General features: G+C 39.3%; 46 protein-coding genes (2 of these 46 cut by a window edge). 16 read left to right on the plus strand and 30 right to left on the minus strand.

Annotated elements, in window-relative coordinates; translation table 11 throughout:
* The 4 genes from H5092_RS06120 to H5092_RS06135 form a co-directional block, all read right to left on the minus strand.
* Positions 1 to 564: the 5' end (the start) of a methyl-accepting chemotaxis protein gene (locus H5092_RS06120; protein ID WP_182733125.1), read on the minus strand. It extends 1,056 nt beyond the left edge of the window; only the first 564 of its 1,620 coding nucleotides appear in the window; it begins with the start codon at positions 562 to 564; its stop codon lies off the left edge, out of view.
* A 225-nt stretch (positions 565 to 789) separates the two neighbouring features.
* Positions 790 to 1,407, minus strand: coding sequence for a glutathione S-transferase family protein (locus tag H5092_RS06125; RefSeq protein WP_182733126.1), 618 nt, complete (start codon positions 1,405 to 1,407; stop codon positions 790 to 792).
* Positions 1,408 to 1,457: 50 nt separating this feature from the next.
* Positions 1,458 to 2,486 carry an NADP-dependent oxidoreductase gene (locus H5092_RS06130; RefSeq protein ID WP_182733127.1) on the minus strand — a complete coding sequence of 343 codons (1,029 nt, stop codon included), beginning with the start codon at positions 2,484 to 2,486 and terminating at the stop codon, positions 1,458 to 1,460.
* A gap of 179 nt (positions 2,487 to 2,665) precedes the next feature.
* Positions 2,666 to 3,160, minus strand: a complete 495-nt coding sequence (locus H5092_RS06135) for a GNAT family N-acetyltransferase (RefSeq protein WP_182711908.1) — start codon at positions 3,158 to 3,160, stop codon at positions 2,666 to 2,668.
* A 149-nt stretch (positions 3,161 to 3,309) separates the two neighbouring features.
* On the opposite strand from H5092_RS06135, the gene H5092_RS06140 reads away from it, so the two are divergent.
* Entirely contained in the window at positions 3,310 to 4,515 is a 1,206-nt protein-coding gene (locus tag H5092_RS06140) for an anhydro-N-acetylmuramic acid kinase (RefSeq protein ID WP_182733128.1), read from the plus strand.
* A gap of 27 nt (positions 4,516 to 4,542) precedes the next feature.
* On the opposite strand, the gene H5092_RS06145 is transcribed toward H5092_RS06140, so the two are convergent.
* Positions 4,543 to 5,028, minus strand: a complete 486-nt coding sequence (locus H5092_RS06145) for a hypothetical protein (protein ID WP_182733129.1) — start codon at positions 5,026 to 5,028, stop codon at positions 4,543 to 4,545.
* Between the two features lie 374 nt (positions 5,029 to 5,402).
* On the opposite strand from H5092_RS06145, the gene H5092_RS06150 reads away from it, so the two are divergent.
* Together H5092_RS06150 and H5092_RS06155 are read left to right on the plus strand one after the other, a co-directional pair.
* Positions 5,403 to 6,134 carry a hypothetical protein gene (locus tag H5092_RS06150; RefSeq protein ID WP_182733130.1) on the plus strand — a complete coding sequence of 244 codons (732 nt, stop codon included), beginning with the start codon at positions 5,403 to 5,405 and terminating at the stop codon, positions 6,132 to 6,134.
* Entirely contained in the window at positions 6,124 to 6,609 is a 486-nt protein-coding gene (locus tag H5092_RS06155) for a hypothetical protein (protein WP_182733131.1), read from the plus strand. Before H5092_RS06150 ends, H5092_RS06155 begins: the two co-directional genes overlap by 11 nt.
* Before the next feature lie 116 nt (positions 6,610 to 6,725).
* On the opposite strand, the gene H5092_RS06160 is transcribed toward H5092_RS06155, so the two are convergent.
* The 6 genes from H5092_RS06160 to H5092_RS06185 all read right to left on the minus strand — a co-directional run bounded on the left by H5092_RS06160 (position 6,726) and on the right by H5092_RS06185 (position 14,096).
* Positions 6,726 to 7,820 (minus strand): OprO/OprP family phosphate-selective porin, encoded by a 1,095-nt coding sequence (locus H5092_RS06160; RefSeq protein ID WP_182733132.1) that lies wholly within the window; start codon positions 7,818 to 7,820, stop codon positions 6,726 to 6,728.
* Position 7,821: 1 nt separating this feature from the next.
* A complete protein-coding gene (locus tag H5092_RS06165) occupies positions 7,822 to 8,409 on the minus strand; it encodes a DUF4956 domain-containing protein (RefSeq protein WP_182733133.1) in 588 nt (195 codons plus the stop codon).
* Between the two features lies 1 nt (position 8,410).
* Positions 8,411 to 9,325, minus strand: coding sequence for a polyphosphate polymerase domain-containing protein (locus tag H5092_RS06170; protein WP_182695248.1), 915 nt, complete (start codon positions 9,323 to 9,325; stop codon positions 8,411 to 8,413).
* Positions 9,326 to 9,402: 77 nt separating this feature from the next.
* A complete protein-coding gene (locus H5092_RS06175; RefSeq protein WP_182733134.1) occupies positions 9,403 to 11,961 on the minus strand; it encodes a CotH kinase family protein in 2,559 nt (852 codons plus the stop codon).
* A 223-nt stretch (positions 11,962 to 12,184) separates the two neighbouring features.
* The gene (locus H5092_RS06180; protein WP_154904095.1) at positions 12,185 to 13,312 is read right to left on the minus strand and encodes a zinc-binding dehydrogenase; all 1,128 of its coding nucleotides are present in this window, start codon (positions 13,310 to 13,312) and stop codon (positions 12,185 to 12,187) included.
* A gap of 106 nt (positions 13,313 to 13,418) precedes the next feature.
* Positions 13,419 to 14,096 carry a glutathione S-transferase family protein gene (locus tag H5092_RS06185; protein WP_182733135.1) on the minus strand — a complete coding sequence of 226 codons (678 nt, stop codon included), beginning with the start codon at positions 14,094 to 14,096 and terminating at the stop codon, positions 13,419 to 13,421.
* 174 nt (positions 14,097 to 14,270) lie between these two features.
* On the opposite strand from H5092_RS06185, the gene H5092_RS06190 reads away from it, so the two are divergent.
* From H5092_RS06190 to H5092_RS06205, 4 genes are all read left to right on the plus strand, one after another.
* Positions 14,271 to 15,182, plus strand: a complete 912-nt coding sequence (locus H5092_RS06190) for a LysR family transcriptional regulator (RefSeq protein ID WP_182733136.1) — start codon at positions 14,271 to 14,273, stop codon at positions 15,180 to 15,182.
* 243 nt (positions 15,183 to 15,425) lie between these two features.
* Entirely contained in the window at positions 15,426 to 17,393 is a 1,968-nt protein-coding gene (locus H5092_RS06195) for a hypothetical protein (protein WP_182733137.1), read from the plus strand.
* A gap of 82 nt (positions 17,394 to 17,475) precedes the next feature.
* Positions 17,476 to 17,934, plus strand: coding sequence for a thioredoxin family protein (locus H5092_RS06200; protein WP_182733138.1), 459 nt, complete (start codon positions 17,476 to 17,478; stop codon positions 17,932 to 17,934).
* A gap of 453 nt (positions 17,935 to 18,387) precedes the next feature.
* On the plus strand, positions 18,388 to 18,834 hold the full coding sequence (locus H5092_RS06205) for a hypothetical protein (protein ID WP_182733139.1): 447 nt from the start codon (positions 18,388 to 18,390) through the stop codon (positions 18,832 to 18,834).
* Positions 18,835 to 18,966: 132 nt separating this feature from the next.
* Here H5092_RS06205 and H5092_RS06210 read toward each other — a convergent pair whose 3' ends face one another.
* Positions 18,967 to 19,845: a LysR family transcriptional regulator gene (locus H5092_RS06210; protein ID WP_182733140.1), complete on the minus strand. Its 879-nt coding sequence runs from the start codon at positions 19,843 to 19,845 to the stop codon at positions 18,967 to 18,969.
* A gap of 121 nt (positions 19,846 to 19,966) precedes the next feature.
* Here H5092_RS06210 and H5092_RS06215 point away from each other — a divergent pair, with 121 nt between their 5' ends.
* Positions 19,967 to 21,031 carry a YeiH family protein gene (locus H5092_RS06215; RefSeq protein ID WP_182733141.1) on the plus strand — a complete coding sequence of 355 codons (1,065 nt, stop codon included), beginning with the start codon at positions 19,967 to 19,969 and terminating at the stop codon, positions 21,029 to 21,031.
* Between the two features lie 29 nt (positions 21,032 to 21,060).
* Here H5092_RS06215 and H5092_RS06220 read toward each other — a convergent pair whose 3' ends face one another.
* Both H5092_RS06220 and H5092_RS06225 read right to left on the minus strand, forming a co-directional pair.
* Positions 21,061 to 22,368, minus strand: coding sequence for a DASH family cryptochrome (locus H5092_RS06220; RefSeq protein WP_182725230.1), 1,308 nt, complete (start codon positions 22,366 to 22,368; stop codon positions 21,061 to 21,063).
* A gap of 119 nt (positions 22,369 to 22,487) precedes the next feature.
* Positions 22,488 to 24,215, minus strand: coding sequence for a DUF885 family protein (locus H5092_RS06225; RefSeq protein WP_182733142.1), 1,728 nt, complete (start codon positions 24,213 to 24,215; stop codon positions 22,488 to 22,490).
* 227 nt (positions 24,216 to 24,442) lie between these two features.
* On the opposite strand from H5092_RS06225, the gene H5092_RS06230 reads away from it, so the two are divergent.
* Entirely contained in the window at positions 24,443 to 25,030 is a 588-nt protein-coding gene (locus H5092_RS06230; RefSeq protein ID WP_024597860.1) for a DUF4202 domain-containing protein, read from the plus strand.
* 27 nt (positions 25,031 to 25,057) lie between these two features.
* Positions 25,058 to 25,561: a zf-TFIIB domain-containing protein gene (locus H5092_RS06235; RefSeq protein WP_024597861.1), complete on the plus strand. Its 504-nt coding sequence runs from the start codon at positions 25,058 to 25,060 to the stop codon at positions 25,559 to 25,561.
* Between the two features lie 60 nt (positions 25,562 to 25,621).
* On the opposite strand, the gene der is transcribed toward H5092_RS06235, so the two are convergent.
* From der to ndk, 9 genes are all read right to left on the minus strand, one after another.
* Positions 25,622 to 27,088 (minus strand): ribosome biogenesis GTPase Der, encoded by a 1,467-nt coding sequence (gene der / locus H5092_RS06240; RefSeq protein WP_024597862.1) that lies wholly within the window; start codon positions 27,086 to 27,088, stop codon positions 25,622 to 25,624.
* 93 nt (positions 27,089 to 27,181) lie between these two features.
* Positions 27,182 to 28,360 carry an outer membrane protein assembly factor BamB gene (gene bamB, locus H5092_RS06245; RefSeq protein ID WP_002961301.1) on the minus strand — a complete coding sequence of 393 codons (1,179 nt, stop codon included), beginning with the start codon at positions 28,358 to 28,360 and terminating at the stop codon, positions 27,182 to 27,184.
* 10 nt (positions 28,361 to 28,370) lie between these two features.
* Positions 28,371 to 28,991, minus strand: coding sequence for a tetratricopeptide repeat protein (locus H5092_RS06250; protein ID WP_002961300.1), 621 nt, complete (start codon positions 28,989 to 28,991; stop codon positions 28,371 to 28,373).
* 19 nt (positions 28,992 to 29,010) lie between these two features.
* Positions 29,011 to 30,291, minus strand: coding sequence for a histidine--tRNA ligase (gene hisS / locus H5092_RS06255; protein WP_182733143.1), 1,281 nt, complete (start codon positions 30,289 to 30,291; stop codon positions 29,011 to 29,013).
* A 136-nt stretch (positions 30,292 to 30,427) separates the two neighbouring features.
* Positions 30,428 to 31,546, minus strand: coding sequence for a flavodoxin-dependent (E)-4-hydroxy-3-methylbut-2-enyl-diphosphate synthase (gene ispG, locus H5092_RS06260; RefSeq protein ID WP_002961295.1), 1,119 nt, complete (start codon positions 31,544 to 31,546; stop codon positions 30,428 to 30,430).
* 5 nt (positions 31,547 to 31,551) lie between these two features.
* Positions 31,552 to 32,418: a RodZ domain-containing protein gene (locus H5092_RS06265; RefSeq protein ID WP_002961292.1), complete on the minus strand. Its 867-nt coding sequence runs from the start codon at positions 32,416 to 32,418 to the stop codon at positions 31,552 to 31,554.
* Positions 32,415 to 34,253, minus strand: coding sequence for a type IV pilus biogenesis/stability protein PilW (gene pilW, locus H5092_RS06270; RefSeq protein WP_182695234.1), 1,839 nt, complete (start codon positions 34,251 to 34,253; stop codon positions 32,415 to 32,417). The genes H5092_RS06265 and pilW overlap by 4 nt, the downstream gene beginning before the upstream one ends.
* 126 nt (positions 34,254 to 34,379) lie before the next feature.
* The gene (locus H5092_RS06275; protein WP_002961289.1) at positions 34,380 to 35,510 is read right to left on the minus strand and encodes a bifunctional tRNA (adenosine(37)-C2)-methyltransferase TrmG/ribosomal RNA large subunit methyltransferase RlmN; all 1,131 of its coding nucleotides are present in this window, start codon (positions 35,508 to 35,510) and stop codon (positions 34,380 to 34,382) included.
* Positions 35,511 to 35,680: 170 nt separating this feature from the next.
* On the minus strand, positions 35,681 to 36,112 hold the full coding sequence (gene ndk / locus H5092_RS06280; RefSeq protein WP_002961288.1) for a nucleoside-diphosphate kinase: 432 nt from the start codon (positions 36,110 to 36,112) through the stop codon (positions 35,681 to 35,683).
* Positions 36,113 to 36,387: 275 nt separating this feature from the next.
* Between ndk and yegQ the strand changes: the two genes are divergently transcribed.
* Positions 36,388 to 37,773 (plus strand): tRNA 5-hydroxyuridine modification protein YegQ, encoded by a 1,386-nt coding sequence (gene yegQ, locus H5092_RS06285; RefSeq protein ID WP_182716771.1) that lies wholly within the window; start codon positions 36,388 to 36,390, stop codon positions 37,771 to 37,773.
* A gap of 224 nt (positions 37,774 to 37,997) precedes the next feature.
* A complete protein-coding gene (locus H5092_RS06290; protein WP_002961284.1) occupies positions 37,998 to 38,870 on the plus strand; it encodes an EamA family transporter in 873 nt (290 codons plus the stop codon).
* A 34-nt stretch (positions 38,871 to 38,904) separates the two neighbouring features.
* Here the strand turns inward: H5092_RS06290 and H5092_RS06295 are convergent, their stop codons facing one another.
* The 3 genes from H5092_RS06295 to H5092_RS06305 all read right to left on the minus strand — a co-directional run bounded on the left by H5092_RS06295 (position 38,905) and on the right by H5092_RS06305 (position 43,988).
* Positions 38,905 to 39,798 carry a LysR family transcriptional regulator gene (locus tag H5092_RS06295; RefSeq protein WP_182733144.1) on the minus strand — a complete coding sequence of 298 codons (894 nt, stop codon included), beginning with the start codon at positions 39,796 to 39,798 and terminating at the stop codon, positions 38,905 to 38,907.
* Between the two features lie 383 nt (positions 39,799 to 40,181).
* Positions 40,182 to 42,905 carry a TonB-dependent receptor gene (locus tag H5092_RS06300; protein WP_182733145.1) on the minus strand — a complete coding sequence of 908 codons (2,724 nt, stop codon included), beginning with the start codon at positions 42,903 to 42,905 and terminating at the stop codon, positions 40,182 to 40,184.
* 21 nt (positions 42,906 to 42,926) lie between these two features.
* Entirely contained in the window at positions 42,927 to 43,988 is a 1,062-nt protein-coding gene (locus H5092_RS06305) for a Ca2+-dependent phosphoinositide-specific phospholipase C (protein ID WP_165736295.1), read from the minus strand.
* Positions 43,989 to 44,168: 180 nt separating this feature from the next.
* Between H5092_RS06305 and H5092_RS06310 the strand changes: the two genes are divergently transcribed.
* A complete protein-coding gene (locus tag H5092_RS06310) occupies positions 44,169 to 45,956 on the plus strand; it encodes a metallophosphoesterase (RefSeq protein ID WP_182733146.1) in 1,788 nt (595 codons plus the stop codon).
* On the opposite strand, the gene H5092_RS06315 is transcribed toward H5092_RS06310, so the two are convergent.
* The 3 genes from H5092_RS06315 to H5092_RS06325 all read right to left on the minus strand — a co-directional run bounded on the left by H5092_RS06315 (position 45,953) and on the right by H5092_RS06325 (position 50,401).
* Positions 45,953 to 48,808 carry a TonB-dependent receptor gene (locus H5092_RS06315; protein ID WP_182733147.1) on the minus strand — a complete coding sequence of 952 codons (2,856 nt, stop codon included), beginning with the start codon at positions 48,806 to 48,808 and terminating at the stop codon, positions 45,953 to 45,955. The genes H5092_RS06310 and H5092_RS06315 overlap by 4 nt on opposite strands.
* A 24-nt stretch (positions 48,809 to 48,832) precedes the next feature.
* Positions 48,833 to 49,810, minus strand: a complete 978-nt coding sequence (locus H5092_RS06320) for a FecR family protein (RefSeq protein WP_182733148.1) — start codon at positions 49,808 to 49,810, stop codon at positions 48,833 to 48,835.
* Between the two features lie 63 nt (positions 49,811 to 49,873).
* Positions 49,874 to 50,401 (minus strand): RNA polymerase sigma factor, encoded by a 528-nt coding sequence (locus H5092_RS06325; protein WP_182733149.1) that lies wholly within the window; start codon positions 50,399 to 50,401, stop codon positions 49,874 to 49,876.
* 584 nt (positions 50,402 to 50,985) lie between these two features.
* On the opposite strand from H5092_RS06325, the gene H5092_RS06330 reads away from it, so the two are divergent.
* Together H5092_RS06330 and H5092_RS06335 are read left to right on the plus strand one after the other, a co-directional pair.
* Positions 50,986 to 51,234 carry a YfhL family 4Fe-4S dicluster ferredoxin gene (locus H5092_RS06330; protein WP_182733150.1) on the plus strand — a complete coding sequence of 83 codons (249 nt, stop codon included), beginning with the start codon at positions 50,986 to 50,988 and terminating at the stop codon, positions 51,232 to 51,234.
* Positions 51,235 to 51,448: 214 nt separating this feature from the next.
* Positions 51,449 to 52,150 carry a metallophosphoesterase gene (locus H5092_RS06335; RefSeq protein WP_182733151.1) on the plus strand — a complete coding sequence of 234 codons (702 nt, stop codon included), beginning with the start codon at positions 51,449 to 51,451 and terminating at the stop codon, positions 52,148 to 52,150.
* Positions 52,151 to 52,461: 311 nt separating this feature from the next.
* Here H5092_RS06335 and H5092_RS06340 read toward each other — a convergent pair whose 3' ends face one another.
* Positions 52,462 to 54,768, minus strand: coding sequence for a hypothetical protein (locus H5092_RS06340; RefSeq protein WP_182733152.1), 2,307 nt, complete (start codon positions 54,766 to 54,768; stop codon positions 52,462 to 52,464).
* 529 nt (positions 54,769 to 55,297) lie between these two features.
* On the opposite strand from H5092_RS06340, the gene H5092_RS06345 reads away from it, so the two are divergent.
* Positions 55,298 to 57,671: the 5' portion of a TonB-dependent receptor gene (locus H5092_RS06345; RefSeq protein WP_182733153.1), read on the plus strand. Its footprint extends 554 nt past the window's final position; the window shows 2,374 of its 2,928 coding nt (coding positions 1–2,374); it begins with the start codon at positions 55,298 to 55,300; its stop codon lies off the right edge, out of view.

Consider the following 57,671-nt stretch of genomic DNA (forward strand, 5'->3'; position numbering starts at 1 on the left):
CCAAATTTCAAATGAACTGGCAATATCGAGAGTATCAATAGTGGTGGTTTGATTTGCTTGCTCTTGCAGGTTTATAAATTGGTTTATAACACTTAGCCACTGGGTAAACGCAGGGCGCGCATCGGTTAATAAAATGCGTTCAGCTTCGTTTAGGTTTCCTGCATTTTTAGCGTTTATTACACCTTGAATGAAAGGCTGAGTGCGCTGCTCTATTTGATTTATTTTATTAATTAAAGCGCGCTCTTCACTATTCATATCACCCATTAGCTTAGCCATAGCGCGGCTTGACGTTTGGTAAAATGCGTTTAGCTCTTGTATGTTATTTAACACGGTACTTAAACTGCTTTGCTCGGTAATTAGCACTACGTCGCGCACGGCTATTGCTCTGTCGTGTACGCTGCCTCTGAAGTTAATTGCGTAACGTTGCTTTACCGAATTTACGTCGGTCATGTGGGTAATGTTATTATTAATAAGGCTAACGCGCGAAATTCCAATAATGGTTAAAATAATCATCATTGATAAAATTACGCCAAAGCCGGTCGTTAAACGCATGTTTATGGTCATGGTTGATCCCAAGGGTGAGTCAATACGCGCAAGAGCAGCTTGTATTATTAGTGAAAATACTTAAACAATAGCAGCATTATGCCTTATTAATTAAAGTTTTATTAGCAATAAGGTAGGTGATTGTTAATTTAGTTTACAAGCGTAACTTTGGCGGGGCATATTTTACAGGTATTAAAAAAGGAGCAAAATGCTCCTTCGTGTTATATAAAAATATTATATAAAGGTTTAGTCGTACTTTGCTTCTAGCTCATTAGCTGTATGAAACTTCTCATGGCTTTGTAATTGCTCGTCGTATTTAACGAGGTTTTTAAAGTGCGCTAATTGACCTGAGTTTTTAACTATTTCAACAATAAACGACATCATAAAGTCAGCGCCCGTTAGGGTATCGCCCACTAAATAACGTTTACCTTCTAGGCGGTCGTTAAAGTAGCTAATTACTTTAGCTGTTTCAGCGTCGGCATAGCCTTCTAAAAACTGTGTTTTAGCGCCGTCTTTTAGTACAAACATTTTAAGTAAAAGCGGTAAAATTGCTGAGCTTTCTGCAAAGTGCAGCCACTGTTGGTAGTCAACATATTCAGCGGTATCTACTTTTGGAGCAAATTCACCATTGCCGTATTTAGTAATAAGGTAGTCTGTAATAGCGCCTGATTCAGCAATAATTAAACCGCCGTCTTCAATTACCGGTGACTTACCAAGTTGATGAATATGCTTTAGTTCATCAGGCGCTAAAAATGTATCTTTATTACGCTGATAAGCCACAATTTCGTAGTCAACATCTAGTTCTTCTAAAAGCCAAATTATACGTTTAGAACGGGATTTATTTAAATGGTGTAGTTTAATCATGTCAGTCCTTTTTTGGCTTGTAAGGGCTTTGCCTTACAAGCCGTATAAAATTAAAGTGGGTTATTAATTTTAACCACAGTTTTACCAAAGTTTTTACCGCATATCATATCGTTGAACGCGTCTACTGTATTTTCGATGCCTTCTACCATGTGCTCACGGTATTGAATTTTTCCGTCTTGTAGCCATTTTTGCATGTCTTGTGCAAACTCGTCGTAACGGTCGCCGTAATCATCAAAAATGATAAAGCCTTGCATTTTAATACGCTTAGTAAGCAATTGACCCATTAGCATACCTAAACGGTCTGGGCCTTCTGGCAAGCTAGTAGCGTTATATTGCGATACTAAACCACACAATGGTACGCGTGCTGCGGTATTTAGTAATGGTAGTACGGCGTCGAATACTTTACCGCCCACATTTTCGTAGTAAACATCAATGCCTTTATCACAGGCTTTTTCTAACTGCTCTGCAAAGTCATCAGCTTTGTGATCAATACAGGCATCAAACCCTAGTTTTTCAACGGCGTGTGCACATTTTTCGCTACCACCAGCAACACCCACTACTTTACAGCCTTTAATTTTAGCTATTTGACCAACCGTTGCGCCTACAGGGCCTGTTGCTGCTGCAACAACTATGGTTTCGCCTTCTTTAGGCTGGCCAATATCAAGTAAACCCATGTAAGCAGTAAAGCCAGGCATACCCATAATACCTAATGCGTATGAAGGGCTTGCAGGCTCTTTACCTAACTGCATTAAGCCTTCGCCGTCGGTAATGGCGTAGTCTTGCCAACCTGTGTAGGCAAGTACCCATTCGCCTTCGTTAAACTTATCGTTTTTAGACTCTTCTACTTGGCACACTGTTGCGCCAACCATTACATCGCCAATATTAACAGGGTCAGCATACGACTTAGCATCGCTCATACGACCACGCATGTACGGGTCTAGCGATAGGTAAATAGTACGTAGTAAAACTTCGCCGTCTTTTAATGCAGGAAGCTCTACCGTTTTTAATTTAAAGTTTTCATCTTTTGGAGCGCCATTAGGGCGTGATTCAAGAGTAAGTTGGCGACTAGTCGTAGACATATAAGATCTCCTATTAATATAAATAAACTACTTACCGAATGTTTACGTTTTAAAAATCGTGTTCAGCTAAACAATAATGCGCGGCTAAGCAGTATGAATATGTACAATGCGTACCTTAATAAAGGAGTTTTGGGCGGGTGGTTGATAATTCAACCTTTGCGCAGATTTAATTAGAGTAATTAGTCTGCTTTGAGCTTACTAAATATATGATTGTTGTAAAGTACCCCGTTTTTATAAATGGCCTGTTTAAGCACAGCCTCTTGCTCAAAGCCGCTCTTAGTAAGTGCTTTCATAGAGCCGGTATTACCAGCAAACACGGCACCAAAAATTCTGTTTAAGTGTGAGCTTGCAAACGCTTCATTGCATATAAGTTCAATAGCGCGAGTAATAATACCTTGCCCCCAATAGGCTTTATTAAGCCAATAACCAATTTCGCCACTGCGTTTGTATTCAAATTCGCCGGGAGTTATACCAATACAGCCCGCAAATTGCCCATTTACAACAATGGCCTTAATAATGCCGTTTTTTGAGCCTTGGTTTATCCACCAATCAGCATCGGCTTGCGTATACGGAAACGGAATTTTTGACGATAAATAACGCGTTACCTGTTCATCATTTAAGGTGTTAATAATAAAAGGCGCGTCTTGGGCTTTAAACTCTCTGAGGGTGATCATATTTTTTCATAAATTTTTAGTATGCACACTAACTTAACAATCATTTAAGAGTTAAACAATCAGAACCTAAATTAAACGCTTTACGGCTATTACTTTGTTTTAAAGTCCTCTAATATAAGCAAAATATTACACCTATTTTAGATGCCATTATGCACCCTCACATTAAAGCGCTTTATAACAGCGCCCTAAAACCAAGCCGTTTAATTATTGGTTTAATGAGCGGCACCTCGTTGGATGGGCTTGATGTTGCACTGTGTAAAATAACGGGCGCGGGCTTAAATACTCACATTGAGGTTTTAAATTTTACCACCGTTGACTACAACGACGATTATAAAACTAAAATAAAGCAGGTATTTGCCAAACGAGAGTGCGATTTAGAGCTTGTAACTTTACTGCACCCGTGGGTAGGTAAACTCCATGGCGATATGGTTAACCAGTGCTTACATACTTGGCAAATAGACCCGGCAAGTATTGATGTAATAGCAAGTCACGGGCAAACCATTTACCACTGCCCGCAGTCGCAGCATAATCACAAACGCTTTACTAATGGCACCTTACAAATTGGCGATAGCGACCAAATAGCCGTTACTACGGGTATTACAACCATTGGTGATTTTAGGCAAAAACACATAGCCGCAGGAGGCGAGGGCGCACCACTTGCTGTGTATGGCGATTATTTGTATTTTTCGAGCGGTGTGGAGAGTCGAATTTTGCTAAACATGGGTGGCATAGCTAACTTAACGTTTTTACCCAAAAATGGTGATGCAAACCGTGTGTTTAGCTCCGACATTGGCCCCGGTAATACCATTATGGATGCCTACGTACAGCAACATTTTAAAGATATGCATTATGACGATGGCGCAAAAATAGCTAAAGCAGGCAAGGTAAATACACCATTATTAAATGCATTGTGTAATAACGCATTTTTTAAACTCCCAATGCCTAAAACCACAGGGCCTGAGGTATTTAACTTAGCGTATTTAAACACCGCACAGCAGCTTACAAATACACAGCACTTAAGCCATGAAGATGTAATGGCCACCTTAAATACCTTTACAGCAACCGCTATAGCAAATGCATTAAACGAGTGTGCAGAGCGCGCACAAAATTGTGTGGTGTATGCAAGTGGTGGGGGTATTCATAACCCATTACTAATGGCGCAACTTACAACGCTTTGCCCACGTATTAAGGCTTTTAAAAATACCGACGATTTAGGTATTAACCCTGATGCAAAAGAGGCTGTGTTATTTGCTATTTTAGCAAACGAATGCCTAGCCGGAGAGCAGCAACACCTAAGTAACACCGCACAAGGTATTGCGGGAGTTACTATGGGTAAAGTAAGTTTTGCAGATTAAGGTTTTATGAGTTTGTATACCAACACATTAAAAAAACGAAAATAAACTTGAGCTCATATTCCGAAAGTATTTTTTAACGCCGTGTGGCTTAGTTTGGCTTTTAAGGGCTTGCTGATTTTTATAACCAGCCTCAAACGCATTTACTTGCATATCAAACTGTAAACTATTTTTTAAAGTGGCATTTAAGCCATGGAGCATCAATTGCATTACTAAGCAGTGGCTTTGAGTAATTTTACTTAATGTTAAATACACATAACCACGCTCTAAGTCAGCGTTAGTGAGTGCTTTTTCAGTAAAGTATTGCGCATCACGGGCACTGGGATATGTCGCGCTCAGCGAAATAATATCGTTTTCGTGGGCATCGTCAGGCAGTACGCATTGCAGCGTTATTTCATGCATAGCACTGGCTTGCAAGATTAATTGCTCGTATTCCATTGTGTGGCCCATAGCCGCAGAGAGAGGATCTTCAAAAGATTGTAACGCAAATGTGAGTTGCGTCATTGGTGTGCTCATTTACTTCAACTTCTAGATTATAAAAAATACAGTTCGAGTTTAAATTATCACCTATTAAGGTTACAGAATTATGACTGATGTAAAAATAAGTATAAAAGGGTAGATGCGTTGAATGGGTATAATTGAAAAAATAAGATTGCTTTTATTTAATTGCTAGATAATCAAAAAGTATGCAATATACATACTAGTACTAATTAATAACTATAAACAGAATGTTCCGCATTTTTACATATGTATTAACTATTTTTTTTAATCATTGAAATCTTAGTTGAAAGAATGGATATACAGCTTACTTCGAAGTATGATTTAAATGATCATACAAGTAATATATAGATGGTTGTATAAAAAATGTTATCTCATAAAAGGAGTTTGAATTGAGTTCTTCAATTATTTTAAATAATAGAAACGTTAAAAAAAATATAAGTAAAGACCATTTAAGAAAAATCTGGAGCAGCCAAAGCGTCTCAGATTTATTATTAGATGAAGTTGCAAGGGAGCTAAATGATAGTCTTGTTATTGGGCTAATAAATAGTGAATTAAGGCTTTGCCATTTTTTGGCACAAGCTAGAAAGGAGGTCGGGGCGAAGTTTTCTTTAGAGGAAAATTTAAATTATAGGCCTGCAATATTAAAAGCTACTTTTTCTTATTATCGAAATAATCCAGCAGAAGCTGATAAACATGGCTATGATCCTGCAAATAATCAACGAGCTGATACAAAAGCAATAGCTAACAATGCTTATGCAAATAGAATAGGTAATGGTGATGCAGTATCAGGGGATGGCTGGAATTTTAGAGGGAGAGGCATAATACAGCTGACTGGTAAAGCAAACTATACCTCGGTACAGGCATCACATAATTCATATTGGAATGAAACTAAAAACTTCATATCTTCACCTCAATTATTATCCACACCAAAGTACGCTGTTAGATCTGCATTAGCATTTTGGCGAATTAATGAATTGCATAAATTAGCTGATAAAGGCTCATCAAAGAACGTTACGGATTCGATTACAAAAAAGGTTAACAAATATACTAATAGTTACGACAGTCGTCATAAAATATTAGCTGAATTAGTTAGAAATAAGGTGTTTAAAGATGTTTTTTAATAGATCCGTGTTTTTAGTTTTTACTTTATTATCGGGCTGTTCTATAGCTAAAAGCGTTGATTCGTTTTCTTTAAGTGAAATGAATGAAACACAATACTTGCTTGAAACAGCAACGCAGCCCACTATTAAAGTTATTGCTGATATGCAAGGAGCTGACGAGCTAGAATTAGTAAGGGTTTATGATTTAACGTGTAATGGTGTTAACTACCAAGTGCCTGCCGTTAAAGGAGATATCGAAAACGCAGAATCTATTGCTGAACACATAGAGTATTTTATATTTAAAAACGTAGGCGATAATTTATCAGCGATTAAAACAATCGGATCTATTGAGGTTAAAAGGCGAAGTGACGGTATTGTAGTTAATGAGCACACCATCGACCCATCACTGGGTAGTTTTAATAAAAATCTGTGTAACAGTATTAACCGCAGCGGCGATATGGATTACCCAATACAATTTGCAGGCGCTGGTAATTAGTATTTATAAACTAACTTAAATATTATTTACTAAGTAACTATAAAGCCCTATGCTAAACGTAACGTTTAGCATAGGGCTTTATAGTTTTAGATTAACTGGCTTAACACGCAAACGCATTAAAACGAATATTGCAGCCTTAATGAGATTGCATTGCCCGATGTGATAGTACCACCCGCTTCAAAGTAGTCGGCTTTAATGTAGTCGGCCATAAACTTTATGTTTTTGTTTACGGTGTAGTTAACACCAAGTGCGTAGGTTTTTACGTCTTGGTTTTCTTGCTTGAGCTTAAGTAAGCTATAGCGGCCAGTGAGCTCCCAGCCTGGCTCTGAGCTTGCGCCTAGTTTTGCGTTTTTATACTTGCGGTATCCGCCCGATAACTGATAACCAAATTGCAAATAGCCGCCTTCGTAATCATTGGTTGACTCTTCAATACTGGTTACTTGTGCTTGTTGCCACTCGGCCATCATGGTCAATCTGTCTTTAATCCATAACAGCTCTATACCTTGCTGCGAGAGGTTATCGGCATTAATTTTATCGCCTTCTATTAATGAGTCGGCGGTATAAACCTCAAGTGGCTCATTTACTCTAAATTCGTTACCGTCGTACTGCCTCTCACTAAATGCGACGCCTAAGTGTAATAGGTTGGTATCTTGCTGCCATGGCACCCAAGCTACGCGCCCTGTAATAGCTGAAGTTGCTTCGTCTTCGTCTGGCTGATAATAACCAAGTTGCCAATTTACTGAGGCTATCTCTCCCGATAGGCTAATACCTAAACTTCGCCCTGGCGAAAACGCTTCGCTTATCATGCTTCGTTCAAGCATTAATAAATTACGAGAGCTGGTTATTTTTTCTAGGCCAAAACCTTCTTTTTGCTGGCCTATGGTTAAATCAGCATATTTCCAGCCTGAGTATTCTAGGTAGGCGTCTTTTATTTCGGTTTCGCCATCGGCAAAGCCAAGCTGAAATTTACTTTTCCAGTCTTTGCTTATGTCTGATTTAAAACTTAGGCGAGCGCGGCGTATTTCTGAGGTACTTTCTGAGCTGTTGCTGTCGTATTGATCCTCTAATAATGAGGTATCAAACTTGTTGTAGTCGAGCATGATATAGCCGCTTAGGTCTATATCATCGTTAATTTTGGCAAAGCTTGCGTTACTAACAAAACAACATAGTGTTGAAAGCGCCACTGTAGAGATAGTTAGTTTAGAGGTCATGTTAGGCTACCTTTGTTTGTTTTTCGGCTAAGTAGCTCACTTTTAGTTGGGCTACATCTTTTAAAAAGTCGATGTGCTCTATGTCTACAGCAATTACGTTTAGGCCTGTGCGCAGTTTTAAATCGTTGATGAGTGTGGCTTGGTTTTGCGGGGTTATGTTTTCTATGCGCTCGTAGCAAACGCTTTGTACTTCGTAGCGTTTTACAAATATGCTTGAGTCAATTACAAAGGCAATTAAGCAAATTATGCCGTTAAGAATACTTAGCTCAATTAAGCTCATTTGCCCTACAGAGGTAAGTAAAGCAATAGCAGTAACAAGGAATAAGTAAGTCATTTCTTTAATCGAAATAGACTCAGTGCGGTACCTTAGCATGGTAAATACGGCAAATAGACCAAATGCAAATTCCATTGACATATCAACGCCATGGAGCAAAAAGGTAATAATAAAAACGCCTACGCCAAATAAAATAAACGAGCCTGCCACCACTGCATTTTTACTTATGCGAAAGTAACAGCCATAGCAAAGTACAGCCAGCGATAGGATGTTTACTAAAAAACGGGAAAGAAAAATAAGATCTAATTTTGTCATTTTAATTATTCTCTAAAGGTAAAAGCGGGTTAGTGCGGTTAAGGTGTTTTAAACGGGCTAAAACGGGTTTAAAGCGGTTTACTTTTAAGCGCTCGGGGTAGAGCAAAGCACAGCCAATGCAGTATTTACTAAACGAGGCAGGGAATATGTGGTGTTTGCTCATCAGCTTATAAAATGGCGAGTGTTTTGTTTTTTTGCGTTGCTTAAGTTCGGCAATAAAAAAGCCCGGTAGGGTTATTTTGTTATCGCCTTTTGGGGTGTTGTACCACAGGTTAAAATCAAGCGTTAAGCGTTCGGCTTTTTCTTCGTTGGCTAAGGCTATTCGGTTATAGCCGCTTTGTTGGGTTACGTTTAAATGTGCAAAGCTGTTTTTCATTTGTTCTTTCATAAATGCAGTACAATGAGCTTGCTCGTTGTTTTTTTCGAGCTTGATACGTGTTTTAACCGTACGGCTTTGATTGTTTTTTAGTTTTACTTCTAGGTATTCGGTGGCGGTATCAACGTAGCGTCTTTGGCGCACTTTGTATCGATTAAGCTTACCGTTATGGTGGGCTTTGTATAAATCAAGCTCGGGCGTATCAAAGTACTGATTATAGTAAGAAAATAAACGCTTACCTTGTATATCAAGCACACGGTATTGGCCATGTAAGTGAGTTAGTAGCTCAGGTAAAAAAGACAGTGGCAGCATAAACTTGCTGTCTACACGGTTCATTAAGTTGGCGTTATTAAGATCTTTTAATCCGTAGCCTTCAAACGGGGTGAGTAGCTCGTTAATTAATGTTGATAATGGGCTATCAGCGGTTGGCTTTTCAGGTTGGGCCTGCTTATTTTTAGTGTTTATTGCAGTAATTGCTACAGGTGCAATTGAAGCGTCCTTTTCAAAAAATTCATCCTTTAAACGTGCTTGAATTGTCATAATTTTCTCAGATTATTAAATTGCAAAGTTACAGAGTGCAGTGCCAGCGTGCTGGCACTGCATGAAGGATGGGTTGTTTATCTAGCGCAAAAGCCGCTGCCGTCGCCGGCTGAGGGCAATGTGCCATCAAGCTGCGCGGTCATATTTGCTACGCGGTACTGCATAAACGACGTTAAACCGTAAAACTGCCCCGTAGTAGAGGTTAGGTTTTGCTCAAAGTAATCTGAGCCGTAAAAACTAGTGGGGTCGTTTTGTACGTGCTCACGGATTAAGTCGGCTATTTCATTTACGCGGGCACTAAATGTGTCGCTTGAAAGTGAACCATTAATAAGTTGCGTTAAGTAACTGTGGTACACATCAAGGTTGCTTTGCTCGGCAAATACATTAGCAATTAACGGGCGCTCATTTAATGCGCCGCTTACTGGCTCATCAATGTAGAGCTCTCTTACATCTACGCCATTACAATTCATGTTAAAGGTGCCAAATGACTCGTTAAAATCCCATGGCAAAATGCTAAATACGCCATCGTCATCGTAAATATAATAGTTATGAGCAAGCGTACCGTGGTAGCTATCTAAATTAGAAAGCGAAGTGCTAACCGACATATAACGTAAAAGTGTATCTACCTCTATGGCGCTGGTTTCGCCGTCATCGAGCGATTCTACAAAGTTAATAAATGCGCCGTTATCGGTGCTCTCTTCGTTAGTTTGTAAGTTTATGTCGGTGTAGCTTTGTATGTCGTCACCTAGCCATAGTAAATCGCTGCCTGTGCCATCAGGCTTGTATAAATCGCCGTTACTGTTGGCAAAGTGTTTTTCTACAAACTCACCATCTATGGCTTCTACCATTAAGTACAAACCAAATAGTTCGCCGTTTACATAAAAGTTAACGTAAGCATGCTCAGGCGTTGGTACGCCCATTTCATCCATTAGGTCGTAGGCAATTACTTCACGCATGTACGACGGGTCGTTAAACGAGTTTTGCAGTGTGAATTTTTTTAGCCCAAAAAACTTTTGGCCCGACACGTATTCGTTAATGTCGACCTTAAAGCTGTATCGGTCACTGCTAGAGTTGGCAACACTGCTTAAGCTTGAGCCGCCTTTAGTGCGAATAGCCACGCTATCGAGTGTTACACCGTTAAAAGTAATAGCAGTTTCGTGATATTCCTCATCAAGTGGGTTATCTAGAATGTCTTGCCAGTTTTCGTCGGTAATTGTAATAGAAAGCGTATTAACAGCTGTGGGTGTAAATGCGGTTGCAACGGTATTCTCGCTACCTGGAGTAGGGGTTAAAAACGCATGAGTAAAGTCGGTGCTGTTACTTAGGCCGTAACTAAAGCCTGTGGCTACATCGCTTTCGTCCCAATCAATGTAGTCAATTACTTCATCGTTGAGTATTAAGCTTAACTCGTCTTCTTTACCTAGTTTAAACGGTACGTAGTAAGTACCTGGATCTTCATCGGTGGCATAAATAGTAATGTATTGGCCTGCGTATAAATCTATGTCGGGCAGGGTTACTGGGTCTATGTCGTCGCTTTCATCAATAACTTGGTAGTTGGCTAAGTTAATAGTATTTTCGCTGTTATTGTATAGCTCAAACCAGTCGTTGCCATCGTCTGCAGCGCTTGCCACCACTTCGTTAATAACGAGTGGTCCGTGAGTTGCTTTGCTATTTTGACTAAGCTCTGTTGGAGTTAATACCGCTGTTGCATCGCTGCCATCTGGGTAGCGGCCATAGCTGTAACCACTCAAGGCTTGGCCTTTTTTCCACGATAACTGCTCTATAATTACATTGTTACTGTAAAGGCTTACGGTATCGCTTGAGCCTAATTTAAACGCTACGCTTGGGAGGTCGCCTAAATCATCGGTGCTGGCGTAAATACGATAAAACTCACCGGGCGCTAAAGTAATGTCGGGTAGGGAAAATTGCTCGTTATTGTCATCACTTAGTGTGTAGTCAGCTAAATAAACATCGCTACTGCTTGTTACATAAAGCTCTATCCAGTCCTCGGAGCCGCTGCTGTCTTTTGCTACTACTTCGTTTATACGCAGTGGGGCATCTTCAGCAATTAGCGTGGTAACAAGTGTTGAGGTGTCGGCTGTTTGGTTAGCTGCGCCCTGTGTTGGTGTTAATGTTTGCGCGGTGCCGGTGCCGTCGGTGTATAAGCCGTAGCTAAAACCTTCAGCGGCTTCGCCTTCTTCCCAATCAAGTACAGACACCGCAGTGCTATTTTCATAAAGCGTAACAGCGTCGTCGCTACCTAGTTTAAAGGTAACGTAATAACCATTATCGGGCGGTGTGTCGGTTTCATCAATGGCTTGAATAACAATAAACTCTCCTTGCGAAAGCGCTACTGCGGGTAATGCTTGAGGCTCTCTGTCGGCGTTATCATCAACAAGTGAAAATACCGACAAATCGGCTATATCTTCAGTGGCATATAGCTCAATCCAATCGTAGGAGGTATCACTTGGGCTTGCGACAATTTCATTTATAACTAAGCCAGTTGACGTGATTGTTGATGATGAATCAGTACTTTGCTCTGTGCTAGTGTCGGTAGTTTGCTCAGCACCGCCGCAGCCATACAATAATGTAGTAGAGGCAATAACTGAATAAAATATAAAAGGTTTTATATTCATGTAGGCACGCTTATTATTTTATTAAAGTGGATAAACTATAAGAATAAAAGGTGCAAACAATGTGTAAACATTCAGTAAATTACGTTTTTGTGATGGTTTTATGACAGGCTTTTAAGGACGCGTTAACTGCAAACCTAGCAATAGTAGAGTGCGTATATTTAAACGTAAAAAAGCAGATACCTAATTAGCATCTGCTTTTTAATTTTTAACGAAGAATATTTAATTAAGCTTGAGGTTTAATTAAGTACTTTTCGCCGGTGGCTTGTTTAGAATAAGCCGCGATTGACTGTAAATGTAATACCTCAGCTAATGACACTTCGTGCGTGTAGTTACTCGCAAATGTAGTGGTGATTTCATCAGCAACGCGTTTGCGCATTTTCATTACTGTATCTGTGCCTAATTTACCTAAAGCATTAAATAACAAGAACCCGTTTACAGCCCAAGCAAAGCCAAAGTTACGGTTTAATGTAATAGGGCCGCGGTCTAGTGCGCCATAAATGTACACTTGTTTAAATGTATCAGAGCCATAAATTGTGTGCTCTTTCATATCGCGCGCAGCTGCAACTTCCATACAGTTAAGAATGTCACTTGTTAGTTGGCCGCCACCAATAGGGTCAAACGCTATAGTTGCACCGGTTTCGATTATTGCAGCTGTTAGGTCAGCAAGAAAAGTGTCGCTGCTTGAGTTAACAATATATTTTGCACCCATATCGCGCAGTAATTTTTCTTGTTCTGGTTTGCGAACAATATTAATTAAATCAACGCCATCGGCAATGCAAATACGGTTTAGCATTTGGCCAAGGTTAGAGGCCGCTGCGGCGTGAATAATGGCTTTATGGCCTTCGGCGCGCATGGTTTCTACCATTGCTAGTGCGGTAAGTGGGTTAACAAAAGATGATGCACCTTCTTTAGCAGTAGTCCCTTCTTTTAGCTCTAGGCAACTTTGTACATTGGCACATATAAATTGACGATACGTACCGCCGCCAATTACTGCAACGGTTTTACCCATTAATGCTTGTGCAGCTGGTGATGACCCCGCAGCTACTACGGTGCCTGCGCCTTCATTACCTACAGGGGTTGCTTTTCCAACACGAGTTTTAAGTGATGGCATAAATTGAGCTGGAACATCGGCAGTAATTACTGGATTTTCATCAGTACCCGATTGCTTTGCAGTAGACATATCAGCTGCGCTGAATAAAACGCCTAAGTCTGATGGGTTTAATGGTGCAGCTTCAATACGAATAACCACTTCATCGGCATTTGGCTTTGGCATCTCGATGTTTTTTAAGGCAAGTGTAAGTTTATTGTCTTCGCTGATAGTTGAAGTAAGTTGAATATTTTTATTTGTCATAGGTGTCTCCTGCAAAGAATTAAATTTGTTAAGCCAATAGCATTATTGTATTGGCGATCTGTGTTAGTAATTAAAAATTAGAGTAGATTGCTTTTATAGCTACGCGTTATTTAGCGTTTGCTGCTTGAATTTGCGCTTTCACTTTTTGCATAAATTCAGCCATATTCGCTTGGCGATCGGCCTCTATGCTTTGGGCAATGGCTAATTGGCTCATTGATTCGTTCCACTTTTTCATGCCGGGAACTTGTGCTAATACATCCCAATCAAGCTGGCTTGAGCCAAAGGCGCTAACTATGGTGTTTACGTAATAAACGTAAATGTCTGCCATGGTAAATTGCTCGCCTGCAATCCAAGGCGAAAACTTACACACGCTACTCAAGGCAGTTACGCCACGCGTTAATACTTGGCGTACTTCGGCTTTAGTTGTGTCGGTTACTTCAGCGCCTGAAAATACATAAGGGATGAACCGTCTGCTTGGCAGTTCAAAATAAAGCTCTGCCATTTTCATAATTTGACGTACAACTGCGCGCTCACCTGCATCTTCAGGATATAGCGGGGTTTGTGGATACGACTCTTCTATAAAGTCGCAAATAACACTCGACTCTGAAATATTAAGCCCGTTAGCTGTTGTGATTGCAGGCACTTTGCCTGCAGGGCTGATTGCTAGTAACTCTTCACTACCGCCGTAAACAAGGTGTTCTTTAAATGGCAGTTGTTTGTGTAAAAGTACATGTTTAACTAGGTTGTAATAGTTGCTAGCAGCAAAACCGTGCAAAGTAATCATAAGTCAGCTTTCCATCATTAACGTGAAGATACTCATTGCCAAAAAATGCAATTTAAGTCCCTGTCTTTAGGTTGAGTACATTATTACTTGTTTTAATTTGCTTATATATAAGGGAAAATGCGAATCACTTTTGTCTTTAAGACAATAAAAAGTTTTATTTAATGGAGAGGCGACTTGGATCAACTAAAAGCCATACGGTATTTTATTAAGGTGGTTGAAACGGGCAGTTTTACTAAAGCCGCCAAAGCTTTTGATGTGCCGCCCTCGTCGTTGTCACGGCGAGTTGCTGATTTAGAAAAAAGCCTAGGGGCGACGCTTTTAAAGCGCTCGACCCGTATAGTTAAATTGACTGAAGTTGGGCAAATTTACTATAACGATGTTCAGCAAATATTAAATCAGCTAGAGCAAAGCCACGAAACAGTGCGCAGTTATCAAACAACACCAATGGGGCGATTATGTATAAGCTCAATGGTGAGTTTTGGTGATAAAATATTACTGCCTCTGCTTGATGAATTTAGCGCGCTATACCCCGAAATTATATTAGATGTTAGCTTAAGTGATGAGTTGTCTACACTTGGGCGTGACGATGTAGATATTGCTATTCGTGGTGGTTATGCGCCAAATGAACGCGTGCTAGCAATAAAACTAATGGATAATGGCTTTATTCCTGTCGCGTCACCCTGCTATTTACAAAAATACGGCGTGCCTACTAATGTTATGGAATTAAAGGGCCACAGTGGCCTTTATTTTAAAACGCCAGCGGGGCCAACTCCGTGGTTATGTAAAGTAGATGAGCAATGGCACGACGTTTCTGGGCCTGCGGTCGCTATTTCAAATAACGGTTCGTGGCTGGCTAAAAAAGCGTGTAATGGTGAGGGCATTTTAATGTCTACTCGGTGGGCGCTCGACTCATACCTTGAGTCTGGCCAGTTGCAAGAGCTTAAGTTTGAGCATGAATTAGCGATAAGCCAAAATGCGACTATGGCGGTTTATTTGTTGTATCAAAAGCAGCGCTATTTAGTACCAAAGGTAAAAGCGGCGGTCGACTTTTTAGTAAAAAGAATAAAAGAAACAGATGAAGAGTAATGAGCGAGCAGAATAACGCTTAAGAGTTAGGCGTGTTGTAAATAAATAGAGTGGTGAATTGTCGGATGGCGCTGTACTTATCCGACCTACGCTTATCCGGTTTAGATTTACGTCATTTATGCTTATTTAATTTATTAATGGGTTGTTTGTATAAATAATAGGTAAAAAACGTCTCCTTAAGCTAAAGCTTTTAATGCTGTGACCGATAAATTACTTAACAGGGTTTAGCGATTAAGCATAATCATGGTTAATAATGCACTTGGCAGCCACGCTAATTTAAGCACTTTACTTGCCCAATCAGTTAATAACGCAAACCAAAGCTCTGTGAGTCCTTCGCTACACACCAGCAGCGACCTTCAAGCTATTAATTATTTACAAACTAACGAGTCAAAAATAACCGATGGGTTATTAAGCCAGTTAAATAATGAAACTCTTGATGAAGCACTAGCCAGTAATCAAAAGGTAGAGGACGTGTTAAAGCAGCAACTTACCTCGTTATTTACTATTTCAAGCACGCCGAGCACGCTTAACTATAAACTCTCCGATGAAGAACTCGCCCTGCGCACCGTAATAAGCTCTCAGCATGAGGGGTCATTGAAAAACGAAAACAGTACCCAATTAATTGAGCGATTAAATACGTCAGTTAAAAATATTCAGGGTGCTTATGCTAATACCAGCGATATTTTATCGAGTTTAGGTCAGCTTGGGCATGAGCAAAAAACGTTTTTAGCCTCAAGCCAGCAACGTATTGAGCGCTCACTTAATCCATACATGGAAAGCCTTAATCGCGCAAAATACGAGGATGACGATAACTACCTGTTTGAGCTCTCGGTAAAAACTAAAGAGGGTGATGTTATAAACATTACCTTTAACTCATCGCAAGGTTATGACGAAAAAACAGGTGAAGCGATAGATGGCTTTGGCATAAGTTACGAAGTTAATGGCAATTTATCTGAGGCTGAACATGGCGCTTTAACGCAGGTTATGGCGGGTGTTGGTGAAATGGCCGATGAATTTTTTAAAGTGAGTGAAAATTCATTCAACCCTCTTATAGTGCCAAATCAAACAGACATGAGCTTAGATTTTTTAGCGGGCTTTAATAGTGAGCAGTTAGCCGGTTTTAATGTGTCGTTTTCGACAACGCAAAATGATGCGCTTGATACAGGAGAAAACACGCTTGATTTGAGTTACTCCATTGATGAAGCATCAAACCAGCAAGCACTTGTGTTTAAAGCCGCAGGTGGGCAAAACGACATTGATTTTGCACTCGATATGTCAACCATTGGCGCTAAAGACACGCAGCAAATGCAGCAGTATTTAGCGTCGCTCGATCAAAGCCTAGAAGATAGCCGAGTAAACAGTACTGAAGATGATAAAACATCGGCATTTGGTAAAAGTGGCGATGAGGCAATGCAACAAGGTTTTGCATTGTTTAAAGGCGCTTTTGCGAGTATGTCGTCGGCGGCTGAGCGTTATAGCAATTTGGAGTCACTTGCAGATCAGCACTTTAATGACGGGCGCGCCATGGTTGCCGATTTGGTTGATAACATGATTACAAACGATGCCCGTTACCAAGGGCTTGGTAATAAAGCGCCAAATACATTAGGAGCGGGTATTTCTAAGCTCGCTGATTTTGATGCCACGTTTTCTTATGCGCTTGATAACGGCGATTATCAGCCTAAAAGTACAATTGAGCTAAGCCAAGCGACTGAACAAAGCCAATTAGGGGAGCTTAGCGGTGTAACGCAAAGTAAAAATGTAAGTAGCCACTTTGATTATCAATACAGTCGCCCTGATTACTACAACAAAGAAGAGAGTTATAACGTAGGGTCTGCGGTTAAAAATAAAGAACTTGTGGGGCTTGTTCAGTCTCACGAGGTTGATGTTGATACAAAAATGTTTGAGTTTAATCCGCAAACCAATCAATACGAGCTGCAAATGGCGATGCAAGAACAAACCATTAGCAAAAGTGACATTCGTTTAATTGACGATATTTGGCTTGAAGAAAACGAAAACAGCTACAACATGAATAAAAAAGAGCGTGTTGAGAGTGACGAAAAGCAAGACGAGTTTAAAAAAACAAGCAGCTATTCTCATAATAAACTAGTTACCCTAATTGGTGATTTAGATAAGCTAGCTGAGAATAAAAACGTAAGGCGAGAATATTTAACTAACTTATCGCAAGTTAACTTTTTTATGGATAAAAAGTAACGGTTTTGAGTTGTTCACTCCACACTCAATATTGGGTATAGTCGTTAAATGCCTCATTTAATACTTAATTAAGAGTAACCTTATGTTTAAACAATTAATTTTACTGTGCGCTTTAAGCATGCCGCTTGTAAGCTGCGCTGCTACGGCGCCATTTTCGGGCGAGATAAGTACGCAAGCACTGCTAAGCGACTACGATAAATTTAACGAGCAATACAAGGCGTATACACCAACACTACAAGACATTGCGTTAATGCAAAAGCTAGAAGGCAAGGAGCTAATTGTATTATTTGGAACGTGGTGCCACGACAGCGAACGCGAAGTGCCAAAGCTCATTAAGTTACTTGATGCATCGAAAGTACAACTTGCAAGCATTGACTATGTGGCCGTAGGTTACAACAAGCAAGACGATGCAGGCATTGCACAGGCTCACGACTTACAATACACACCTACGTTTATTGTTAAACAAAATGGCAAAGAGTTGGTACGCGTAATTGAAAAGCCAACGGGTACGTTAGCGCAAGACTTAACTCAGGGTTTGTAAGGTCTATTCTTATGTTATGGCAATTCAATTAAAAGGATGTATAAAGGTTGGTTTTCTGTGATTTGTTGCTAATTATAGCCTGTCATTTAACGTCAATTAGGTAAGCGTTTTGTGAGCATCAACCCGCGATTTTATTTATAATTAATATGGATATTTATGAAGTGCAAAAAGTGTAAATCAGGAATTACCTCCCCAATAATTAAAACGACAAATATTAACGGGACTCCAATCGCGTCATCATCTTGCCCAGTCTGCGGTGAAAATTTAGATGGTTCAAAAAGATATTGGGTTTTATTAATTATTTTACTTATCGGCATTGGTGTAGCATCAAGGTATTTTTCTTAACTCTAGTTATATTACCTACACATGTGAATGAGCAAGACTTTGGTTTTGATTATTAGTCTTTTATTTTATCCGACTGATTTAGTCTTTTACATAAAAGTTATGTGACTTATGAAATTAATGCGAACTGAAAAAGTTCAATTGTGGTTTATGATAAATGCCAACAAATTGTATGTAGCTGCCGCTGTTTTTGGTGCTATTTTTGTCTTGATTTGGGGGGATGCTTCTAAATGGAAATACGAGGAAGATAAAAATCACTTCAGCACCTTTTTTTCATCCATTGATAGCCGAATTAGTTTTGTAAGGCATGGTTATTCAGGTACCAGTTTAAGAGTTGTTGTGAATTTTGATGCCGAAGGGCTCACTCTGGATGAAATCAAAAATATAACTCCAAAATATAAACATTTGATTCTTGAGCGCATTTGCAATGATTTAGAGAGTTTGAAAGTTTTAGAAGACGGCTACTATTTTGATGTGGATTTAAGGGATACCAGCTCTGAACACATGTTTAAAAATTATTTTAATTTAATAGTAAAGCATGAAAGGTGTATCACGTAACACAAGTGAGTTTTAACTTAGCTAATACAGCTAATAGGCATTAGAAAGACTAAAGGGCTCAAATTTTGACTTTAAAGATTAAACTTTATGTAAATTTGCTACTGGTGCCTTACTACTTATAGATTGCGAGCATTATTCACTAAACAGGCTTTTTTCGAACGCTTGCGCAGCGTGTGAAGACGGTCTGTCTTTATAATGCAGTTGATAAAGTGGCCGAGAAAGTTGCTCGTTATTTTTTTGGCTCAGGCGTGTTAATTTACCTAGCTGCACTAAATCCTCAGTAACTACATTTGGCAATAAAGCCACGCCCATTCCTTGTGCTACTGCCCTTGCTATTGCCTCGTTGCTGCCCAATTGCATACTGCGCTCTGCTATTACGCCATGCTCTGCTAATAACTTAACCGACATTTCTAACGTGCCTGAGCCTGGCTCGCGCAGTAGCCAAAACTGCTCGTTTAACCATGCTCTTAAGTCTTTAGTGGGCTTAAAGTTGCTCGGTATAACCACACTCATTAAATCGTTTTGCCAGTGCTTACTAATAATGTGCGGCTCGGTGGGTGTGCCTTCAACCAGTGCTAAATCGATAGTGCACTCTAGCAATGCGTGCTCAATTTGCGCGGTATTAGCCACTTGTACTTCTACTTTTATATGTGGGTATTGGGCGCAAAATTTGGCTAAATAAGGCGGTAGCCAATAGCTGGCAATGGTTGTACTAGTACCTATAACGAGCGTGCCACGCTTAAGCCCTGTGCGTGATTTGATATCTTCAATGGCTGCCTTTTCAATAGCAAAAATGCTACGTGCATGATCATACAAGGCTTGGCCGCCCTCGCTTAAGGTAAGTTTTTTGCCTTTAGATGCACGCTCTATAAGTTGAATATTTAATTGGTGCTCAAGCTCTTTTAGCGCTTTAGATACAGCGGGTTGGCTTATAAAAAGCGCCTCGGCTGCGCCTGAAAAACTACCAAGCTTTGCTACCGTATAAAACACCCTAAGTGCATGCAAGTTCATTATGCCTCTCAAATCACATAACTTTAAGTTATCGAATCATGATTTTAATGTATTGGAGTTATATTTTGCGCTTTCTTAAAATGAAGTCAACAGTTTAACGTTGTTCAATTGAGAGAATAGTATGCTTAGCGCTATTAAAAATTTGGGTATTAATACTAAGCAATACGGCGATACGCGCTGGTGGTTAGGTATGCTGCTGGTGGCTGTTTTGGCGGGAGCATCTATTGCATTAAGTAAGTTACCCGTAATGCAAAGTGCCCAGTTTAGCTCTTTAACGATTGGTATTGTGCTTGGCATTATTGTGGGTAACAGTGTGTTTTCGCGCATTGCTACGCAAACCGATGTTGGTGTTGATTACGCTAAAAGTATATTGCTTAAAGCGGGGGTTGTGTTGTTTGGGTTTAGAATTACCTTTGCGCAAGTAGCGGGCGTGGGCTGGGAAGGCTTATTAACCGATGTTGTAATGCTGTTAGGCACATTTATTTTGGCAGTGCAGCTAGGTAAGCGCGTATTTAAGCTTGATGAACAAACAACCATATTAATTGGGGCGGGTAGTTCTATTTGTGGTGCCGCTGCGGTTATGGCAACTGAGCCGGTTATAAAAGCGCAGGCGCATAAAGTATCGGTAGCGGTGGCAACGGTTGTGGTGTTTGGCACGTTAAGCATGTTTGCCTACCCAATTATGTTTGATTACATGGGATTGAGTGAACACGCTTACGGTATTTTTGTAGGCTCAACCATTCATGAAGTAGCGCAAGTGGTTGCAGCGGGTACAGCTGTAAGCGCTAATGCTGCAGATACCGCCGTTATAGAAAAAATGCTAAGGGTGATGGTGCTTGCGCCATTTTTAGTGGGCTTATCGTTTTGGCAAAGTAAAAAGCATGCAAATATAAACGCGCCTGGCGGCGAGCAAAAAGCGGGTATTACAATCCCTTGGTTTGCGGTGTTATTTATTGTGGCAAGTGGTGTACATTCGCTATCAGTTATTCCTCAAGTCGCTACAAGCGCAGTTGTTTGGTTTGATAATATATTACTCACCATTGCGATGGTGGCTTTAGGTTTACGCACACATGTTGGCGCTATTCGCCAAGCGGGTATAAAACCGCTGTTATTAGCAGGCTGTTTATTTTTGTTTTTAACCTTGGGTGGTTACGCTATTAATGTGGGTATTGCTGAGCTGTTTTAAACGTTACTTTGTAAAAGTTGATTGGCGGCTTAAATTGGCCAATCAACTTCGTTTAAGGTATCCAGCTGCGTGCTGGTATTTTCATTGCCTTGCCATTTATTAGTGTAAACAGTGTGCGGGTCAAACTGTAACGTTTGTTTTTCAATATTAAAGTGCCTACCACCACGCGGATCTACGCCTACACCTGCTATATATTGCCAATTACCCCAATTAGCGGCTACATCGTAATCAATCAATTGTTGTTCAAAATATGCTGCGCCATAGCGCCAATCAAGGCCAAGCTCGTTCACTAAGCAGCTGGCTGCAATTTGCCTTGCTCTATTTGATATATAACCCGTAGCGTTAAGCTCATTCATAATGGCATTGACTAATGGGTAGGGTGTTGAGCCATTACACCACGTAGCAAAGCGGTTTGGCATAAATGTAGTAAGGGGTTTTGTTTGCTTTTGGCCTTTAAAGCTAAACAGGCTTTTACCTGCCTTAAGTGCATGCCATTTAAAATACTCTCGCCATAGCAATTCAAATTTAATCCAGTAGGTAGACTCGTTTGTTATTTGGTTATGTTCGTACGCCTCAACTGCTTTATAAACTTGCCGCGCACTTACACAACCAAAAGCAAGCCAGGTACTAAATTTTGTGGTGTTATTAAAGCCATCAAGCTCGTTTCGAGTTATTTTATAAGTACTTGGTAGTAAACCTGAAAAGTATTGTTTTAAATGTGTTTGCGCACTTTTAAACCCGCCATGCATTACGCCATTATTTGCTATACGCTCTAAAGGTTTTTTAGCGCACAAGGTTATTGGCTGAGGGAGCAAACCGTTTGGTAATGTTGAAAGTGAAATGGGGCTAGTGGCGGCCTCTACCTTTTTACGAAACGGGGTAAAGTGTTTAGGTAATTCGTTTAAATCAAAGGGGAGGTCACTTTGCTTAAAGAGCGTGTCTTGCTGCGACCCTGTAAATTTAGTATTAGGGCAATGTGCTTTGAGTAAGTTTATTTGGCGTTGCTCGTACAGGCCAAATTGCTCGCTGTATACAACTTTATCTATATTTTGCTCATTAATACGCGCTTTCAAAAGCGATACAGGTTCGCCTTCAAGCACATGCAGGGTTTGCCCGCGCTCAATAAGTGCTTGTTGTAGTTCGTACAAGCATTGCATTAAAAACTGCTGTTTGTGCACGCCATATGGCTTTTGTTGATAGTTATTATTTTTAAACCAGTGCGGGTTTATAACAAATACAATATCAAGCGCGCATTGCTCAGTAGCAAGTTCGCTTAAAATAGGGTTGTCGTCTATTCGTAAATCGTTTTGTAGCCAATATAAAATACGTTTGCTCATAGGTTTGCTCAGGTTTTTAAACTCTAGAGCTTTACGAAGCAAAAGCGGGTAGGGATTAGTTTTGAGGTGTTTAAGAGGGTTTTAAAAAGAGGCGGCAAATAATACCGCCTCCTTTAATGTTAAATAGCCGATTTTTGTTTTTCTATCCAATCGTTTATTACGTCTTCTAATACTTCCATAGGCAGCGAGCCTTGGCCGATAACGGTGTCGTGAAAGCTGCGAATATCAAACTTAGCCCCGAGTTCTTTTTCAGCTTTTGCACGCAGTTCGCGTATTTTTAGCTCCCCCATTTTGTACGAAAGCGCTTGGCCTGGCCATGATATGTAACGATCTATTTGATCCTCCACCGCGCTTTGTGGCAAAGCAGTGTGATCTGCCAAGTAGTCAATAGCCTTTTGGCGGCTCCAACCAAACGCATGAATACCGGTATCAACAACAAGTCTTACTGCACGCCACATTTCGTAGCCTAAACGACCAAAGTCGCTGTACGGGCTTTGATAAAAGCCGGCTTCTTTACCTAAGCGCTCTGTGTATAGTGCCCAACCTTCGCCAAATGCAGAGTGGCTAAGTGTGCGTCTAAATTCGGGTACATTTAACTCCATAGCAATAGCGTTTTGTAAATGATGCCCTGGTATTGCCTCATGTAAGCTAAGTGCTTCTAAATTATATAAAGGCTGTAGTTTAGGTGTTGAGGCTAAAAAATAAGTGCCGGGGGAACGGTTATCAGCAGGTGGCATATAAAACGCGCCGCGACTCGCTGAGCCTTTAATAGTAAAGGTATTACGCGGTAAATGATTAAAGTAGGTTGGTAACTTGCCATACATTTTTTGCGTAATAAAAGCGGTTTTTTCTAGCAGGTCTTGCGCGTCTGTTGCGTAAAATTGCTTATCGGTCGCTAAAAATTCTAAAAAATCGCTGTATGTGCCATCAAAACCTACTTCATCAATAATGTTTTGCATTTGCGTTTTTATACGCGCGACTTCTTTTAAGCCTAGTTCGTGTATTTGCTTTGGCGTGGCGTCTGTTGTGGTGTAGTAATTAACTGCATATTTGTAATACTCAAGCCCGCCTTTAACGCTTGAAATACCCGGCTGCGCTCTACAGTTAGGCATGTAATCGTTCTCAAAAAAGTCGTAAAAATGCTGATAAGCAGGTACTACTTTTGAGCTGATTAAGGCCTTAGCTTTGTTTTGGTATGTAGATTTTTGCTCTGCTGTAAACGTGTTTGGTATACGTGTAAAGGGCTCGTAAAGGGCGCTGTTTTCAGGTTGCTTAACAATATGCGCGCTAATGCTTTGGCTGTAATTTTCAAAGGTTTTGCAGTAATGAGTAAAGCCTGTTTTTATACCTTCTTTCATTAAATCAATATTTTGCTGATTAAAGCGCGGGTAGTCGGCAAGGCTGATTAAAAATGCGTTGTAGTCATCGGGTGTTAAAAATGCCATGTTAGCGGGGGCTTCGGCAAAATAAGTATGCCAGCCACTTAAAAAATTAACCGGAAAATACTTATCTTGATAAAGGTAGCTTTGCTGCTCGGTTTCTCGCTCATATTTAAATAAGCGGTAGTTCATTAGCTGCTCGTTGTTGAGCGTTTTTGGGTCAATGCTGGCTAAGCTTTTTAGCACGCTGTTGTTATAAGCTTGGCGCTTTGCAATGGCTTGCTCGCTCCAATTTGGCAATGTACCGTTTGGCTTCCAGCCGTCTGGGTCGGTACGAAAAAATATTTTTTTAGCTTTTGCATTTTGCCAGTGGTTATCAATAATGGTTTTTAAATCAGTGTTACTGTCGGCTAAGCTTGGTAGCGATGCAACCGCTAAGCATATAGCTAGAATACTTTTTTTAAACATAGTCATCCGTTATTGGCGAGTTTGTTATTATTTATCGCGCTTTTTTATTTTAATTTGTGCTCAATATAGTACCAAGTTAACTTAATCAATGCGCTTACTTTTATAACTTGTAACTCTTGGTTTTACTTTTTGATTGAACAAATTTCACTGCGTAACTGATTGGCGTACTAGTTTATTGTTTTATCAGCGTTTAGAATGACTAAAACTTATTATAAAAAATGATCGTCATGTTTAATAAAGTAATTACCTTAATTGATGAAGCAAACGACCAAGACCCTAATACTGAGCAGCACAATGGACAAAGCTTTCCAAAAGAAAGTTTATACGCCTTGCGCATGAGCGAAATGTTAACTCGTTTTAAACCAGATGCCGATGAACTCATGCAAATTGCAGTGCGTGCACAGCATATTCAGCGTTGGAAGTCGCCACGTAGTGATTTTGAAATGAACAAACAGGGCTATCATCAGTGGCGCAGTGCACTTTATATATTTCATGCTAGCAGCGTGGTTGCGCTCATGAAGCAAGCTGGTTACGGTGAAGCTGAGCAAAACCGAGTGTACGATGCGGTCGCTAAAAAAAATATTAAACGTAACCCAGACAGCCAATTAGTAGAAGATGTAGCAAGCCTTGTATTTATTGAACATTATATGCTTGGGTTTGCCAATGCAAAACCAGATTACAATGAAGAAAAATGGATTGGTATTATTCGCCGTACATGGCAAAAAATGTCAGATGACGCGCATGAGTTTGTACTTGCAGGTAATATTACATTGCCCGGCCCGCTTGTTGGGCTTATTCATAAAGCACTTGAGTAAAAGAAAATAAATAAAAAGGAATTTTAAATGTATTGTCCTCGTAGTAATACGCCACTTGAACCTTTACTTGTTGGCGGGATTACTGTTTTTACGTCAGCGCAAGGCGGCGTATTTTTTGATAACAGCCAAATTTTTAAGTTTAGCTCGCCGGAGTTAAAGCATGGTCAGGTTTTACTTAAGTATTTGAGTAATTATACCGAAGGTGAGGGCGAAGTCTCATCGCGAGTAAATTGCCCTAAATGCCCAAGTATTGTGATGATGCGCCGGTATTTTTCGCCGCTCAAAGTGGTTGAGATAGACGAATGCCCTGGTTGTGCAGGCATATGGCTTGATAGCGGCGAGCTGGCAAAAATACACGAAAACCATTTAACCCCCCGAGAGCGTAAGCTGTTAGCCCACGAAATGGCGACCAATCATGGGTTTATAACTATTAAGCCGCCAAAATCAAAGTATTACCCCAAAGCGCCTAAAAATGTTCAAGACACGACAGTTGAACGGCTGGTGCAATTAGCATTACTTAATTTTCAGTAATAAAAAACGGCGTACTAAAAAGTACGCCGTTTTTCTGTAATAGATTAACGCTTATGCAGTTTATTTATTACGGTTTTCTTTTGCAAACGCACGTATTTTACGTTTTTGCGAAAGCGTTACTTTATTAGTACGCCCTGCAAATGGGTTATCACCTTCTCTAAATTCAATTTTGATTGGGGTGCCCATAATTTTAAGTGCTTTACGGTAGTAGTTCATAAGGTAGCGTTTGTAGCTATCTGGTAAATCGTGAACTTGGTTACCATGAATTACAATACGTGGCGGGTTATAACCACCGGCATGCGCATATTTAAGCTTAACACGACGACCACGAACAAGTGGCGGCTGGTGATCGGCTTGAGCCATGTCCATAATACGGCGAAGCATTGCGGTGCTAATACGCTTAGTTGCTGACTCGTACGCTTCATCAACCGATTCAAATAAATGACCAACACCTGTACCGTGAAGTGCAGATATAAAGTGTAAGCGTGCAAAGTCAATAAAGCCTAAACGGCGATCAAGCTCTGTTTTAATACGATCTTTAACGTAGTCGTCAAGGCCATCCCATTTATTAACGGCAATAACCAGCGAACGACCTGAGTTAAGCGCAAAACCTAATAAGCTTAAGTCTTGATCAGAAATACCATCGCGCGCATCCACAACAAGTAAAACCACGTTACAATCTTCGATTGCTTGTAGTGTTTTAATTACTGAGAACTTTTCAACTACGTCACTTACTTTTTTACGCTTACGAACACCGGCTGTGTCAATTAACACATACTCTTTGTCGTTACGCGTCATTGGAATATAAATAGAATCGCGCGTTGTACCTGGCATATCATATACAATTACACGATCTTCACCCAATATACGGTTTGTAAGTGTTGACTTACCAACATTAGGGCGACCAATAATAGCAAGCTTTACAGGTTTGTCAGCAAACGCTTGATGATCGGTATCATCACCTTCGCCTTCTTCGTAAAGATCGATTAATTCTTCGTCATCGCCTGTTACTTCTTCATCTTGAGCAGCTAGTTCAGCAATAAGCGGCTGAAGTGTTTGTTCAAGTAATAGGGTAATACCACGGCCATGTGCAGCTGCAATGTGATGTATTTCACCTAATGATAATTGGTAAAATTCAGCACAGTTTGAATCTGCATCAATGCCGTCGGTTTTATTGGCAACAACAAAGCACTTTTTCTCTTGTTTACGCAAGTGATTAGCAATGGCTTGGTCAGCTACGGTCATACCTACACGAGCATCTACTAAAAACAGAACAATGTCGGCTTCTTCAATGGCTAGCAGAGATTGATCTGCCATTTCGATTTCGATGCCTTCTTCTGAGCCATCAATACCGCCCGTGTCTACCACGATAAATTCATAGCCATCGTAACTAGCTTGGCCATATTTTCTATCTCGTGTTAAACCTGGAAAATCGGCTACGAGTGCATCACGAGTACGTGTTAAACGGTTAAATAATGTGGACTTGCCCACATTGGGTCGCCCAACTAGAGCGATCACGGGAAGCATAAACTACCTCTTTAAAAAACAACAAAAGGCTTCGCAGTGCGAAGCCTTACAAAAAACAATTAACTATTAGCAGGTTATACTAATAGCAGTCAGTTAGTTTGGTATTTTTACCATACTAACTTCACCATCACGGGTGTATAAAATTAGCTTATCGTCGGCAACAACTGGCTCAACAAAAAAGCCTGAGCTGTCAAAGTCTTCTCGAGATACTAGCTCGCCAGTTTCTTTATTTAGCCAATGTAGGTTACCTTCTTGGTCGCCTAAAGCTAAGTGGCTACCTGCAACTGCAGGGCCTGTTAGGTACCAACCACGTAGAGCGGGTTGGCTCCAACGTTCAATACCTGAATTTTTATCTAATGCGTAAATAACACCATCGCTATCTACTAAATAAATTGTTTGTGCATCCATCGCAATTTCGCGGTAGCTGCTGTACTCACGTTTCCAAACTACGTTGCCAGAGCGAATATCTACAGCAGCTAAGTTGCCGTTGTAAGCTATAGCGTAAGCGTATGGACCGCTAATAAGCGGTTGAGTGTCTACGTCAACTAGGCGTTCAAATTCTGATGCGCCTTTAGCAACCGCAATTTCTGCGCTCCATGCTGAGTAACCACTGTCTGAAATTAAAACGCTTAGCTTGCCTGTTTCAAGGCCTACTAATACACCACCGTTAGCAACAGTTGGCGAGCTTTGTCCGCGTAATGTTAGTGGTGGAACTTCTTGTTCAAAACTCCAACGCTCTTCGCCCGTATCTGGGTGAAGGGCTAACAATTTACCAGAGCCTAAATTTACAAATATTAAGCCATCGCCTGCTGTCGGTTTAGACAGTGATTCGCCTGGTACATTCTTACGCCAAACTTCTTCACCGGTTTCGCGATCAAGAGCAATAATAAAGCCGTGTTCAGAACCTATATAAATTTTACCATAGGCTTGCAAAATACCACCTGATAATTTTGCATTACCGTTGTCAGCCCATGGCCAAAACGATAAATCTTGGCGTACATCGGTTTCCCACTTGGTATCGCCGTTAGTAAGCGAAAGCGCTTCTACTTGGCCTTCGCGGCTAGCAACATATACAGTATCTTTGTAAACAGCTGGTGTTAAACGAGAAAAGTAATGCTCTACGCCATCACCGACAGATTCTTGCCAAACAACGTCAGTTTCAAATTGGTTTACAATTTCAGGAAGTACTAGTTCATCTTCATCATCACTTGATGAACAACCCATCAGTGTTGCCATACATAGGGCAAGGGCTGCTGTTGTAAATTTTTTCATGCCTAAAACCTTATGCCGCTGGGCTAGTTACTGCTAGGTCATCTAACTTAATTTGTAATAGTGGGTTACTTGTTAATCCACCCGCATCTATTGCTGCTTGGTATGCAGTACGTGCTTGATCTTTGTTACCTTGCTGTGTGTAAATGTCGCCTTTAAGCTCGGCAACGTTTGCATTGAATGCTTCAGGTAATGGTGCATTTAATGTAGTTAATGCATCGTCATAGTTAGTTTGTGCAATTTGAATTCGCGCTAAACGTGTAATCGCAATTGCTTTTAATTCTGTATTTTCAGTATTAGACACTATCCAGCTTAGCTTTTCGCTTGCTACGTCTAATTTTTTTGCTTCTACAGCGTCTTTTGCAGCAACAAATGCAGCAAGTGTTGCGTAGTTTGTATCTTTATTTTCGCTAATAAACGCATCAGCTGAAGATAATACATCGTCGCTTTCAACAAGCGCTGTATATGAATCTGATGCTTTTTCAGCGGTAGTAATTTGGTTTTGGTTATATGCTTTCCAGCCATATAAGCCACCAAGGCCAACAAGTATGCCTAGTGCAAGTGAAATGCCGTTTTCACGGAAAAAGCGTTTAATGGCTTCTGCTTGTTGTTCTTCTGTTGAATAAATATCCATTCTTACCTCTAATGTTCGCTTAGCCGTTAATAAGCTCAGCTAATAGCGCTTTAGCTTGTTCTAATTCTAATGTGACTTGTTCTTTACGCTCGCGTAAATACTTGATGGTCACAACGCCTTTTTCTAATTCATCTTCACCAATAATCACTGCAACAAGTGCATCGCTTTTATCAGCACGTTTTAATTGTTTTTTAAAGTTGCCGGCGCCCGCATGCACCATAACGCGTAAACCTGGTACGTCTTTACGTAGTTGCGCTGCAATTGCAGGAGCTTGAATGCTTGCTTTGTCGCCCATTGCTGCTAAATATACATCAGCATTACGACGAATGTCACCTACACACTCAAGCGCTTGTAGTAATAACACTAAGCGCTCTAGACCCATTGCAAAACCAACTGCTGGGGTTGCTTTGCCGCCAAGCTGTTCAACTAAGCCGTCGTAACGACCGCCAGCACATACAGTGCCTTGTGCGCCTAAGCTGTCGGTTACCCATTCAAATACGGTGCGGTTGTAGTAGTCTAAACCACGTACTAACTTTTCATTAACCGTATATGAGACGCCAGCAGCGTCTAAACGTTCACATAAATTTTCAAAATGTTCTTTTGATTCAGCGTCTAAGTTTTCAGACAATTTAGGCGCATCAGTTAAAATTGCTTGTACGTCTGGGTTTTTGCTATCAAGTACGCGTAATGGGTTTGAATACATACGACGTTTTGAGTCTTCATCAAGCACGTCAATATGTTGCTCAAGGTAGGCTACTAACGCATCACGGTAATCTGCACGCGCTTCGTTAGAGCCTAAAGAATTTAGCTCTAAACGAACGTGGTCAGTAATACCAAAGGCTTCCCATAGTTGCGCTGTTAATAAAATAACTTCTGCGTCTATGTCGGCTGTGGCAATACCAAATGTTTCTAAACCAAATTGGTGAAACTGACGGTAACGACCTTTTTGCGGACGTTCGTGACGAAACATTGGACCCATGTACCAAAGGCGTTGTTCTTGGTTATATAGTAAGCCATTTTGGTTGCCAGCACGTACGCATACTGCGGTGCCTTCTGGGCGAAGTGTTAATAAGTCGCCATTGCGATCGGCAAAGGTGTACATTTCTTTTTCTACTATATCGGTAACTTCACCAATAGAGCGTTTGAATAAGTCGGTTGATTCTACAATAGGAAAACGAATTTCTTGATAACCGAACGATGCTACTGTCTCGCGTAAAATGCTTTCTACTTTCTGCCAAACTTGTGTATCGCCCGGCAGACAATCGTTCATACCGCGAACTGCCTGAATTTGTTTTGCCACTGATAAATCCTAAATGCTGTTTATGTGTAATAAAAAATGCTTACACAACAAGAATGCTAAAAATTGACCCGCTATTATAGCGTTCTGGTCATAAAGGTAAACGCCAAACACCGCTGTTTGGCGCTTTATACGGTATTTATTCGACTATTTTAATATCGATAGGTGTTTGCTGCTCTTTTTGAGCAATAAAGTCGCGCACGTAGCCTTCGAGCTGGTCAACAATATTGTTGTTGTCAATACGTGCTTTTTGGCGCTCACCATTAATGTATAAACCTGAGCGACGGTTTGCACCGGCAAGGCCTATATCACTAACGAGTGCTTCACCTGGGCCGTTTACAACACAACCAATTACCGAAACCGATACAGGCTCAATAATATCTTCAAGACGCTCTTCTAGCTGGTTCATGGTGCTTACTACATCAAATTCTTGACGAGAACAGCTAGGGCATGCAATAAAGTTAATACCGCGCGAACGTATGCGCAGCGATTTTAAAATATCAAAACCTACTTTAATTTCTTGAACAGGGTCAGCTGCAAGCGACACTCGCAGTGTATCGCCAATACCTTCGGCAAGTAGCATACCTAAACCTACGGCTGATTTAACCGAGCCAGATCGCATGCCGCCCGCTTCGGTAATACCTAAATGCAGTGGTTGGTCTATTTCTTTAGCGAGTAAGCGATAGGCGCCTACCGCTAAAAATACGTCTGATGCTTTTACCGATATTTTAAATTGGTCAAAATCAAGGCGGCGTAATATATCTACATGGCGCATTGCTGATTCTAATAAGGCTTCAGGTGTAGGCTCGCCATATTTTTCTTGTAAGTCGCGCTCAAGTGAGCCGCCATTTACACCAATACGAATAGGAATGTTATGCTCGCGAGCAGAATCGACCACAGCTCTTATACGCTCTTCGCTACCTATATTACCTGGGTTTATGCGCAGACAATCTACGCCGTACTTTGCCACTTTTAAGGCTATACGGTAATCAAAGTGAATATCGGCTACTAGCGGAATAGTCACTTGTTCTTTAATACTTTTAAACGCTTCAGCTGCGTCCATAGTCGGTACTGATACACGCACTATGTCGGCACCTGCATCTTGTATTGCCTGAATTTGTGCAACGGTTGCATCAACATCCATGGTGTCGGTATTGGTCATTGATTGCACAGCAATAGGGGCGCCGTCACCAATAGGGACGTTACCTACATTGATACGGGTGGATTTTCTGCGTTTAATTGGGGATTCTGAAAACATAGCGACTACTCTGCTAGTGGTAATGTAAATTTGGCTAAACGGTTTTTAGGAAATGCAGAAACATCTACAGGTTCGCCGTTTAAAGTAATGTCTACAGCGTCATGCTTACCAAGCACAACTGAAAAAGGAGGCGTTCCGCTTACGGTCATAATGTAGCCTGCTTTTTTAACGCCGAATGCTATTTTTTCGCCTTCGCCATCGTAAATTTCAACCCAACTTTCGCCGTTAAAGTTCATAACAATTGTACTGCTAGCATCTTCTTGGCTTTCGTTGTTAGATGTAATAGGAGCCGTTTCTGTAACGGCTTCTGAGCTTGTTGATGTTTCAAGCGTATCTTTTGATTCTAATAGTGATTCGTCGTTAATTTCGGCTTGTTGCTGTTGCTGTAAAATACTGGGTTGAGCTGCTTGTCGTTCACTCATTATTGAGTTGGCAACGTTTATTTTACTGGTTTGCTCTTCAATGGGGGTGGCGTTTTGCCAAAACCATAAAGCAGATGAGCCAATAACAATCGCTAAAATTAAATAACTAAAAAACATTAAACGGCTGTCGCTTGCTTCTTTTTCTGTTCGGCGCGAAAAGCTTTGCATATTAGCGGGCTTGGTCGGCTCTGGTGGGGCCGGCATCATTGCTAATATAGGTGCGCTATCGACTTTTAATTCACGGCAATAATTTTTTATATAGCCTTTAACAAAAGTGATAGGGCCTAGTAACGCAAATTCATCATTTTCAAGGCGTTTAATTTGAAGTTCAGACAGCTTTAACGGTGCAGCAATAGTTGCGATGCTAACGTTTGCTTGCTCTCTATGATTTTTTAGTATTTGGCCTACAGTTGGCTGTTCGCTCTGTGTTTGCGTATTTTCTTCATTCATAATGTGTATGAGTCTGGATCCACTAGTAAAAGTCTGTGCCCTGGTTTTAATGCTATATCAGGACTTAATTTATTCCATCGCATTAATTCATCAATTAATACATGCCGCTGGGTAGCTATATCGTAAAGGGAATCACCAGCTTTAATTTCGTAATAAATATTAGGATCGTTTAGGTATATTTTACTTCCATTCATTACCCGATCCGACTCTTTTAAACCATTCCATTGCAGGAGTTTTTGTAGTTTAACATTGTATCGCACCGAAATGCTAAATAGGTTTTCGCCAACAGCAATTACATGAAATGGCACGCGTAAAGGCGATACTTTTGGATTAAGCATTGGAAGCTCAGTTTTTTGCACTGCTTCGTAGCTTTTAAATTCAATATCAGCATTATTTTGATAGTTACTGTTTTCAAAAACGGTTGTGTTTTTAGTCGCTTCGTAGAATACCACGTCGCTACTGTTTTTTTGATTTGTAACTGCAGGTGCAGAATTACTGTAGTTACTAGTTTGCTGCGAATTAAACTGGCCTGTTTTAGGTGCGCCAAACGAGATTATTGTTACCTCGTCATCGGCTTTAACCGGTTGTTTTGTTGCTATAACTTCTTTTTGAGGTTCTAAAACGGGCTGTGCTTTTTCAGGCGCTGCTACTATAGAATCTGCAGAGTCGTGCTCAGTAGTAAGTGCAATCATAACAGCCGATGTATCGGTAGGATTGCTTGGCGCGACGACTTTAGGAGCCTCTTCTTTTTGGGTCGTTACTTGTTTTGCTATTACGGTTGCTTCGTCGGCTTGCGTACTGAGCGTATTTGGCAATGCTTGAGCTTGCTCTTCTCTTGCTATAACTGGATTTACATCTTGGTTATTTGCTGTTGCGAGCTTTTTATCTGTTTTTTGCTCGTTGTTTGTTACCAAGCTTGTTGAACCGTCCTCTGGCGAACGTTTCTTTCTAATAACTTTTATTTTTGGTTTTGAACTAACGTGCGCGCCGCTTGCGTCATTTTTTAGTTCTTTTAACTGCGCTTTACGGTATTTTTCTCGCAGTATTTCAAACTCATTAAAACGTGTTCTTTTCTCTTTTAACGCATAGGCTTCGTTGCTGGTAGAGTAAGTTTGCAAAATAGTGTTGGAAATTTTTTCAGCTTCTTCAATTCTGCCCATTCGGTTTTTTACAAGATAGCTAAGCATTAATGCGCGAGAAGATACTTGACCCGTACTTTCATAGCGTTTTAAAAGTTCACTGGCTTTGTACAAGTCACTTTTAGCGTAATACAGTGCGGCTAAGCTAATTAATGTAGATGTACGCTGAGAGCTGTGATTAAGTGCCTGCTGAAAGTAGCTTTCTGCATTTTCAAAGTCATCAAATTCAATAGCACACAGGGCTAAATTTTCGTAGCTTTCGGCAACACGAATATAACTTGGTACTTCAATGGCTTTTAAAAATTGATCAGTTGCACGATCGTATTCATCAATACCACATAAAAACACACCGTAGTTATTGAGAGTATTAGGATCGTCTGGTTTTATTTCAAGTGCTTTTTGGTAGGCTTTATCAGCTAGCGGGTTTTCGCCCACTTGTTGGTAGTAATAAGCAAGAGAGTAATGTACTTCAGGTAGGTCAGGAGCAAATGCTGCTGCACGTTCTAAATTGTATTTGGCTTGAGAATTATTACCCGTTTTTAAATACTGTAGGGCTAAAGCAATTCGTGTTCGTGCTGCGCCAGTATTATTAACTTTATTTTCGACGACGGGTTTATTACTGCCGTTATAACTACTTTCACTCACACAGCCACTTAGGGCAAGTGTTGATAGTGTTATAGCAAGTATAGATCGCATTACCTTATCTCTTTATTTTTAGTCCATGTCGCCTATCTTACCTAAAAGCTTTACTCTTGCATCATTTATTTAAAAATAAACAACTTAACAGCCTTATATGGTTTATTCGTATAAGGCTGTTACAGATTATGCTTGGTGGATATTAACGGCAATCGCGTTATCGTCGCGGATTTTCTTTTTAGCTAAACGTTTAGTACGGTCAACCACGTCACCGACTAACTGACCGCAAGCTGCGTCAATATCATCACCGCGAGTACGGCGCACAATACAGGTTACACCTGCAGCTTGTAGTACTTTTGAAAAGCGGTCGATACGGCTATTACTTGAGCGTGTGTACTCGTTACCCGGGAACGGGTTAAACGGAATAAGGTTTACCTTAGACGGTGTGCCTTTTAACGTTTGTACTAATGCATGCGCTTGATCAGTGCTGTCGTTAATGCCATTAAGCATAACGTATTCAACAGTTACGTCTTTATTAGCTTTTGAACCGTCGATATAACGACGACACGCCGCTAAAAACTCTTCAATAGGGTACTTTTTATTAACAGGCACTAAAATATCACGCAGTGCGTTATCGGGTGCGTGAAGAGATATAGCCAGTGCTACGTCAATTTTTTCTTTTAGTAAATCAAGAGCAGGTACAACGCCTGAAGTACTTAATGTTACACGGCGCTTAGATAAACCAAAGCCCCAATCGTCCATCATTAGTTCCATTGCTGGCACTACGTTTTTAAGATTAAGTAAAGGCTCGCCCATACCCATCATTACAACATTAGTCACTGGGCGCTTTTCGCTATGACCATCAAGGCCTATATCTTTAGCTACACGCCAAACTTGGCCAATAATTTCAGATACTTTTAAGTTACGGTTAAAGCCTTGTTGAGCAGTAGAACAAAAAGTACATTCAAGCGCACAACCCACTTGTGATGATACACATAACGTAGCGCGCTCTTTTTCAGGGATCCAAACGGCTTCTACTTCTTGGCCGCCTTCAAGAATAAGCGCGTACTTAATAGTACCGTCGCTTGCTTGTTGGCGAACTGTTATTTCTGGCGCTACAATTTCGCACTCAGCTTTAAGCTTTTCTTTAAGCTTTTTATTTACGTTAGTCATTTCGTCGAAGTTATCTACGCCAAAATGATAAATCCATTTCATCACCTGGTCACTACGAAACGGCTTTTCACCGAACGATGCAAATAGCTCGCGCATTGCATCTCGGTTTAAATCTAATAAGTTAATCTTTTTTTGCTCGGTCATGAAACAACCTCAATCGGTGACGGTGGAGATAAAAATTTACGAGGACGAATTGTACACAATTCACTCACTTTAATCATTAAGTAAAATATCAAAAAATGCACTTATGGATACTTTGCGTAATGACTAAAAAAGGGCCCGAAAGCCCTTTTCATTTTGTTAACGAATTCGAATTAACGAGTACGTGAACAAAGCTCTTCGTCAGCGAAGAAGTACGCGATTTCGCGAGCAGCAGATTCAACAGCATCAGAACCGTGAACAGCGTTTTCGTCGATGCTATCAGCGTAGTCTGCACGTAAAGTGCCAGCTAGTGCTTCAGCAGGGTTAGTAGCACCCATGATTTCACGGTTTTTAAGAACAGCGTTTTCGCCTTCAAGAACTGTAACCATTACTGGACCAGATGTCATGAAAGATACTAAAGCGCCAAAGAAAGGACGTTCGCTATGTTCTGCGTAGAAACCTTCAGCTTTCTCTTGTGAAAGGTGAACCATTTTAGCTGCAACGATTTTAAGGCCAGCAGTTTCGAAACGGTTGTAGATAGCGCCAATGTGGTTTTTAGCAACTGCATCAGGTTTTACGATTGAGAAAGTACGCTCTAAAGCCATCTTTATGCTCCAATAATTTTAAGTAAAAGTGTGAATATTAACGGGCGCGAATTATACGCGTTTTAAGTGAAAAATCCTAATTTTATTAAAAACCAGTTTGATTGCTGTTTTATGATCTCGATCAAATTTAAATTATTAGCCATATTTATACTGCTGCGCTTGTGTTTATGTATTTTTCAATAACACCAATTTCACTGGATTAATGCTTAATTTTTCAATCAAATTGGTAAAACTCATGCAACTGGTTTAAACCCAGTTCGATGTATGGAGCGCACATGTTACCCGTTATTTCTTCAATGCCTTTTATTCCTGAATTATTATGCCCCGCAGGCAGTTTAAAAAACATGCGCTACGCGTTTGCTTATGGTGCAGATGCGGTTTATGCGGGGCAGCCTCGTTATAGTTTGCGTGTGCGCAATAATGAATTTGACTTAGACACGCTGCAAATTGGTATTAGTGAAGCGCATGCGCAAAATAAAAAGTTTTATGTGGTCTCTAATATTGCGCCGCATAACGCGAAAGTAAAATCGTATTTACGTGATATAGAGCCAGTTATTGCGATGCAGCCCGATGCGCTGATTATGTCGGACCCTGGTTTAATTATGCTTGTTCGTGAAAAATGGCCTGCGATGCCCATTCACTTATCAGTACAGGCAAATGCGGTAAATTACGCGAGTGTACAATTTTGGGCAAAGCAGGGGATCGAACGGGTTATTTTATCAAGAGAGCTGTCGCTCGAAGAAATAACCGAAATACGCACACTCTGCTCAGACACCGAACTTGAAGTATTTGTACATGGCGCACTGTGTATGGCGTATTCGGGGCGTTGCTTGCTCTCTGGTTACATAAATAAGCGCGATCCAAATCAAGGCACGTGTACTAATGCATGTCGCTGGGATTACGATGTAAAACCTGGTGTTGAGAACGAAACTGGCGAAATGGTGCATAAAATTGACCCCAAACAGGTGATACCTACTCTGGGTGAAGGCGCGCCAAGCAACGATGTATTTATTCTAGAGGAACAAGGTCGCCCTGGTGAGTATATGCCTGCGTTTGAGGATGAACACGGCACGTATATTATGAATTCCAAAGATTTACGCGCTGTGCAATACGTAGAGCAGTTAACAAAAATGGGGGTACATAGTTTAAAAATAGAAGGGCGTACTAAGTCATTTTATTATGTGGCGCGCACTGCACAAGTTTATCGTAAAGCAATAGACGATGCGGCTTCGGGTAAACCATTTGATACTAGCTTATTTAAAACATTAGAAAACTTGGCGCATCGTGGTTATACCGAAGGCTTTTTAAAACGCCATGCCCACCAAGATTATCAAAACTATGAATACGGTCACTCTGTATCAACTAAGCAGCAATTTGTGGGTGAAGTACTTGGGCGCTGCGAAAGTGGATTAGTTGAAATAGACGTTAAAAATAAATTTTGTACTGGTCACTCTTTAGAGCTTATGACACCACAAGGTAACATTACTTTTACGCTTGAATATATGGAAAACAAAAGAGGCAAAAGTATTGGCGATGCTAAAGGCTCTGGTCATATTGTAAAAATCCAGCTAGATGAGGGCATTAACTTAGATCACGCTATTTTAATGCGTAATCTAGACGCGCACCAAGATACCCGTAATCCGTTCAAAAAGGTCAGTTAGGATCCACTCTAATAACTGCTCAAAGCTATTTTATTAAATAGAGTGACGCTGAGCAGTTATATCTTCATCTGCTATTTTTTAAATACCATTTATGGAATTTATCTTATCATTAATGCTTATTTATAAAATTTTAAAAGCGAATATAATGGATATTCGTACTTAACACGTGTTGTTAAATCGCTCCTCACTGTTACCCCATTACTTTTTAAAGGAATCATTTTTGTATGTGGATAATTTTTGCATTACTCGCAACCGTTTTTTTTGGTGCCCGAGGAGTGTTGTATCAATGGACGTCGCAGAAAAAGATTAACCGTAACTTATTATTATTCGGTGTATTTTTTGTAGGATTTGTTATTAGTGCGCTAGGTACTGTGGTATTTGAACATACATGGTATGGCTGGGCAGACATTACGGTTGGGCTAGCGTTAGGTTTTGGCTCTTTTGCTGCTAATGGTTTGTTGCATAAGGGGTTTTCGGTTGGTAAAGCGTCTTTAATTAGTATTTTATCAGGATTGACGCCTTTGTTTGTCCTTTTATTTGCTTTTTTATTGTGGCAGGAGACCTTAACAACAATTCAATTAATTGGCTTTTTCATTATTTTTGGTGGCCTTTATATCATTCGTTATTCAAGCGATATTTCGTTGAACAACCTACAAGGTGCGCAATGGGGATTACTCGCTGCACTTGCCTTTGCATTTAATGATTTAATGGGTAAGCAATCAACACTTCTTGAGGCCGATACGTTTGCAACGCTAACGTCTATGTTTGGTTTTGGTAGTTTTCTTTTTGCTGTTAGTTGGTTAGTAAAGCGTAAAAAAATGCTAGCAGAGCAAGGCACTTCTCAAGGGTATTGGTCTGCGAGTAAAACATTTTCATGCGGGTTACTGATTGGATTAACAAACGTGGCAGGTATGGTGGCAATAATATCGGCTTTTGCAATTGGTAATACAGGGCTCGTTTCGGCAATTTCGGGGATGAACATTTTAATTATTTTGCTCTACTCACGCATCATTCTAAAAGAGTCTTTTACCCGCCAAGAAGTGATAGGATTAGCAACAGCATTTTTAGGTGTAATTGTACTTAGGCTTAGTTTTTAAACGTTTAAAGCTTTCCTTTTAAAAGCATACATTGCTACTTTTCGTTGAAGTGTTGCAATGTATGCTCTATTAATAGTCGTACCCGATAAGATACTTGTTTTCTGTCGCGATAAAGCATAGAAAATGGCTGCCCTTCACTTTGCCAGTCAGGAAGGATACGTTTAAGCTTTGTGGCTTCAATAAGAGGCAATGCTATATAATCAGGAATGTAGCTAATGCCTACACCAGACTCAACGGCTTGTTTCATCATTTGAATTTCATCAACTTCTAACCGGACATGCGTGTTTGGATTAAAACTGTATTCTTCACTCGTTTGCTGATTTTTTAACTGCCACGGTACCAACCCAACGCACGTAACTTTTGGTTGCTCTTCTAATTGCTTAGGATGAGTGATGGATTGATAATCATGACTTAAGTGAGTACATAATATATTGTGAGTAAGCTTAAGCTCCCTAATAACCCAATTATCAATAGCAGGATTTCTTACTCTAAACGCTATATCAATCCCTTCTTTTTCAATATCAATAAGGTTATTTGAAAAGCGTAAATCTAGTTGAATATCGGGATATTGCAGTAAAAAATCACAAAAAATAGCACTTAAAAAGTGTTTACCCATGTAAATGGGTGCAGAGATCCTAATTTTCCCTTTAGGTTGCTCTTTCTCATCACAAAGTGCTTGCTCTATACACTCTACTTCATCGAACAGTTTACGATAGCGATCGTAATATAACTCGCCAGTATGCGTAAGTGTTACCCGATGAGCATCTCGATTTAGTAACGTTAATTGCAGAGCTTGCTCTAATAAACGTATTCTACGGCTCAAAGTTGATAGTGACATATCAAGGCTTATTGATGCTTTTTTAAAGCTACCTAGTTTTACTATGGTGCAAAAGTGACGTAAATCATCGAGAGAATAATTAGCTGCCATCAAAACCACTTATCATATTAAGACTTAATTATTGATTATGTTGTTTAATACTAACAGCGGCGCCTTAATATTTCATTAGAGATTAAGGGGGGAGGGAAGAACTGAAATTAGGCAACCAAATTTTATGTGATTTTAATTTAATAACTCTCAATAAGAGCACTGGTAAATAACGTAACTCAATCTGAACAGCTAAATTAATTAAAAGTAGTTTTAAATCGTTCTTGTTAGAGCCGTTGAAAGTAGATTTACAAATAGTGATTTACATCGAGTGCTCTATATAAATTCGCTTAATTAAGTGATCATTTTTATAAGTCGTCTTTTTTGATGAATCCCTAAAAAATAATTAGAGGCTCTACACAAAAATAGAGCCTCATTTTTATAATTTAGAAGCGATAACTGGCACCTAAATAAACAGTACGGCCATTAACCGTCGTATTGTATAAACGATCATTGGAGTCTGAATACTGCTCTTCTCGTTCATTAGTTAAATTACTGGCTTCTATAGTGAGCTTTAGCTTTTCATTAACCTGATAAAATGCTGATGCATCTATGTATGTACTGGCATGAAAACCATTTTCGTCTTCGTCGCCGTTACCGGCTTGTACCGATGCAATATAGTCACTTCTATAAGCTGCTGCAACGCGTGCGCCCCATGAATCAGAATCGTAATATACTGTAAAGTTACCAGAGTGTTCTGACAGCCCAGGGAATGATTTATATTGATCAATACCCGAATTACCTACGTTACGGTACAGCGCTTCACCATCAGCAAATGTATAATTAGCAATAACACCTAAGTTATTAAACGGAGCTGGCAAAAAGTCGAGGTCTCGTTGAAAAGCGAGCTCCCAGCCACTAATATCACTTTCATCTAAGTTTTGTGGTTGAATAACGGTGAAAACAGTATTTGCTGTTTGCGGATTACCGTTTTCGTCTACGTCGCCTAAAAAGCTAAGAGGATATCCGGTTTGACTGTACGGGATATCATATGTTTCGGTGATAATGAAGTTATCGATAGACTTATGGAAGTAACTTACGGCCGCATACCCAATGTTTTCAAAATAGTACTCGACTGAAAAGTCGAAGTTAACAGATTCGTAAGGTTTAAGGTTTGGGTTTCCTGAACTGATACTAAGGCCATTGGTTGATGTGGCATCATTTTGTACAACGCCTGTTGGCACTAATGCACCGAGCGAAGGGCGGGTGAGATTTTCGCCATAGCTTGCACGAAGTACTAAACTGTTATTACTATCCCACACTAAATTTATAGCGGGTAGCAACCCTGAATAGGTATTTTCAACGTCAACTACTTCTCCATTTATTAACCCTATAGCATTGGTAGTAGTATCGTAATGGCGCACACCCGCATTACCCATTAAGTAACCTGAGCCTAGTTCCCATTCAGCTTCGTACTGCAAATAAGCGCCAAAGGTTTTTTCTTGTACGTTATCGGTAAAATCAGGGTTATCTAAGTTAGGGTCGATATTCATACTCGCTAGAGTGCCTAGTACATCAACACTTACCCATTGTTGTTTATTGTGTGCGGTATTGGTAAATGTAAGGCTTGAATCTACCGTGTCATCCAGTACGCCATCTTCCCAATCACTGCGATTAATATTATCAGATTTACTTTCACCGTTTTCACTTTCAAACTTTTTATTAGATACACCAAACTTTATATTTGAAGCATTGTTTAGTGTGTAATTAAAATCTAATTTCATAGAGTCGAATGTATTAGTTATTTCTTCTTCAGATATATCAATTTCGTGATAACGAAATAAACTACTGTCTGTAGGCTCAAACCCGTATGTGTTTTCACCATAATAAGCATCTTGGCGGTAATCAATTGTTTCATCGCCAAATGTTTCTAGGTAAACTTTAACACTGCCTGTATTGAACTTGGTTTCTGAACGCCCTACTAAGGCGGTCATATTTAAATCTTCTGTAATTTGCCAATCGCTATTTAATACAAACTGACTTATTTTAGTGTCTGCATATTGGCTGCGGCTTTCTGAGTGTATTGCGGCATCTTCGTATACTGAATAAATAGCGTCGTTATTTTCATTTATTTCAAGAGTTGTGAGCTTTGAGCATATTTGCTCGTTGTTATAAGCTGGTCCAGTACAACCAATAGCTGTTGAGCTAGAACCTCTGTTTTGTAAGTGGTATTCACTGCGGTCATTATTCAGTTCACCATATAGAGCGTCAAAACCGAATTCAAGGTTATTACTCGGGCGATACTGCAGGGCAAGTGTTGTCCCTAAGCGTTCCTGTTCGTTTTCAAATAATGAATAGCGACTACCGCGTGAAAAGCTCACTTCTTCGTTATTTATTTTGTCTTGTAGTTCACCTGAAAGATTTGAGATATCAGAGCCTGAAGCATTTTTTTTGCGCCAGCGATACGTATTGTAACCTTGCTCATTTACATCACGTTTGCTGTATGCAATTGAAAATAATGCGCCAAATTTATCATCCCAAGTATCTGAGATCAGAGCTGCAAAACGTGGGCTAACATCATCGGTTTGTGAGTTGTCGCCAAGTTGACCTGATAGAGCAGTATTAAAACCATCAAAATCAAATGGTTTAGCTGTATGAAGCCCAACAGTGCCGCCTATGCCGCCTTCATCCATTTCGGCTGAAAATGATTTTTTCACATCAACGCGTTGAAATAACTCAGAAGCAAATATATTAAAATCAAAAGCGCGAGAGCGACTTACGGAACCTCGGCTATCCATTGCTGAAGACGATGTACCTAAAGCTTCCATACCGTTGAGTTGTACTTGTGTAAAGTTTGGACCCAAGCCTCGTAACGAAATTTGTCGGCCTTCGCCGCCCTCTCGAGTTATGGCAATGCCAGGTACACGTTGTAGTGAGTCTGCTAGATTTAGATCGGGAAAATCTGCAATATCTTCAGCCACAATAGAATCTTGTGCGCCCACAGCATTTCGTTTTAAATCTTTTGCTTTTAACAAACTGTTGCGATAACCCTGTACAACAATTTCTTCCACTTCTGTTTGCGCAGATTGTTCTGCATACACATAATTAGACGCGCCTAATGAACTCATTATAGCCGTTGCTAAAAGCGTACGAGATGGTTTGTTCAACATGATGCTTCCTTGGTTTTTAATTTAAAGTTGATTATTAATAAAAGGGTTTGTGCGCACTAAATGACCTTCGTCAAATTGCACCACATAGTTAAAGCGCGCCTGCTGTGGCGAGCCGGGTATAAAATCGGTTGAAATTACTTGTGCGCCGCTATTTTTTGCAGCATTAAACTGCATTGTTCGTTGCGAATTAGTGGCACTTAAATTTGCATCTGCGCGGGTACGCACCATGAAGCCTTTTAATACAAGTTGCTGAATTTTATAAAAGTCGCGTATAGGGTTGTTCACAATCATAAAAGCAGCTTCGGGGTGGTTTTCATCATAATGGGCAAACATGCTAGCCCCTTTTAACGAAGGCCTATTTTGTTTATAAAGTGCGGATTGTTGTGTATTGCCATCAAATAAGAATATGAACTTACCTGCTAAGGCACGTGTACTTGGCCACCCAAACTTAATGACTGTTTGGTTTAAAGATAATGGCGTTTTGCGTAAATCATCTGGCGTGAATAATAAGTTAGGTAACGATTTTTGAATTACTTCATCGAGTAAATAATAATCTTTCGGTGTAAATTTAAATGGATTATTCCCCAGAACTAAATCAGATCGTGTTTCTTTTACATTGAGCATTACAACAATTGGAAAGTGCTGCGGATTTGCCTCTGACCATGCTTTGAGTGTATTCAAACAGCCACTAAACAACACACAATGGCTTTGCACATCAATGTCGGGAATGTGCATTACTTTAAATCCAGGAGTAGCTAATTGCTTTTTTTCTAACTCATTAAACAAAGGCGTTGTTGCAAAAGTATTAGCCCAAGGTTTTATGTATAAACCCCCATTAGGGTCTTTTAAAACGTCAATTTCTAAATGGCGAACACCGCTATTTAACTGTTTAATAATAGATGAATGACCGTAATCAATACGGGCCATTAGCTTGGGGCTTAAATCATTTAATTTATGTTTAACGCTTACGTTTAATGTTTTTTTATAGCTGTTATGTGAGCCAATCATTTGCAGGGTGTTTAATGGCTTAGCGCTAACACTGCTTACATAACCTGCAAAAATAATAAAAATAAAAAATGGCATAGCACGTCTCAATTGTTGAGTTTGCTATCTAAGAGCGAGCATTTATAAATTAGGGGACACAAAAATATGCATTTAATAAAAGTTTCATAATAGAAAAGCATGTTTATAAAATTTTATGTCCCCTTTTATCCATTACCTCGCTCTAAATAATGAGTGAAATAAAAACGGGATAAAGCCATCATGATTAGAGTCAAAGTACTATGGTTAGCACTATGGATTGGGTTATGTATTACATGCAAAGTAAGTGCTATTGAGTACTTTGAGGTTAAAAGTGCGTCGCAGATGGAGACGGTTAAAGTGGCATTTTTAGCTGATATTCATCTACATGATATTTTTGCTAATTTACATGACGTAGATAATATAGAACTACCAAAGGACGTTACCTCAAAGCAACCATTACTAGTGCGTAGTATGCTTGCCCAGCTTCATTCAACACGTCTTTTTAATGAAAATTATTTTGTTTTTTTACATGTATTAGATGAATTAGCCGAAAAAAAAATAAAACTAGTCGCCTTACCTGGCGATTTTACTGATGATGGTCAACCTATTAATGTGCGGGCACTGGCGCGTATTTTAGGTCATTATGAAAAGAAATATGGAATGCGTTTCTTTGCCATACCGGGTAATCACGATCCCGTAAAACCATATACAACACCGGCAGGTAAAGCGGACTTTTTAATGGCGCAAGGTAAAGAGTTTGGTGTTTATAGTTATCAACATGAAAAGTGTATGGCTAAGCAGTCTGTATGTGATGATGGTTTAAAAAACTGGGGATACGCTGAAATACTAAGCACACTCAATGACTTTGGGTTTAGTAAACATAAAGGTGATGTGCTATATGAAACGCCTTATAAAAACCGAGAGTTTATATGGTGTAACCCCAATAACAAAAAACACTGTATCACCATGCCCGATGCGAGTTATTTAGTTGAGCCTATAAAAGGGGTTTGGTTAATGGCAATTGATGCCAATGTTTATGCACCGCAATGGCAAAACTCACCGCTCACTTTTAAAGGGTCGTCTGGTGCCGGCTATAATGCTTTAATTGATGCAAAGCCTCTATTGTTAAAGTGGATAAAAACGGTTGTAAAAAGAGCCAAAACGCAAAATAAAACACTGGTTGCATTTAGTCACTTTCCAATGGGGGAGTTTTACGACAATGCAAATGACGAATTACATAAAGTGTTTAGCCGTGGTCATTTTTCTCTACCAAGAGTGCCAACACCACGTACAGCAAAAATACTGGCAGATACAGGGTTAACGCTCCATTTTGCAGGGCATATACATTTAAATGATACGGCGCTGATAACCAGTAATCAGCACTCCCAGTTAGTTAATGTGCAAGTGCCAAGTTTAGCGGCTTACAAAGCGGCCTATAAAGTTGTAGAGCTAAATTTAGCAAAGCAAACCGCGCTCATTAGTACCCATACATTAGACGATGTGCCGGGTTTTAATGATTTATTTAGTTTATATGAAAAGGAATGGCAGTATCGTAACTTGCATAATCTTAGTAATTTTGACCGCACTATTTTGAACTCAAAGAGTTATGGTGATTTTACCAAGCAACATTTATTTGGGCTGATTAAACAGCGTTTTTTAAAACGCGATTGGCCTAAAAATTTAATGGCATGGTTAAATGACAATCATCATTTAGCCGATTGGTTTACAAATATGCAATGTTTAAATGAAGCACCGCCTAATTTGCTCTCTCAGCTTGAAGCTGTATCGACAAAAGAATGGCTTCAAGATTTTTATTTATTAAGAAATGGTGATGTAACAGCAGACATAACAGCTAAAAAACGTATTACTTATCAACAACTAAATACTTTTTTAGCACAATCGATATGTAAAACAGATACGCAAATACAGCAATACTTAGCCCTGTTAATAAAAGTAATGGCAAAATTTAGTCAACATACCCAGGGGGAGAATTTCCGCGTTGATTTAAAAACAGGAAAAATCATTTAATACTGATAACTCAACCCTAAGTAAAAGGTACGTCCACTTGTGGTTGAGTTGTAAGCTCTGAGGGTTGAATTACTGTATTGTCGCTCTTGTTCATTACTGAGATTAAATGCGCTAAATTTAAGTTTCCAATAATTAGAAAAATAATAATTTACACTTGCATCCCAATATGTGGTCGGCATAAATCCGGTTTCGTTTTCATCGAGTAAAAGGCTGCCAGCACGCACTAAATATTTATCTCTAAAAATAGCGCCGAGTTTAAAATTGAATTTAGGGTGGTCGTAAAAAATCATACTTGATGCGGTAATTTTAGATAAAAAAGGCAGGTTTTTTTTAAATAAAGCAGTGCCACTATTTGAGTCATAATAGGTGACTTTACCTTTATTATAAGCCGCTTGTATATTAATTCCCCAATCAGAATTATGTATTAAGTAGTTTAAACTTACCTCGGCTCCCCACTGATAGGCCGTTTCTGCATTACTTAGCCAAAGTAATTGACTATCGGAGGTTGTAGGCGGCGAATCTTCAAATAAAGGCGCTTGTGTTGTGACTATGTAATCCTCTAGATCTTTATAAAAAAGTGATATGTTAAACGAACTGCGACTACTAAAATCAGCCTCTAAGGAAATATCGCTATTATAAGATAAGTAAGGTTTTAGATTTGAGTTAAATATGTATTTTGTACTATTGGGGGTATCGTTTGAGCCATCAAAATTGAGTGAATTTAGTAATGGTTTTGAATAGTTTTTAGAAAGTCCTGCACGAAATCGCCAATTATCGTTAATAAAATATGACCCATTAAAAGTTGGAAGCCATAGACTATACAAAATCGGAGAGTAAGGCGCTTGAGTGTAAGATGTTATAGATTCTGATTGGTAACGTACACCTATATGAGCCTCCCATTTTTCTTGCTCTGTACTTAATAGAGTATAAGCACCTCTGCTATATTCCTTTATATGTTCAGCTTTAGTCGTGATTAAAAAATTATTGGCTTGTACATTAAATGGGTCAATGCCATAAAGCTTAAGTGCCTCATTAGTGTTTATTTTTAACCACTGCTGTTTTTTATGTGCATTTTGCGATGAAACATACGATGCAGGAAGGTCAATTAATTGTTGTGGTGTATCGGATATTTCATTAAAAAAAATATCGTTTTGCTGTGCGTTATTCATTTTATTTTCAAACAGAGTCCAGTCAGCCCCAAATTGAAGAGTTATTAAACTATTAACGTCATATTGAAAATCTAATTTTGCGAAGGTGTACTCACTATTTGAATTGTATTGCTCTATATCACCATGATGCATTTGCCACATCGTCGGACTTTTCAAGTTTTCGCTGTACTTAATATCTGCATAAAATGGCGTTTTACGATAATCAATTGTAACGTCACTTACACCTTGGGTATAAATCTTATTGCTGAAAGGAATGTCATACTTTGAGCGCTCGTTTCCTAATATGGCGTTTATTTTCCAATTTTTATCTACTTCTTGTGTAAGCGAGAGCACGCCTTGCTGATATGCCGTTTTTATTTTTTGGGCTCTACTTTCAGTAGCGACTCTTGCATTTTCATAACGTGCATACACAAGCTCATTATTTTTATTAGCTTGAATGTCTTTAATTGTTGTTAGCCCTTTAATTATAGGCGTTGACTGATCCCCTCTAGGGTATAAATGATATTCATGCCGCTCTCCTTTTAAAAAACCTGAGAGCATATCAAAATCAAAATGCGTGGTTTCATTTTTGTACTCTACAGATAGGTTTGCCCCAAATCGCTGCTGGGTTGCTTGCCATACCGAGTAGCGATTACCGCGAGGGATTATATAATCGCCTTGAGTTAAATGCTGAGCTTGTGATTGAGTTAACGCCGAGAGATCAGCGCCTTCTATGGCAATATTTCGCCAGCGAAATGTATTAGCGCCTTGCTCTAACGATTCTCTGTTTGTGTACGCAACGCTTGCAAGTACCCCCCAATTATTCCAGGTGTTAGAAATTAAGCTTGAATAGCGTTTTGCGCCTGTACCCACATAGTCGTTGTAGCCGACTTCTGGTGTAATAATAAATTTAAATCCTTCATTATCTAAGGGGTTTATAGTTTGCAGTGCCATAGTGCCAGATATTCCACCTGCAATTTTGTCGGCAGAATAGGCTTTAATTACATGAATTTGTTTAAATAGTTCGGCAGGTAAAATATTGAAGTCGAAAGAACGATCGCGCTGTTTTTGCACTCGACTATCCATTGGTGAATCATTATTTGCCAATACAGGCATACCGTTGAGTGTTACCAAACTAAAATCAGGATAACTGCCACGTATTGATACTTGGCGACCTTCGCCTGCTTCGCGAGTAATGGCTACACCCGGAATATACTGTAAGGCTTCAGCCAAGTTAGTATTGGGAATGTCGGTAATATCTTGTGCAGAAATGGCTTCGCTAATCGTTTTATTATTGTGTTTTAAGTTTCGTGAGCGAGCCAACGAATAGCGGATACCCTTTACTGTTATTTCTTCAAGTGTTTCGTTATTGGTCGTTATTTTTTGTTGAAAAATAACAAAACCCTTGTCTTGAATTTTATATGTTAACTCGCTGCCTCTTAGTAAAAAATCTAATGCTTGAGCAAGTGTATGATCGCCAATTAAGGTGGATGTAGTTTTGTCGTCGATAAGTGAAGGGTTACTACTAAAAGAGACTGCATATGCATTTGCTACTTCTCTTAAGCTGTCACTGAGAGAACCGGCAGGTATATAAACAAACGTATGTATGTTTTTTGCGGCACTTGGCATTGCTGTTAAGCAACTAACAGCAATAAAAAAGTACACTAAAATACGTTTATTTAATGTACATACATGTTTTAGCATAAGAGTTTAATCAACATACTTCATTTAAGGTCGCGTTAAATGAAGTTCGTTGCTCTTTTTTTCTACATTCCAGTTGTAAGTAGATGCTATTAGCATAAGGCTTTGTTGCGGCGTTTCGAGATTAAATCGTCCGCTAATTAAAGTATTATTTAGTGCGTTATCTACTTTAATTACCATAGGGCTATAACGCTGCAATTGCTTAATAACAGTGGTTAGAGGTTCTTTTTTTGCATCAATCCAACCCATTCGCCAAGCAGGGAGTTGTTCCAACTGCTGGCTATAATCTACAGCTATATGTCCATTTTTTATAACAGCTTGTTGAGAGGGAGTTAATATCACTTTATCTAAGGCCGAGACTTCTACCCTGCCTTCGTACACGGTTACCACTACTTCATCCTTATTGCGCTCTACATCAAAAGAAGTACCTAGTACTTTAATGCTTGCTTGTCCGGAGTTTATTATAAATGGCCGTGTTTTATCTTTGGCTACATCAAAAAAAACCTGTCCTTTTTTTAATTCGATTTGCCTAGAGTGTGGTAGTAAGTGCGCAGTCAACTCACTATCTGCATTTAAGTGTAAATATGAACCGTCATCTAATAACTTAGATACACGTTTGCCTAAACGTGCTTCTAAAAGCTGAGGTAGGTTAGTTTCAACTGCTGTTTTTGCAATAGGTGTTGGTGTAAACGCTTGTTGAGATATAGAAAGCCAGTACACTGCAAAAGCAATAGTGCTAAAACTAGCTGCTAAGGCAAGCATAGGGAAAGCCCTAGAACGTTTAGCATTAGGCGTAATTATTGGAGTCGGTAAACTATATTGTTTAGTGTAAATGTGTAGAGCCTGTTTAACAGCAGGATCGCCAAATACATTGGCAATTTTCTCAAATGCAGCCTTATTTTCTGTGCATTTTAACCAAAGCGATAGTTCTTTACGGTCATGATCATTTAAATCATTAATCCGATCTACCCAATCTGCTGCCTGTTCTAAGCGTTGTTCGTTCATTAAAAAACCTAACCTGCGTTGATTAAATATAAAGAGCGTAAAAGTGTAATAAAGGGGACATTTTTATTGATTTTTTTCTATGTGAAGCGTTATTTGTATCATTGCGCGCGTAATATGTTTTTTTACAGATTCTTGGCTCATATTTAACTGCAGACTAATTTCTTCGCGACTTAATCCGTTAATACGTCGAAGCTTAAATACTTTTCTTCTTAAAGGTGGCAACTCTTCCAACGCACTTTTAACAAGCTCGAGCTTTTGCTCTGTAATTGACTGCGCCTCTGGATCGCTATTATCATCTGTAAAAAGCTCAATATCTTCTGCATTATTTGGTTGGCTTTTATTTTTTTGCCAATCACTATACATAACAGACTTTGCGACTTGATTTATGTACGCCTGAAAGTTTTCAATTTCTAATGTGTCATTTCTATTTAAAGTTCTCAGCAAAGCTTCTTGGACTAGGTCGTCTTCGTCATCGGTATTATTTGTTCGACGACTAACAAACTTACGAATATGGCTGATAACGTTTTTTACATCGCTTTGTTCAGAAGAAATATTTAAATTCGATGGCAGGGGGCTTTTAAAAGTCTTCATTACTCAGTCTAGAATTTTATTTTAAATAAATACTAAGTGAATAATATGACCAATTGATTACAGGTACGGTTGGGCGATTAAGTAAATTAAAGTAATGATACGAAGAATAAATTATCATTTAGAGCATCTTAACGCTTTAAATAGGGTTTAATTTTAGGCATAGAGTATTTGAGCAAATAACGCTTTGAGAAAGACTAAATTTTTGGAGGTACTATATTCCCTTGTTATCACTTATTTGAATGTTCTTTTGGCGAGATTAGCGTATGACTAGAGGGCTTAAGCGCTTTTCGGCAGATCAGCTAGTTTTATATTAGCTTAAAAAATGACATAGAAAAGTTAAAATAATAGTGTCAAACTTAGTAAAAGTGCAGCTATTTTTATTGATTAGGATCAACAAAGCAACAGAGAAAAATAGGCATAATTTATGGCTGAAATTTACACCTAAAAATAAAATGGTGAGTTACGATTTATTGAAAAATAGCGGTTTTTTATTAAACTAGAGCTGCACAAAAATCAGCCTTTATACACCTTTATTTTTACTTATCTTTTTGTTTTATAATGATTTTAATTGAAAGGGCTAGGAAATGGCTTTACTCATAAATAACAAATGCATTAACTGCGATATGTGTGACCCAGAATGCCCTAATGAGGCTATTTATATGGGCGCTAAAATATACCAAATAGATGCAAACAAATGTACAGAGTGTGTAGGGCATTATGATAAACCTACTTGCGTAAGTGTTTGCCCTATTGACTGCATAAAGCCCGATCCGAATAAGCGTGAAACTTTGGACGAACTAGCAGAAAAATTTGTGCGGGTAACTGGCAAATAACTCGTCAGGTATTTTGCTAAGCAGCTTTTAATTTAGGCTAAAAACACTACTTACATTAATTATTTAGGTTGTAGCTAAGGTCCTCTGTCATGCATTTTTAGTTTCAATCAAATCTTATTACCTTCATTAATTATCAACTATATTGTGTTACCTTAAGGCTTTATAAACTCAAGTATTAATCTAAGTTTTAGATTGCATTCTATAGGAGTCTATTTTGGATATAGGTATTAACGCTATTCAGGCTGTATCTTCAAAACAAGCCATATTTATTAATGATGAGTGCCGAGTATTTGTAATTGGCGATCTTGATGGTGATTTACCGGCCTTAAAAAACGCACTTAATAACGTAAATTTTAATCCTGAAAGAGATACTTTGTTTTGCCTAGGCGATTTTGTTGATCGCGGGGATAAAACATATGACTTATTTACATACTTACAAGCCATTAGGGCATGTATGATATTAGGTAATCATGAGCATTTAATGTTGGAATCATTATTAAGTAATGATAAAGCGGCTTTTAAATTATGGACTGACAATGGTGGCAATTGGCACAAGTCGGTATCAAGTGAAAAGCTCAGTGTTATGTGCGATGAGTTACTAACTAAACCGCTTTCAATAGTACTTGAGTATCGTGGTTGTAAAATTGGGTTGTCTCATACATTTGCACAATCGTGGGATTGGGAAAATTACCCTGATGATAAATCGCTAATTGTGCAATCTTTATTGTGGGATCGCGAAGTAGTTAAACAAAATCAGGTAGTTAAAAGTCATGGAGTCGACTTTTCAATACATGGACATAACTCAACTAAAGCGCCTTTTTGGGTGGGTAATAGCTATCACATAGATACCAATTATTATGGTGGAAAGCCTACACTCTTAGAACTCTCTGATGTTATTAATAAATTAGAGAAGTAGTATAAAGTTCGTAGGTTGTTGACCTCATATAAGTTAATTTTCAGTAAAGTACTTTTTTTTGCACAATACTAAAGATGCCAAGCGTGGATATGTGCATTAAACAAATGATCAGAAAATTATAACTATTTAAATACCTAATAGCTGCGGTACAAGCTTTTTTGGGGTGGTTTTTACTTTTTACAAAGATTAAATTATCCCCAGTTTGAAAAATTTAACCAGTAAAGAATGGTAGTTCTCTAATGGTTAAATTTTACTGAAGGGGCTATTTATTTTGTGTTAGTAAATATACAAGCTCCGTTGTAACCCATACGTCATTTATATTGTTCTGCTATAACTACTTTCTCTGTCCAAGCTTCTGGCATGTTAAGTGCGCCAACCGCTTTTACCATACAGCGAATTTCTTTCCCAGACTCTTCACTGGTAATATCGTAAGTATTAGTTGCTGTGTATGTTAACGGATAACCATCAGCAAACCAATAATAACGAATATCTGTAATATCTTGTAAATTAGCTTGGCAAGTTATTGTTTCACCAACAGCTTTTTCCCCTGTAATAATTGGTTTACTGAAAAAGGGTTTTGGGATTTTTATTATGTCTGATGTTTTTTGTAGTACTTCAATAGAGTCTATGGTGAAGCTTTCTTGATCGCTCGTCGGATTGCCATCGTAAGACCTAAGCGCATAGTCAAGTTGCAAATCAAGCCTTTCAAGATAAGTTGGTGCGGTTGGCACACGACCAACTTCAACCCACTTATCATTCCCAGCTTCATCTTTAATAGTCACATTTATATAAGTCATGTCATTATCAATAACAAATTCCCAGGTATGGTATTGTCCATCCCAAAATTCAAGACCACCTTCAATTTTACTTTTTTGCTCCGTCAGTTCTCCCCAATATGCTTTGTAACTTTTATAACTAGAGTCATCTTTTGCAAATATGTTTGGTACGTGAGCATAGTGGTAATGAGAAGAAAGTCCGTTTAACCAAGCTCCATTTTTTCCATCGAATTCAAACCAATCTACTTCGATGCGGTTTGCTGTTCGCCAAAACAAAAAATCAGGATTATAAGACCAAAATGCTGGAAATAACCCCCCAGGCAAATCATTTTTGTCTATTTTAGGAAGCATACTACGAATTCGAAAAATTTTTGGCCCAGTCCAAGTATAGCCATGCCCAAGATCATTCACGCTATAAAAAGCACTCGCTTTCCATCTTTCGTTTTGTTTTCGTAGTAAAAGAGATTGCTTTTTTTCATCTTTATTGTGGGGATAAACATTAAATGTTTCACTAGGAGGCATCAGCTGAGCGCTCGCGCCAACTGCCGGATTAAACCCAGGGGCAGACCAAAGGTCAGATTCACCACTAAAACTCGCTTTTACTCGGTTATTACGAAAGTCATCATAAAATACTCTTTCAAAGTCGTCTGTAGGTACACGTTCTCCACCACCATTAATGCGCACTTCAGCTCTATCAATAGAGCTCCCCCAAGCTGTCCATTCTTTTTCATTATGAATATAGCGATAAGGGAAGTCTTCAGCATCCATTGTAGGTCTAATATTTTTATATGGGTGTTCGTTTGGCAGATCAATTGAAGATATTCCGTTACTAAATAACGATTGATTCGTACTTAGACGATAAGCCGCCCAGCCAGTCATTTTTTGAACCATTGCTTCTGATGGTTCTGTCAAACCAAAGACTAGTGAATCATATGCCCAAGCCATATTACCAATATCCTTATCGCCAATGTATGAGGAAGTATTGCTAATCCATTCGCCTGAAAAGCGATCAGGTTGGATTGCTTCGCTAGAGATTGGTGTTCCATTTACTGAGGCAAACATTTGACCATAGCGGATCCCAGCAACAATAACATTCCATGTTTTACCATCTGCAATCACGTCATTTTTAGTTGTCATAATCCGTTTATCAAGACCATTATTATTAAGACCGACATACTGAATACTTAGACCGTTTGTTTTGTTATACCAGATTTTAGGAGATGACTTATTTGAACCTTCTCCATGGTTAATATCTAATAAAATCGTTTCAGCATTATCACCTGTATTAGCATCGATCCTAAACGTAAAAAGCATCCATCTGTAATTCCACCTAGCATCGCGCTGACCTGGCATTATTAAATATTGCCCAGAGTTCGCCGCAAATTCAACACCATTATTTTTTCTTGTTTTGGATGGTTGAAGGGAGAGCTTTGCTTGTGTTGCATTCGCTGTAATTGTCCCGCGCGAAGAATGATTTATTACATTACCTATTTCAGTGTCTTCTTGAAAATAAGCAGACATAAGCCACTCAGGAAAAAGGTTTAAAGCCCACGTAACTTTGATTGTGCTATCAATTGCGCGTTTCGGAATACGCAGCGATAGTGGGAGTCGACCAGTGGTTTGCTCTAGCACCGTGACTTTGCCATCATTATTAGTGTCGTAATCAGCTTTGATTTCAGGGTACTGGTTTCCGAGAAAATCAAGCAGTAAATTGCGTTCAAAGTCATCATATAAACCATTGCCGTCTAGATCAAAGTTAGGCTTTGCATTGTTGGCGTTACTATCACCAATAAACCAAATGAAAAAACACGCAGTGATGATCAGTTTAATATTACTTTTCATAAATAGGCTCCTATTAAAGTTTTTAGGGATATTTATTCAAATAGTTGAGTATTGGAAACAAAGCATTGAATAAATAGCGATACAAAAAAGAGCTATCTTTAGTGATTTTTTTAGTATATAGCCGAATGTTGGTAATAATTAAAGCTAACCATTTAGAGGTTGGATATCTGATATTTTTACAGTAAAACTTTTAATTAACCTTAGTCTATGTTTTTTAGAAGAGCCACTTAACTTTAAAAAAATAGATCCTCACAGCATATCTTCATGTAACTGTATTTATTTAAATAACTAGATAGTTCAGTCGGTTAGTGCTTAAAATTGATTTACTATTCTGAATTTAAGTCAATTATAAACAGGTAATCATTTATCAAAGCGATTAATTTAATTTTAAGCTCCCGTTAATAAAAGATTAAGTTTGGTTGTATAAAATTGGCAAAAAATTTTATATTTTCGTCAATTTATTGCAGCAAAATGATTAATTAACTTGCTTGAATCAATATAAGCAGTTTTCAATGGAATAGAACTCTTCATGACAGCACTTAACTACAATAATAACTCACTACACGCTTCACCCAAACTATTCAAATCAACACTCTGTATTTCTATTTTATCGGCAATAGGCTTCAGCAATAAAGCTTACGCAGATATAACTAATAATAAAGAAGATATGGAAGTAATAGAAGTACGTGGTATCCGTTCAAGTATGGCCGAAAACTTAGATGTAAAACGTATGTCGGGATCTGTAGTTGATGCCATTACCGCGGAAGACATTGGAAAGTTCCCTGATAAAAACGTTGCAGACTCACTTCAGCGTGTACCCGGTGTGGTAATTGAGCGTGACGGCGGGGAAGGTTCATCGGTTAGTATTCGTGGTTTATCGTCAGAACTTACCTTTACACAACTTAATGGTAATTTTATTGCGTCTTCCCCAGGGGAGCCTTCGCGTTCGTTTGATTATGCTTTGTTACCGTCTTCAATGATTGAAAGCGTAGAGGTTTATAAATCGCCAGAAGCACGCTTAGATGAAGGTGGGGTTGGTGGTACTGTATTAATGCATAGCCGAAAACCTCTGAGTATGGATGCAAACTCAGGTGTATTTAATGTAGAGAGTACTTACGCTGATGTTACAAAAGAGTACGAACCGCAGTTTACGGGTTTATATTCATGGAAAAATGACAACGAAAACTTTGGTGTATTAGTTGGCTATACCTATCAGGAACGGACAAACAGAACGCTTTCGGGCGGTACTGATGCTAATGTATGGCGCTATACTGGCACTGGGCAAGCAACAGATATACATGGTAATACAGTTAATAACAATAACGGTTGGGATACTATTAATGATGCAAACGGCAACAGTTACGATGGCGTTTGGTTTCCGCAAGTTGTTCGAGGTTCTGTTCTTAACGAAAAACGTGAGCGCGAAGGGATTCAATTTAGTTCCCAGTGGCGACCAACAAATCGTTTAGAGCTTGGCTTTAATTATTTTGGTTTTACACTTGGGCAAGACAGAACAGAATCTGTGATTGATATACCAGAGTGGTCTTTAAATCCTGATTTTTTGATGAATGTAAATCTTGATGAGTTGGGCACTATTGTTACTGGTATGCAATACGATGCAATGGCAAGTGGTGTCGAAAATGATATGCAATTTCCGTGGATGCGTGGCAGCTACGTACGTGAGGAATCTACCTCCCATACCTTTGATTTTAATTTAACCTATGAAGGTGATAATTTTAAAGCGCGCTTTGTAATTGGTAATACACAATCAGAGGGCGGCCCAGAAGAAAGCTGGGAAGCGGCGTATAAAAGTTCTAACGCGGGCGAAAACGCAGCCACTATTCAAAACGCAGCTCAAACGGCTGGCTGGTCGCTCAATCAAAATAATGTGTCACTTAATATCGACCCTAATACATTAGTTAATTTACAAAATGGAGTTGGAGGCGGTCGTGATGCGGGCTCTTCAAACTCAAGCTTTGTACGCAGTGAGCTAGAAGAAGATTACTACCAAGCTGATGTGGATTTTTATGTTGATTGGGGCTTTTTAAAAACAATTAGAACCGGTGTTAAGTACCGCAACTCAATTCTTCACCGTGAAACCGGCAACACCTTCTTTTTAGAACCAAATTTTGATATTGCTGCAGGGGAAGCAAGTGAGCAAGGTATTACCCGTTTTGATAGCTACCAATGGAATGGTGGAATGCCATTAGCTCAAAATGTATTTACTAGTGAGAATAATATTGCAGGTGGTTTTGATATAAACCAAATGCCAAGTATCGACTGGAATAAATACCGCGATATGATCACTGCTAGTTATGTACCTTATACGCGCATTGAAGATAATTTTGTTTACGATATAGAAGAAAAAATATCGGCTTTTTATATACAAGGTGATTTTGAATTTAGTGAAGTCAGAGGTAATTTGGGTGTGCGTGTTGTGCAAACAAAAACACTTACTTCATCTACTGACTTATATACCTACCAATTAGATCACACAAATGATGAAACAGGTGAGCCAGTAACAGGTGACGCTCGTTTTGTAGAAGACTATCAATTAGTCACTCAGCAAAACAAAGACACTCAAGTTTTGCCAAGCTTTAATATAGCGTGGGATGCAACCGACGATTTAGTTATTCGTGGGGCAATAGCTAAAGTAATATCTCGTCCTGACTATAGTGATTTAGGTGCGCAGCAGCGCATTACCTATGTATCAGGTGAATGGGCAGAAGATAGAGCCGCATTTAACGAGCTTCCTGGTTTTAGCGGTAGTGGCGGAAATAAAAACTTGAAACCATTTGAATCAGTTCAAGCTGATTTATCTATTGAGTATTATTATGGCGAAGGTTCTGCTGTTGGGTTGGCACTTTTTCATAAGAAAGTAGATAACTTTGTTGTGCCACTGG

Origin of the sequence: Pseudoalteromonas sp. SR41-7, assembly GCF_014163935.1 — a bacterium.
GTDB classification, from domain to species: Bacteria; Pseudomonadota; Gammaproteobacteria; order Enterobacterales; family Alteromonadaceae; genus Pseudoalteromonas; species Pseudoalteromonas distincta.

Excerpts from the sequence above, each read along its gene's own strand:
- H5092_RS06125 (WP_182733126.1), bottom strand. The coding sequence starts at position 1,407 with ATGATTAAACTACACCATTTAAATAAATCCCGTTCTAAACGTATAATT.
- H5092_RS06130 (WP_182733127.1), bottom strand. The coding sequence starts at position 2,486 with ATGTCTACGACTAGTCGCCAACTTACTCTTGAATCACGCCCTAATGGC.
- H5092_RS06135 (WP_182711908.1), bottom strand. The coding sequence starts at position 3,160 with ATGATCACCCTCAGAGAGTTTAAAGCCCAAGACGCGCCTTTTATTATT.
- H5092_RS06140 (WP_182733128.1), top strand. The coding sequence starts at position 3,310 with ATGCACCCTCACATTAAAGCGCTTTATAACAGCGCCCTAAAACCAAGC.
- H5092_RS06145 (WP_182733129.1), bottom strand. The coding sequence starts at position 5,028 with ATGAGCACACCAATGACGCAACTCACATTTGCGTTACAATCTTTTGAA.
- H5092_RS06155 (WP_182733131.1), top strand. The coding sequence starts at position 6,124 with ATGTTTTTTAATAGATCCGTGTTTTTAGTTTTTACTTTATTATCGGGC.
- H5092_RS06160 (WP_182733132.1), bottom strand. The coding sequence starts at position 7,820 with ATGACCTCTAAACTAACTATCTCTACAGTGGCGCTTTCAACACTATGT.
- H5092_RS06165 (WP_182733133.1), bottom strand. The coding sequence starts at position 8,409 with ATGACAAAATTAGATCTTATTTTTCTTTCCCGTTTTTTAGTAAACATC.
- H5092_RS06170 (WP_182695248.1), bottom strand. The coding sequence starts at position 9,325 with ATGACAATTCAAGCACGTTTAAAGGATGAATTTTTTGAAAAGGACGCT.
- H5092_RS06175 (WP_182733134.1), bottom strand. The coding sequence starts at position 11,961 with ATGAATATAAAACCTTTTATATTTTATTCAGTTATTGCCTCTACTACA.
- H5092_RS06180 (WP_154904095.1), bottom strand. The coding sequence starts at position 13,312 with ATGACAAATAAAAATATTCAACTTACTTCAACTATCAGCGAAGACAAT.
- H5092_RS06185 (WP_182733135.1), bottom strand. The coding sequence starts at position 14,096 with ATGATTACTTTGCACGGTTTTGCTGCTAGCAACTATTACAACCTAGTT.
- H5092_RS06195 (WP_182733137.1), top strand. The coding sequence starts at position 15,426 with ATGGTTAATAATGCACTTGGCAGCCACGCTAATTTAAGCACTTTACTT.
- H5092_RS06200 (WP_182733138.1), top strand. The coding sequence starts at position 17,476 with ATGTTTAAACAATTAATTTTACTGTGCGCTTTAAGCATGCCGCTTGTA.
- H5092_RS06205 (WP_182733139.1), top strand. The coding sequence starts at position 18,388 with ATGAAATTAATGCGAACTGAAAAAGTTCAATTGTGGTTTATGATAAAT.
- H5092_RS06210 (WP_182733140.1), bottom strand. The coding sequence starts at position 19,845 with ATGAACTTGCATGCACTTAGGGTGTTTTATACGGTAGCAAAGCTTGGT.
- H5092_RS06215 (WP_182733141.1), top strand. The coding sequence starts at position 19,967 with ATGCTTAGCGCTATTAAAAATTTGGGTATTAATACTAAGCAATACGGC.
- H5092_RS06220 (WP_182725230.1), bottom strand. The coding sequence starts at position 22,368 with ATGAGCAAACGTATTTTATATTGGCTACAAAACGATTTACGAATAGAC.
- H5092_RS06225 (WP_182733142.1), bottom strand. The coding sequence starts at position 24,215 with ATGTTTAAAAAAAGTATTCTAGCTATATGCTTAGCGGTTGCATCGCTA.
- H5092_RS06230 (WP_024597860.1), top strand. The coding sequence starts at position 24,443 with ATGTTTAATAAAGTAATTACCTTAATTGATGAAGCAAACGACCAAGAC.
- H5092_RS06235 (WP_024597861.1), top strand. The coding sequence starts at position 25,058 with ATGTATTGTCCTCGTAGTAATACGCCACTTGAACCTTTACTTGTTGGC.
- der (WP_024597862.1), bottom strand. The coding sequence starts at position 27,088 with ATGCTTCCCGTGATCGCTCTAGTTGGGCGACCCAATGTGGGCAAGTCC.
- bamB (WP_002961301.1), bottom strand. The coding sequence starts at position 28,360 with ATGAAAAAATTTACAACAGCAGCCCTTGCCCTATGTATGGCAACACTG.
- H5092_RS06250 (WP_002961300.1), bottom strand. The coding sequence starts at position 28,991 with ATGGATATTTATTCAACAGAAGAACAACAAGCAGAAGCCATTAAACGC.
- ispG (WP_002961295.1), bottom strand. The coding sequence starts at position 31,546 with ATGTTTTCAGAATCCCCAATTAAACGCAGAAAATCCACCCGTATCAAT.
- H5092_RS06265 (WP_002961292.1), bottom strand. The coding sequence starts at position 32,418 with ATGAATGAAGAAAATACGCAAACACAGAGCGAACAGCCAACTGTAGGC.
- pilW (WP_182695234.1), bottom strand. The coding sequence starts at position 34,253 with ATGCGATCTATACTTGCTATAACACTATCAACACTTGCCCTAAGTGGC.
- H5092_RS06275 (WP_002961289.1), bottom strand. The coding sequence starts at position 35,510 with ATGACCGAGCAAAAAAAGATTAACTTATTAGATTTAAACCGAGATGCA.
- ndk (WP_002961288.1), bottom strand. The coding sequence starts at position 36,112 with ATGGCTTTAGAGCGTACTTTCTCAATCGTAAAACCTGATGCAGTTGCT.
- yegQ (WP_182716771.1), top strand. The coding sequence starts at position 36,388 with ATGTTACCCGTTATTTCTTCAATGCCTTTTATTCCTGAATTATTATGC.
- H5092_RS06290 (WP_002961284.1), top strand. The coding sequence starts at position 37,998 with ATGTGGATAATTTTTGCATTACTCGCAACCGTTTTTTTTGGTGCCCGA.
- H5092_RS06295 (WP_182733144.1), bottom strand. The coding sequence starts at position 39,798 with ATGGCAGCTAATTATTCTCTCGATGATTTACGTCACTTTTGCACCATA.
- H5092_RS06300 (WP_182733145.1), bottom strand. The coding sequence starts at position 42,905 with ATGTTGAACAAACCATCTCGTACGCTTTTAGCAACGGCTATAATGAGT.
- H5092_RS06305 (WP_165736295.1), bottom strand. The coding sequence starts at position 43,988 with ATGCCATTTTTTATTTTTATTATTTTTGCAGGTTATGTAAGCAGTGTT.
- H5092_RS06310 (WP_182733146.1), top strand. The coding sequence starts at position 44,169 with ATGATTAGAGTCAAAGTACTATGGTTAGCACTATGGATTGGGTTATGT.
- H5092_RS06315 (WP_182733147.1), bottom strand. The coding sequence starts at position 48,808 with ATGCTAAAACATGTATGTACATTAAATAAACGTATTTTAGTGTACTTT.
- H5092_RS06320 (WP_182733148.1), bottom strand. The coding sequence starts at position 49,810 with ATGAACGAACAACGCTTAGAACAGGCAGCAGATTGGGTAGATCGGATT.
- H5092_RS06325 (WP_182733149.1), bottom strand. The coding sequence starts at position 50,401 with ATGAAGACTTTTAAAAGCCCCCTGCCATCGAATTTAAATATTTCTTCT.
- H5092_RS06330 (WP_182733150.1), top strand. The coding sequence starts at position 50,986 with ATGGCTTTACTCATAAATAACAAATGCATTAACTGCGATATGTGTGAC.
- H5092_RS06340 (WP_182733152.1), bottom strand. The coding sequence starts at position 54,768 with ATGAAAAGTAATATTAAACTGATCATCACTGCGTGTTTTTTCATTTGG.